53 protein-coding genes and 1 riboswitch (1 of these 54 running past the window's edge) are annotated in these 57,671 nt (G+C 53.0%); of the genes, 29 read left to right on the top strand and 24 right to left on the bottom strand.

Going from position 1 to position 57,671, the window contains the following annotated elements; translation table 11 throughout:
* Window positions 1-844, bottom strand: the 5' portion of a protein-coding gene (locus F3J38_RS23345) for a glycine C-acetyltransferase (RefSeq protein WP_167142660.1). It extends 365 nt beyond the left edge of the window; 844 of the gene's 1,209 nt are visible here — the first part of the coding sequence; the start codon lies at window positions 842-844; its stop codon lies off the left edge, out of view.
* 231 nt (window positions 845-1,075) lie between these two features.
* On the opposite strand from F3J38_RS23345, the gene rfaD reads away from it, so the two are divergent.
* The 4 genes from rfaD to F3J38_RS23325 are packed head-to-tail and all read left to right on the top strand — an operon-like array spanning window position 1,076 to window position 4,940.
* Window positions 1,076-2,008, top strand: a complete 933-nt coding sequence (rfaD, locus tag F3J38_RS23340; protein WP_167142657.1) for an ADP-glyceromanno-heptose 6-epimerase — start codon at window positions 1,076-1,078, stop codon at window positions 2,006-2,008.
* A gap of 17 nt (window positions 2,009-2,025) precedes the next feature.
* A complete protein-coding gene (gene rfaF / locus F3J38_RS23335) occupies window positions 2,026-3,069 on the top strand; it encodes an ADP-heptose--LPS heptosyltransferase RfaF (protein WP_167142654.1) in 1,044 nt (347 codons plus the stop codon).
* A 2-nt stretch (window positions 3,070-3,071) separates the two neighbouring features.
* On the top strand, window positions 3,072-4,034 hold the full coding sequence (gene rfaC, locus F3J38_RS23330) for a lipopolysaccharide heptosyltransferase RfaC (RefSeq protein WP_167142651.1): 963 nt from the start codon (window positions 3,072-3,074) through the stop codon (window positions 4,032-4,034).
* The gene (locus F3J38_RS23325; protein WP_167142648.1) at window positions 4,035-4,940 is read left to right on the top strand and encodes a WaaZ-like lipopolysaccharide core biosynthesis protein; all 906 of its coding nucleotides are present in this window, start codon (window positions 4,035-4,037) and stop codon (window positions 4,938-4,940) included.
* 38 nt (window positions 4,941-4,978) lie between these two features.
* Here F3J38_RS23325 and F3J38_RS23320 read toward each other — a convergent pair whose 3' ends face one another.
* The 3 genes from F3J38_RS23320 to envC form a co-directional block, all read right to left on the bottom strand.
* Entirely contained in the window at window positions 4,979-6,058 is a 1,080-nt protein-coding gene (locus F3J38_RS23320) for a glycosyltransferase family 9 protein (protein WP_167142645.1), read from the bottom strand.
* Window positions 6,059-6,187: 129 nt separating this feature from the next.
* A complete protein-coding gene (locus F3J38_RS23315) occupies window positions 6,188-7,093 on the bottom strand; it encodes a divergent polysaccharide deacetylase family protein (RefSeq protein ID WP_167142794.1) in 906 nt (301 codons plus the stop codon).
* Window positions 7,094-7,096: 3 nt separating this feature from the next.
* A complete protein-coding gene (gene envC, locus F3J38_RS23310) occupies window positions 7,097-8,398 on the bottom strand; it encodes a murein hydrolase activator EnvC (RefSeq protein WP_167142643.1) in 1,302 nt (433 codons plus the stop codon).
* 249 nt (window positions 8,399-8,647) lie between these two features.
* Between envC and F3J38_RS23305 the strand changes: the two genes are divergently transcribed.
* The 5 genes from F3J38_RS23305 to cysE all read left to right on the top strand — a co-directional run bounded on the left by F3J38_RS23305 (window position 8,648) and on the right by cysE (window position 11,757).
* Window positions 8,648-9,079 (top strand): rhodanese-like domain-containing protein, encoded by a 432-nt coding sequence (locus tag F3J38_RS23305; protein ID WP_167142641.1) that lies wholly within the window; start codon window positions 8,648-8,650, stop codon window positions 9,077-9,079.
* Window positions 9,080-9,096: 17 nt separating this feature from the next.
* Window positions 9,097-9,351 carry a glutaredoxin 3 gene (grxC, locus tag F3J38_RS23300; protein ID WP_167142638.1) on the top strand — a complete coding sequence of 85 codons (255 nt, stop codon included), beginning with the start codon at window positions 9,097-9,099 and terminating at the stop codon, window positions 9,349-9,351.
* 39 nt (window positions 9,352-9,390) lie between these two features.
* Complete coding sequence (gene secB / locus F3J38_RS23295; RefSeq protein WP_034823785.1) at window positions 9,391-9,855, top strand: protein-export chaperone SecB; 465 nt, start codon at window positions 9,391-9,393, stop codon at window positions 9,853-9,855.
* Window positions 9,855-10,874, top strand: a complete 1,020-nt coding sequence (gene gpsA / locus F3J38_RS23290) for an NAD(P)H-dependent glycerol-3-phosphate dehydrogenase (RefSeq protein WP_084935649.1) — start codon at window positions 9,855-9,857, stop codon at window positions 10,872-10,874. The genes secB and gpsA overlap by 1 nt, the downstream gene beginning before the upstream one ends.
* Window positions 10,875-10,941: 67 nt before the next feature.
* Window positions 10,942-11,757: a serine O-acetyltransferase gene (cysE, locus tag F3J38_RS23285; protein ID WP_084935648.1), complete on the top strand. Its 816-nt coding sequence runs from the start codon at window positions 10,942-10,944 to the stop codon at window positions 11,755-11,757.
* On the opposite strand, the gene trmL is transcribed toward cysE, so the two are convergent.
* The 3 genes from trmL to cpxR are packed head-to-tail and all read right to left on the bottom strand — an operon-like array spanning window position 11,754 to window position 14,334.
* Window positions 11,754-12,227 (bottom strand): tRNA (uridine(34)/cytosine(34)/5-carboxymethylaminomethyluridine(34)-2'-O)-methyltransferase TrmL, encoded by a 474-nt coding sequence (trmL, locus tag F3J38_RS23280; RefSeq protein WP_167142635.1) that lies wholly within the window; start codon window positions 12,225-12,227, stop codon window positions 11,754-11,756. The genes cysE and trmL overlap by 4 nt on opposite strands.
* Before the next feature lie 35 nt (window positions 12,228-12,262).
* Window positions 12,263-13,639, bottom strand: a complete 1,377-nt coding sequence (gene cpxA / locus F3J38_RS23275; protein ID WP_167142632.1) for an envelope stress sensor histidine kinase CpxA — start codon at window positions 13,637-13,639, stop codon at window positions 12,263-12,265.
* A complete protein-coding gene (gene cpxR / locus F3J38_RS23270; RefSeq protein ID WP_084935645.1) occupies window positions 13,636-14,334 on the bottom strand; it encodes an envelope stress response regulator transcription factor CpxR in 699 nt (232 codons plus the stop codon). Before cpxR ends, cpxA begins: the two co-directional genes overlap by 4 nt.
* A gap of 150 nt (window positions 14,335-14,484) precedes the next feature.
* Here cpxR and cpxP point away from each other — a divergent pair, with 150 nt between their 5' ends.
* From cpxP to F3J38_RS23245, 5 genes are all read left to right on the top strand, one after another.
* Window positions 14,485-14,997, top strand: coding sequence for a cell-envelope stress modulator CpxP (cpxP, locus tag F3J38_RS23265; protein ID WP_167142629.1), 513 nt, complete (start codon window positions 14,485-14,487; stop codon window positions 14,995-14,997).
* Between the two features lie 201 nt (window positions 14,998-15,198).
* Window positions 15,199-16,101: a CDF family cation-efflux transporter FieF gene (gene fieF / locus F3J38_RS23260; protein ID WP_167142625.1), complete on the top strand. Its 903-nt coding sequence runs from the start codon at window positions 15,199-15,201 to the stop codon at window positions 16,099-16,101.
* 206 nt (window positions 16,102-16,307) lie between these two features.
* A complete protein-coding gene (gene pfkA, locus F3J38_RS23255) occupies window positions 16,308-17,270 on the top strand; it encodes a 6-phosphofructokinase (protein WP_167142622.1) in 963 nt (320 codons plus the stop codon).
* 147 nt (window positions 17,271-17,417) lie between these two features.
* Window positions 17,418-18,407, top strand: coding sequence for a sulfate ABC transporter substrate-binding protein (locus F3J38_RS23250; protein ID WP_167142619.1), 990 nt, complete (start codon window positions 17,418-17,420; stop codon window positions 18,405-18,407).
* A 129-nt stretch (window positions 18,408-18,536) separates the two neighbouring features.
* Complete coding sequence (locus tag F3J38_RS23245; RefSeq protein WP_167142616.1) at window positions 18,537-19,295, top strand: CDP-diacylglycerol diphosphatase; 759 nt, start codon at window positions 18,537-18,539, stop codon at window positions 19,293-19,295.
* Between the two features lie 112 nt (window positions 19,296-19,407).
* On the opposite strand, the gene tpiA is transcribed toward F3J38_RS23245, so the two are convergent.
* The 3 genes from tpiA to fpr all read right to left on the bottom strand — a co-directional run bounded on the left by tpiA (window position 19,408) and on the right by fpr (window position 21,739).
* Entirely contained in the window at window positions 19,408-20,175 is a 768-nt protein-coding gene (tpiA, locus tag F3J38_RS23240) for a triose-phosphate isomerase (protein ID WP_167142613.1), read from the bottom strand.
* Window positions 20,176-20,295: 120 nt separating this feature from the next.
* Window positions 20,296-20,886 carry a YiiQ family protein gene (locus F3J38_RS23235; protein WP_167142610.1) on the bottom strand — a complete coding sequence of 197 codons (591 nt, stop codon included), beginning with the start codon at window positions 20,884-20,886 and terminating at the stop codon, window positions 20,296-20,298.
* 106 nt (window positions 20,887-20,992) lie between these two features.
* Window positions 20,993-21,739 carry a ferredoxin--NADP(+) reductase gene (fpr, locus tag F3J38_RS23230; protein ID WP_167142608.1) on the bottom strand — a complete coding sequence of 249 codons (747 nt, stop codon included), beginning with the start codon at window positions 21,737-21,739 and terminating at the stop codon, window positions 20,993-20,995.
* A 290-nt stretch (window positions 21,740-22,029) separates the two neighbouring features.
* On the opposite strand from fpr, the gene emrD reads away from it, so the two are divergent.
* On the top strand, window positions 22,030-23,226 hold the full coding sequence (gene emrD / locus F3J38_RS23225) for a multidrug efflux MFS transporter EmrD (protein WP_167142605.1): 1,197 nt from the start codon (window positions 22,030-22,032) through the stop codon (window positions 23,224-23,226).
* Here emrD and glpX read toward each other — a convergent pair.
* From glpX to F3J38_RS23210, 3 genes are all read right to left on the bottom strand, one after another.
* Window positions 23,216-24,226, bottom strand: coding sequence for a class II fructose-bisphosphatase (gene glpX, locus F3J38_RS23220; RefSeq protein ID WP_167142602.1), 1,011 nt, complete (start codon window positions 24,224-24,226; stop codon window positions 23,216-23,218). The two genes, emrD and glpX, sit on opposite strands and share 11 nt — an antisense overlap.
* 98 nt (window positions 24,227-24,324) lie before the next feature.
* Entirely contained in the window at window positions 24,325-25,836 is a 1,512-nt protein-coding gene (gene glpK, locus F3J38_RS23215) for a glycerol kinase GlpK (RefSeq protein WP_167142599.1), read from the bottom strand.
* 29 nt (window positions 25,837-25,865) lie between these two features.
* Entirely contained in the window at window positions 25,866-26,714 is an 849-nt protein-coding gene (locus F3J38_RS23210; RefSeq protein WP_167142596.1) for an MIP/aquaporin family protein, read from the bottom strand.
* 421 nt (window positions 26,715-27,135) lie between these two features.
* Between F3J38_RS23210 and zapB the strand changes: the two genes are divergently transcribed.
* Window positions 27,136-27,375: a cell division protein ZapB gene (gene zapB, locus F3J38_RS23205; protein WP_034823745.1), complete on the top strand. Its 240-nt coding sequence runs from the start codon at window positions 27,136-27,138 to the stop codon at window positions 27,373-27,375.
* Window positions 27,376-27,428: 53 nt separating this feature from the next.
* On the opposite strand, the gene rraA is transcribed toward zapB, so the two are convergent.
* The 6 genes from rraA to priA all read right to left on the bottom strand — a co-directional run bounded on the left by rraA (window position 27,429) and on the right by priA (window position 34,615).
* The gene (gene rraA, locus F3J38_RS23200) at window positions 27,429-27,914 is read right to left on the bottom strand and encodes a ribonuclease E activity regulator RraA (RefSeq protein WP_039328319.1); all 486 of its coding nucleotides are present in this window, start codon (window positions 27,912-27,914) and stop codon (window positions 27,429-27,431) included.
* A 152-nt stretch (window positions 27,915-28,066) separates the two neighbouring features.
* Window positions 28,067-29,404 carry an ATP-dependent protease ATPase subunit HslU gene (gene hslU / locus F3J38_RS23195; protein ID WP_167142593.1) on the bottom strand — a complete coding sequence of 446 codons (1,338 nt, stop codon included), beginning with the start codon at window positions 29,402-29,404 and terminating at the stop codon, window positions 28,067-28,069.
* Between the two features lie 5 nt (window positions 29,405-29,409).
* Window positions 29,410-29,946: an ATP-dependent protease subunit HslV gene (gene hslV / locus F3J38_RS23190; protein ID WP_071845580.1), complete on the bottom strand. Its 537-nt coding sequence runs from the start codon at window positions 29,944-29,946 to the stop codon at window positions 29,410-29,412.
* A 205-nt stretch (window positions 29,947-30,151) separates the two neighbouring features.
* Entirely contained in the window at window positions 30,152-31,042 is an 891-nt protein-coding gene (ftsN, locus tag F3J38_RS23185) for a cell division protein FtsN (RefSeq protein WP_167142590.1), read from the bottom strand.
* Between the two features lie 176 nt (window positions 31,043-31,218).
* Window positions 31,219-32,292, bottom strand: a complete 1,074-nt coding sequence (cytR, locus tag F3J38_RS23180) for a DNA-binding transcriptional regulator CytR (protein WP_370661737.1) — start codon at window positions 32,290-32,292, stop codon at window positions 31,219-31,221.
* Window positions 32,293-32,416: 124 nt separating this feature from the next.
* Window positions 32,417-34,615, bottom strand: a complete 2,199-nt coding sequence (priA, locus tag F3J38_RS23175; RefSeq protein WP_167142587.1) for a primosomal protein N' — start codon at window positions 34,613-34,615, stop codon at window positions 32,417-32,419.
* A gap of 222 nt (window positions 34,616-34,837) precedes the next feature.
* Between priA and rpmE the strand changes: the two genes are divergently transcribed.
* Complete coding sequence (gene rpmE / locus F3J38_RS23170) at window positions 34,838-35,053, top strand: 50S ribosomal protein L31 (protein WP_167142584.1); 216 nt, start codon at window positions 34,838-34,840, stop codon at window positions 35,051-35,053.
* Between the two features lie 76 nt (window positions 35,054-35,129).
* Here the strand turns inward: rpmE and metJ are convergent, their stop codons facing one another.
* Entirely contained in the window at window positions 35,130-35,447 is a 318-nt protein-coding gene (gene metJ, locus F3J38_RS23165) for a met regulon transcriptional regulator MetJ (RefSeq protein ID WP_034823729.1), read from the bottom strand.
* Between the two features lie 277 nt (window positions 35,448-35,724).
* On the opposite strand from metJ, the gene metB reads away from it, so the two are divergent.
* From metB to metF, 3 genes are all read left to right on the top strand, one after another.
* Window positions 35,725-36,885 (top strand): cystathionine gamma-synthase, encoded by a 1,161-nt coding sequence (metB, locus tag F3J38_RS23160; protein WP_167142582.1) that lies wholly within the window; start codon window positions 35,725-35,727, stop codon window positions 36,883-36,885.
* A gap of 2 nt (window positions 36,886-36,887) precedes the next feature.
* Entirely contained in the window at window positions 36,888-39,320 is a 2,433-nt protein-coding gene (locus F3J38_RS23155) for a bifunctional aspartate kinase/homoserine dehydrogenase II (protein ID WP_167142579.1), read from the top strand.
* Between the two features lie 214 nt (window positions 39,321-39,534).
* Entirely contained in the window at window positions 39,535-40,431 is an 897-nt protein-coding gene (gene metF / locus F3J38_RS23150) for a methylenetetrahydrofolate reductase (RefSeq protein WP_167142577.1), read from the top strand.
* A 236-nt stretch (window positions 40,432-40,667) separates the two neighbouring features.
* On the opposite strand, the gene ppc is transcribed toward metF, so the two are convergent.
* Both ppc and argE read right to left on the bottom strand, forming a co-directional pair.
* Complete coding sequence (gene ppc / locus F3J38_RS23145; RefSeq protein ID WP_167142575.1) at window positions 40,668-43,319, bottom strand: phosphoenolpyruvate carboxylase; 2,652 nt, start codon at window positions 43,317-43,319, stop codon at window positions 40,668-40,670.
* A 246-nt stretch (window positions 43,320-43,565) separates the two neighbouring features.
* On the bottom strand, window positions 43,566-44,714 hold the full coding sequence (gene argE / locus F3J38_RS23140; RefSeq protein WP_167142573.1) for an acetylornithine deacetylase: 1,149 nt from the start codon (window positions 44,712-44,714) through the stop codon (window positions 43,566-43,568).
* Window positions 44,715-44,883: 169 nt separating this feature from the next.
* Here argE and argC point away from each other — a divergent pair, with 169 nt between their 5' ends.
* The 5 genes from argC (at window position 44,884) to oxyR (ending at window position 50,541) form a co-directional block, all read left to right on the top strand.
* On the top strand, window positions 44,884-45,888 hold the full coding sequence (argC, locus tag F3J38_RS23135; RefSeq protein WP_167142571.1) for an N-acetyl-gamma-glutamyl-phosphate reductase: 1,005 nt from the start codon (window positions 44,884-44,886) through the stop codon (window positions 45,886-45,888).
* Window positions 45,889-45,903: 15 nt separating this feature from the next.
* Window positions 45,904-46,677 carry an acetylglutamate kinase gene (gene argB / locus F3J38_RS23130; RefSeq protein ID WP_167142569.1) on the top strand — a complete coding sequence of 258 codons (774 nt, stop codon included), beginning with the start codon at window positions 45,904-45,906 and terminating at the stop codon, window positions 46,675-46,677.
* Window positions 46,678-46,692: 15 nt separating this feature from the next.
* A complete protein-coding gene (locus F3J38_RS23125; RefSeq protein WP_038644110.1) occupies window positions 46,693-47,910 on the top strand; it encodes an argininosuccinate synthase in 1,218 nt (405 codons plus the stop codon).
* 76 nt (window positions 47,911-47,986) lie between these two features.
* The gene (gene argH / locus F3J38_RS23120) at window positions 47,987-49,360 is read left to right on the top strand and encodes an argininosuccinate lyase (protein WP_167142567.1); all 1,374 of its coding nucleotides are present in this window, start codon (window positions 47,987-47,989) and stop codon (window positions 49,358-49,360) included.
* Window positions 49,361-49,623: 263 nt separating this feature from the next.
* A complete protein-coding gene (gene oxyR, locus F3J38_RS23115; protein WP_167142565.1) occupies window positions 49,624-50,541 on the top strand; it encodes a DNA-binding transcriptional regulator OxyR in 918 nt (305 codons plus the stop codon).
* On the opposite strand, the gene sthA is transcribed toward oxyR, so the two are convergent.
* Window positions 50,524-51,924 carry a Si-specific NAD(P)(+) transhydrogenase gene (gene sthA, locus F3J38_RS23110; protein ID WP_084935617.1) on the bottom strand — a complete coding sequence of 467 codons (1,401 nt, stop codon included), beginning with the start codon at window positions 51,922-51,924 and terminating at the stop codon, window positions 50,524-50,526. The genes oxyR and sthA overlap by 18 nt on opposite strands.
* A gap of 192 nt (window positions 51,925-52,116) precedes the next feature.
* Here sthA and fabR point away from each other — a divergent pair, with 192 nt between their 5' ends.
* Entirely contained in the window at window positions 52,117-52,761 is a 645-nt protein-coding gene (fabR, locus tag F3J38_RS23105; RefSeq protein WP_034823706.1) for an HTH-type transcriptional repressor FabR, read from the top strand.
* An 18-nt stretch (window positions 52,762-52,779) separates the two neighbouring features.
* A complete protein-coding gene (locus F3J38_RS23100) occupies window positions 52,780-53,136 on the top strand; it encodes a YijD family membrane protein (RefSeq protein WP_084935616.1) in 357 nt (118 codons plus the stop codon).
* 35 nt (window positions 53,137-53,171) lie between these two features.
* Here the strand turns inward: F3J38_RS23100 and trmA are convergent, their stop codons facing one another.
* Entirely contained in the window at window positions 53,172-54,275 is a 1,104-nt protein-coding gene (gene trmA, locus F3J38_RS23095; protein ID WP_167142563.1) for a tRNA (uridine(54)-C5)-methyltransferase TrmA, read from the bottom strand.
* A 112-nt stretch (window positions 54,276-54,387) separates the two neighbouring features.
* A riboswitch (cobalamin riboswitch) is annotated at window positions 54,388-54,568 on the top strand.
* A gap of 70 nt (window positions 54,569-54,638) precedes the next feature.
* Here trmA and btuB point away from each other — a divergent pair.
* Complete coding sequence (gene btuB, locus F3J38_RS23090; RefSeq protein ID WP_167142561.1) at window positions 54,639-56,516, top strand: TonB-dependent vitamin B12 receptor BtuB; 1,878 nt, start codon at window positions 54,639-54,641, stop codon at window positions 56,514-56,516.
* Complete coding sequence (murI, locus tag F3J38_RS23085; protein WP_167142559.1) at window positions 56,461-57,312, top strand: glutamate racemase; 852 nt, start codon at window positions 56,461-56,463, stop codon at window positions 57,310-57,312. The genes btuB and murI overlap by 56 nt, the downstream gene beginning before the upstream one ends.
* Window positions 57,313-57,671 lie beyond the last annotated feature (359 nt).

Here is a 57,671-nt window from a genome sequence, read left to right as displayed (position 1 = left end):
CAATGGCGGGTGCCAATGAGTTGGAAAACAGGTAAGGACGTGACCGCTGACGTAGCCACTCGACAACCTCTTTTTTCGCTGCCACGTAACCGCCAGAAGCACCGCCTAATGCTTTGCCTAAAGTCCCGGTAAGGATATCGACGCGATCCATGACGCCACAATATTCGTGTGTCCCACGTCCAGCGGCCCCCACAAAGCCAACGGCATGGGAATCATCCACCATCACCAGCGCGCCAAATTCATCGGCTAAATCGCAAATGCCCTGAAGGTTAGCGATGACCCCATCCATTGAGAACACACCGTCAGTGGCGATCAGGATATGGCGAGCCCCTTTATCACGGGCTTCCTGTAGGCGGGCACGCAGCTCATGCATATCGTTATTGGCATAGCGATAACGCTGGGCTTTGCACAGGCGCACGCCGTCAATAATCGAAGCATGATTCAGGGCATCAGAAATGATGGCGTCTTCCGCACTCAGTAGCGTCTCAAACAAGCCACCGTTGGCGTCAAAGCAGGAGGAGAACAGAATGGCATCTTCCATTCCCAGAAATTCAGCCAACTTGTGTTCTAACTGCTGATGAATATCCTGGGTGCCGCAGATAAAGCGGACCGAGGCCATGCCAAAGCCGTGCGAATCCATGCCCTCTTTGGCTGCCTGAATGAGCGCAGGATGATTGGCTAAGCCAAGGTAGTTATTGGCACAGAAGTTAATCACGGGGGGACTATGCGCGACGTTGATTTCCGCCTGCTGAGCCGACGTAATAGTGCGTTCTTGTTTGAACAATCCGTCCTGACGCGTTGTCTCAAGCTGTTGACGGATTTGCGAATAAAACTGACTGGACATGATTCTGCTCCTCAGATAGCAAAATTTTGGCACATATTACTGATCAAAAAGCATCGTGCCGACATTTCCGCCAGACAAATCTCAGTTTTGCAGCATAGTTCACGCGATGATTGCAATTTGTGCAGCGGTTGCGGAGTCATCTGGCTGCCTGTCTCGGGCTGAAATGTTATGATGTAAGGCATTAGCGCGTGAAACCTCCTGTTTCACCCCAACTGTTTAAAGGCAAAGCATATGATTATCGTAACCGGTGGCGCTGGCATGATTGGCAGCAACATTGTTAAAGCGCTGAACGATCGCGGTCATACCGATATCCTGGTCGTGGATAATCTGAAAGATGGCACTAAATTCGTGAATCTCGCCGATCTGGATATCGCCGATTACATGGATAAAGAGGAATTCCTCTCTTACATCATGTCCGGTGAAGATCTGGGTCCGATTGAAGCGGTATTCCATGAAGGTGCCTGCTCAGCGACCACCGAGTGGGATGGCAAGTACATGATGGATAACAACTATCAGTACTCTAAAGATTTGCTGCATTTCTGTCTGGAACGCGAAATTCCCTTCCTTTATGCCTCTTCAGCAGCCACCTACGGCGGCCGCAACGAGAACTTTATTGAAGAACGCCAGTACGAAGAGCCGCTGAACGTCTACGGTTACTCCAAAATGCTGTTTGACCACTACGTGCGCCAGATCCTGCCAGAAGCAGATTCACCGGTGTGTGGTTTCCGTTACTTCAACGTTTATGGACCGCGTGAGGGCCACAAAGGCAGCATGGCGAGCGTAGCCTTCCACCTTAATACGCAAATCAGCGCGGGTGAAAATCCAAAACTGTTCGAAGGTAGCGACGATTTCCGACGTGACTTCATCCACGTTGATGATGTGGTTGCCGTCAATCTGTGGTGCTGGGAGAACGGGGTTTCCGGTATTTACAACTGCGGTACGGGTCGTGCCGAATCCTTCCAGGAAGTGGCGGATGCGGTGCTGAAGTTCCACCAGAAAGGCCAGATTGAGTACATTCCCTTCCCAGATAAGCTGAAAGGTCGCTATCAGGCCTTTACCCAGGCTGACCTGACGAATCTGCGTGCGGCTGGCTACGACAAGCCTTTCAAAACCGTCGCACAGGGTGTGGGTGAATACATGGCTTGGCTGAATCGTAACGCATAAGGAAACCGGCACCAGCGATGAAAATTCTGGTAATTGGCCCTTCTTGGGTCGGCGATATGATGATGTCGCAAAGTCTCTATCGCACGCTCAAGGCAGAGCACCCGGATGCTGTGATTGATGTGATGGCGCCGGCTTGGTGCCGGCCTTTATTGTCACGCATGCCCGAAGTGAACCAGGCATTGTCGATGCCGCTGGGACATGGTGCGCTGGCCTTAGGCGAGCGGCGTCGTTTGGGGAAATCCCTCAAATCCAGTGGTTACGACCGGGCTTACGTCCTGCCAAACTCCTTTAAATCGGCGCTGGTGCCTTTTTTTGCTGGGATAAAACGCCGCGTCGGTTGGCGTGGTGAGATGCGCTACGGCTTGCTGAATGATATCCGTGTGTTGGATAAGCCCGCATTTCCACTGATGGTGGAGCGTTATGTGGCACTCGGATACGATAAGCCCGTTTCTGCTGCACAACAGTTGCCTCAGCCGCTGTTATGGCCGCAGCTGCGCGTAGAAGAGGATGAGAAACGCATGACAGCCGCGCAATTTTCGCTGTCTGCCGACCGTCCTGTGATCGGCTTCTGCCCTGGCGCAGAATTTGGTCCGGCAAAGCGCTGGCCACACTACCATTATGCAGCCCTTGCTGAACAACTGATTGGCGAAGGTTATCAGGTGGTGTTGTTCGGTTCAGCGAAAGATCGCGAGACTGGCGACACCATTGTGCAAACCCTCTCTGATTCGGCGCGTGCTCACTGCAAGAATCTGGCGGGTGATACGCAATTAGAACAGGCGGTAATTTTGATTGCCCACTGTGCTGCGGTCGTCAGCAATGATTCAGGGTTAATGCATATTGCTGCCGCGTTGAATCGTCCATTAGTGGCTTTATATGGCCCAAGCAGCCCTGATTTTACGCCGCCATTATCCCACCATGCGCGTGTTATCCGCTTAATCACTGGCTATCACAAAGTGCGTAAAGGTGATGCTGAAGAAGGGTATCACCAAAGTTTAATTGATATTCAGCCTGCTCGAGTTCATCAAGAACTGAGCGCGCTGCTGCATCCGGTGCAGGAGTAGTCATGCACGTTTTAATCGTTAAAACTTCCTCTATGGGAGACGTGCTGCATACGTTACCGGCGCTCACTGATGCCATGCAGGCGATCCCTGACATCCGTTTTGACTGGGTGGTGGAAGAGAATTTTGCTCAGATCCCCAGCTGGCATCCCGCGGTAGACAAAGTGCTGCCAGTAGCGATTCGTCGCTGGCGCAAACATTGGTTTGGCAGCCAGCAGCGTGAAGAGCGTGTGTTGTTCAAGCGCGGCCTGCAATCGCGTGACTATGATGTGGTGGTCGATGCACAAGGGCTCATCAAAAGCGCAGCGCTGGTCACGCGATTAGCAAAGGGCGTAAAGCATGGGCAAGACAGCCGCAGTGCGCGCGAGCCGTTTGCCAGCTGGTGGTATGACAAACGCCATGAAATCAATAAACAGCAGCACGCCGTTGAACGCACGCGTGAACTGTTTGCGAAAAGCCTTGGCTATGAGAAACCCGCTACGCAAGGCGATTACGCGATTGCCAGCCATTTCCTTGCCACACTGCCAGAGGATGCCCACCAGTATTTGGTGTTCCTACACGCAACAACGCGCGATAACAAGCATTGGCCAGAGGCACACTGGCGCGAACTGATTGAATTAGTCCAACCCACGGGTTTGCGAATTAAATTACCGTGGGGTGCAGAGCATGAGCATCAAAGAGCACTAAGAATGGCTGAAGGATTTGACCATGTTGAAGTATTGCCAAAGCTGACATTAGAACAAGTTGCACAGCAACTCGCTGGTGCACGAGCCGTGGTCTCTGTGGACACGGGATTAAGTCATTTGACTGCCGCACTCGATCGTCCAAATATCACGTTATTTGGTCCAACCGATCCGGGATTGATTGGGGGTTATGGCAAGAATCAGCATGAGCTTCGGGGTGAAAATGGCACTATGCAGGCAATTTCTGCCGATAAGGTGATGGGAAAATTGCAGGAATTACTCTGAATGGTTTCTATCTTTAAGCAGCTTTATCGTTATTCCCACCCCCGAGTGATGCGGCACAATGAAAACTTTTGGCCGTACATAGCGATTCGCCGCGCCAGTGAAGACCAAATACAGAAATTAACTTACTGCGGAAAGAATGTTCCCCTCGTAAATCTCAATCAGCTACGTGCCAAGGCCAGTGGTGATATGACCATTCTGGCCACGGGGCCGTCTGTTAATACACTTGATTTACAGAAGCTATCGGGAACGACCTTTATCGGTGTCAATGGCGCCTATCATTTACGTAAAAATGTCAGATTTTCGTACTATGTTATCGTGGATCGTGGATTCGTTAAGCAGCGTGCTGACCTCGTAAAGGAAGTTCTGAGGGATGAAGCGTTGGTATTGTTTACAACCGTGCATTGCCTTAATGATATTCTCAAATACACAGCGTTAAAAGAGATAACGTGTCGGTTAGCGATTATTGAAGATCTGAGTTTTAAGGTCTTTCGTGGGAAGGTCATGCCACACGAATATGAACGAAACTACCGTGACAAAAAAGGCATTGTTTTATTTCCGACCGAACCGCGTGCGGGATTTTCTTGGGATATTCGGCAGGGTATTTTCGATGCAGGAACGGTGGCATACTGGGCGCTACAGATTGCAGCTTGGCTAGGGGCTAATCGTATTTTACTCGCCGGCGTCGATATGAATAATTTTGCTGCTCCAAGATTTTATGAAACTGAGGGGGATCAACTCCCCAGTTTTCTCTCATCAAATTTTGAACAGGTTATCAAACCGGCTTTTCTCCACGCGAGTAAAGAGTTAGAGCGCGCCAAGATTAAAACTTATAATCTTTGTCTAAACAGTGGTCTGGGCGAAGATGTGTTTGAAAAAATCACACCTGAGTTACTTTTTCCCCATTGACCCTTTGCCAGGCAGTGATGGCTGCCTGGCAGAAGTGATTATTTTCTTATCACACTGTTTAGTGCTTCATAAACGCTATGAACACTTATCTTACGCAACGGATAAACGGCATCGTCACCTGCTTCTGGCTCAATACGTATCGTTTTATGAATCAATAAGTCTTGGTAGGGTCCTGTATGGCGCGGGTTCGCACTGACATACAGACTCACGGTTGGGGTCTGAGCGGTAATGGCAATATGCAGTGGCCCTGTGTCACCCGTGATTAAAACATCAATAGAATGGATAAGCTCAATCAATGCGGGAAGACGGGTTTTGCCAATGTATGAGGTCACGCGAGAATGGTATTTTTCAGGTAGCAATTGGAAGAATGCGCGCTCAATTGGCTGATCTTGCCCCGCCCCTGTTAATATAATTTTAGCATCAACGTTTTCAGAAAGGATGCGCTCAGCTAATTGTGAAAAATGTTCAACTGGCCAGCAGCGATTTTTCCCTGAGGCACCCATTTGGAATCCAATCGTTGGGCCACTGGTCTTGTCTGATGCTTTATTGATAGCTATCGGAAACTGCATCGTTATATCAGAGACATCACAGCCCAAAGTGCTGATTAAATCCATTTTACGTTGAATGATATGGCCATCCACACCCATGGAATACTTATCCAACCAATGGTTGAAAGCCGGGTTATCATGACGGAAATTATCGCGCAAAATATACGTTGAACCGCCCAGTCGTGCACAAAGAATATCGTACCCAAGGCTGGAATGTAAAAGCAAAGTCACATCAGGCTTGAATCGTCGAATTTTTCTGATCAAGTTGGGGGCGCGAACGATTTTGTTATCCCATATGGCCACTTCATCAAACCAGTCGCTGTTTTCGACCAGATCACGATTTTTATCACTGGAAACTAACATCAGTTTAGCGGTTGGATACCGGTGCTTGATCGCCTTGATAGCTGGGGTGTTAAAAAGTAAATCCCCTAATGCAGTGGTGGAGAAAATAACAATTCGCTCAAATTCATGATTTGAGCTTAGCGGCGTTTTATTTTTATCAATTTGACTCAGTTTGGCATGAAGACTGAGTACGCTATTGATTAAATTTATTTTCCAAATCTTTTTCATTAAGACTATTTACCCTAAGAACCCGGCAGATTGGACATTAGTTGCGGGAAATAATTTCGCTATCATAGCGAAAAAAACGCTAGTCCCGAATGGGACTAACGTTAATTTTTAATGTTGTTGATGATTAGCTTAGAATAGTGAGCCTAACTGCTTGATTAGAGGGCTTTTTGACACACTTTCAACAACCAGATCTACCGCACGACGCTGAGGTACAGGTGGCAGTGGTTTGCGGGCTTTACACACACCTGGCGCGCTAAATTTCGGTGGTAGTGGTTTTGTTGGCGTCGTATGTGACAGCCCAGATCCCTGATGCAGTGGCTCATTCAGTAGCTGACTTGGTCGGACCAACGTGATATCACCAGGCAGTGAAGGTAACATCTGCTGTAATACACGAACGGTTGTTGGATGCGGATGGCCAATGGCAATCGCATAGCCATCACGTTGGGCCAGCTTAACCGCGCGAGTAAACTGCTCGCGAATCGATGCCTCATTTTGACTGTCATCCAGGAACACTCTACGTTTCAATACTTTAACGTGGGTGCCTTGTGAAGCTGGAATCGACTGGCTGTTGCCGATTGTCATGCTATCGAGAAAGTAATAATTGTACTGATTAAGCACTTGCATCACTTTCTGCATACCGGACAAGCTCGACGTCATTTTGCTGCCCATATGGTTGTTCAGGCCCACGGCGAAAGGGACTTTAACCGTTGCATCACGAATGATGCGAGCAATCTCTTCGCTGCTCATCTCCGGGGTTAAGGTATCTTTTTCTAGGGGCTGTTTACTGAGCGGTGCCATTGGCAGGTGGATCAGAACCTCATGCCCACCTTGATGGGCTTTCGTTGCCATCTCTCGGGCGTGTGGTGCATTGGGCAGTACGGCGACAGAAATCGCCGCCGGCATCTGCAGCACTTTGTTCTCTTCAACGGGCCGATAACCAAAGTCATCGATGACTATCGAGAGCTTACCTGCCTGAGCTGAAAGTGTGAAAAACAACGCACAGAGTGCGATAGAGAGCTTTCTGGGCTGAAACAACACTTATCTTCCTAACCACGGTAGTGGATTGACGGCCTGTCCTTGACGTCGGATTTCAAAGTAGAGCGATGGCGTGCCGCGGCCGCCACTGGTACCCACAAGCGCGATAGGCTGTCCTGCCTTCACCTGAGTACCGACGCTCACCAGCGCACTTTGGTTGTAGCCGTAAAGGCTCATGTCGCCTTTACCGTGTTCCAATACCACAACCAGACCGTAGCCTTGCAACCAATCGGCCATCAGTACGCGTCCATCGGCGATGGCTTTCACTTCGGTGCCTTCTGGCGCATCAATGACCAGACCTTTCCAGCGCAATTCACCCTGCATGGATTCACCGAAACGATGTTCAATTCGTCCGTTTACCGGCCAAACGGCTTGTCCACCTGGCTTGCCAAGCCCACCGGTGCGTGCCATCAGCTCGCGCTCACTCTGCGTAGGTTGATAGCTGGACCCCTTGGCTTTCGCTTGCGCCTGACGCTGGCGAACTTTTTCCGCTTCGCGCGCTTCACGCTCTGCGCGCTCACGCGCTTCACGTTCCGCCTTGGCAATTTTATCCTGCAGGCGGCTTTCGTTTTCACGCATTTCGACCAAATCGGCTTGGTCTTTTTCCAGTGAACTCTCCAGTACCGTCAGCGTTTTTTTACGCGCGGCACTGGCGGTTTCCAGTTTGGTTTGCTGCGACTGCTGCTGGGCTAACAGGGATTTTTGCTGCTCCTGTTTGTCCTGCAATGCCTTGCGCTGATCGGCCAACTGCTGTTGGGTTTGCTTGAGGTCGTCGATATTTTTCTGCCGTGCAGCATTAAGGTAGCCGAAATAAGCAAGAATGCGTTCGCTTCGCTGTGCTTCCTCTCCGCCTAGCAGCAACTGTAAACCATTGTGCTGGCCCTGACGGAAAGCGGCATCGAGTTGCTGAGCAAGCAGTTTTTCCTGCTGCGCCTGCTGTTTTTCCAGGCGAGATATTGAAGCAGTGGTTTGGGCTATTTCGCCATTAAGGGCGGTCAGGCTATTGCGGGTTTCGCGTAACTGACGGCTGGCCTGTGCAATCACTTTTTCCTGACTTTGCAGCTGATCCAGCAGCTTGCTGCGTTGCACTTTTTGCGCTTTAACGCTTTTTTCTTTCTCGGCGATATTCTGCTGAATGGATTTCAGCTGGGTTTTGCTGTCATCCGCACTTTGAGCGGCAACAGGCAACAACAGCGCGCCCGCACAGAGCAGGCTTAGGGAGATTTCGGACCAGCGAAATAACAACGGATGTGCTGGGCCGTTGTAACGGGTCCTTGTGTGTGAAACGGTCGCTTTTCCCTTCATAGTCGATAATTATTCCACGATGAACAGCCGCTTACCAGTTATCCCAAGCGGGTTTTGCTTTACGAAAGATGTCGGTACCGAGCTTACCGGCATAAACATTGTCTTAATTTTGCGATTAGAACACTTTTTTTGGAAAATGACGCACAAATCGTAACTCTGTCCCCTTCGCGACTGTACATGCGAAGTGGCGCAGGTATACTCAGAACCCTTGTTTTAGCTTATTAGCCCGGTCTGGAGTCGTTACCCCTCATGCAAGAAATTATGCAGTTTGCAAGCAATCACACCATCCTGAGTCTGGCATGGGTTGTTTTACTCGTTCTGGTGATTGTGACTACCGTTAAAGGAATGTTCTCAAAGGTAAAAACCGTCAGCCGTGGTGAAGCGACCCACCTGATCAACAAAGAGGACGCGGTGGTTGTAGACGTGCGTTCGCGCGATGATTATCGCAAAGGACACATTTCAGGGGCGCTGAACATTGCAGCAGCTGATATCAAAAAAGGAAGCTTTGCCGAGCTGGAAAAGCACAAGTCGCAACCCATAATTGTGGTATGCGCGACGGGTCAGAGCGCAGGTGAGTCTGCTGCGAAATTGAGTGCCGCAGGTTTCGAGAAAGTCTCCGTGCTGAAAGATGGCGTGAGTGGCTGGAGTGGTGAGAATCTGCCGCTGGTACGTGGTAAATAATTCCCAGAGGTAACCGTATGGCTAATGTAGAAATTTATACCAAAGTGACTTGCCCCTATTGCCACCGGGCAAAGGCGCTGCTGGATCAGAAAGGCGTGTCGTTCCAGGAGATTCCCATTGATGGGGACGCGGCGAAACGTGAAGAGATGATCCAGCGTAGTGGTCGCACAACGGTTCCGCAGATTTTTATTGATGCGCAGCACATTGGTGGCTGTGACGATCTTTACGCGCTGGATGGGCGTCAGGGACTCGATCCCTTACTCCAGGCATAATTTTTCGGTCAGACAATTTAACTCACAGGATTTAGTAACATGTCAGAACATAGCACTAACGAAATGCAGTTCCAGATTCAACGTGTTTACACCAAAGACGTTTCTTACGAAGCGCCAAACGCACCTCAGGTTTTCCAGAAAGAGTGGGAACCGGAAGTGAAGTTGGACTTGGATACTGCTTCTTCTCAGTTGGCTGATGAAGTGTATGAAGTGGTTCTGCGCGTTACCGTGACAGCAACCGTTGGCGAAGACACTGCATTCCTGTGTGAAGTTCAGCAGGCGGGTATCTTCACCATCGGCGGCATCGAAGGCACGCAGATGGCACATTGCCTCGGTGCGTATTGCCCGAACATTCTGTTCCCGTATGCACGTGAATGCATCACCAGCCTCGTGTCTCGTGGTACTTTCCCGCAGCTCAATCTGGCGCCAGTTAACTTTGATGCCCTGTTCATGAACTATCTGCAGCAGCAAGGTGAAGGCGAAGCGCCACGTCAGGATGCCTGATGACTACACTTAACGCTTCGATTAGCGTCATCGGTGCCGGTTCGTACGGCACCGCTCTGGCCATCACATTGGCCCGCAATGGCCATCCGGTTTTGCTCTGGGGCCACAACCCGAAAAGCGTGGCTCAACTCCAGGCTGATCGCTGCAATACCGCATTCCTTCCCGATGTTCCTTTCCCCGACAATCTTGCTCCGGAAGCCGATCTGGCGACTGTCGTCAGTGCTAGCCGCGATCTGCTCGTTGTCGTGCCCAGCCATGTTTTTGGCGATGTGCTGACTCAGCTTAAGCCGCACCTGCGCGCTGATTCTCGTATCGTATGGGCGACGAAGGGACTGGAAAAAGAGACTGGCCGTTTATTGCAGGACGTCGCCCGTGAAATCCTGGGGGATAGCATTCCTCTGGCGGTCATTTCTGGGCCAACCTTTGCAAAAGAATTAGCCGCGGGATTACCGACTGCGATTGCGTTGGCAGCAACCGATGCTCAATTTGCTGAAGACCTGCAGCAAAAGCTTCACTGTGGCAAAAGTTTCCGCGTTTACAACAATCCAGATTTCATTGGCGTTCAGCTTGGCGGCGCGGTGAAAAACGTGATTGCGATTGGTGCGGGCATTTCCGATGGGATTGGTTTTGGCGCCAACGCGCGTACTGCACTCATTACGCGTGGATTAACTGAAATGAGCCGCTTGGGTGCCGCACTGGGTGCCGATCCGACCACCTTTATGGGAATGGCAGGACTGGGTGATTTAGTGCTGACCTGTACCGATAATCAATCACGCAACCGACGTTTTGGTATGATGCTGGGGCAGGGCGAAAGCGTTGATGAGGCGCAGCGCATTATCGGACAAGTTGTAGAAGGCTATAGAAACACCAAAGAAGTCAAAGCGTTGGCAGCGCGCATGGGTGTTGAAATGCCCATCACCGAGCAGATTTATCAGGTCTTGTATTGCGAAAAATCGGCGCGAGAGGCAGCATTGAGTTTACTTGGCCGTGCAAGGAAGGACGAAAACAGCCAAAGCTGAAGCAAGATGCTCAGCTAAACCACCTGCAGCGCCTCTCAGGCGCTTTTTTTATCGGGAGCACATAGCAATGTCGTCAGAAGAGTTAGAACTGGTCTGGAACAACATTAAAGCTGAAGCCAGAGCGCTGGCTGATTGTGAACCCATGCTGGCCAGTTTTTATCACGCGACATTGCTCAAGCATGAAAATCTCGGTAGCGCGTTGAGCTATATGTTGGCGAACAAGCTCGCGAATCCCATCATGCCAGCCATCGCTGTACGTGAAATTGTTGAAGAAGCCTACCGTGAAGATCCAGAGATGATCGTCTCTGCGGCTTATGATATTCAGGCGGTGCGTCAGCGTGACCCAGCGGTCGATAAATACTCCACGCCACTGTTATATCTGAAGGGCTTCCATGCGCTACAGGCGTACCGCATTGGCCATTGGTTGTGGAAAGAGGGACGTCGCGCACTGGCTGTCTATTTACAGAATGAGATTTCGGTCTCTTTCGCGGTCGACATTCACCCGGCTGCGCGTATTGGTCGCGGTATCATGCTCGACCACGCAACCGGCATTGTGATTGGTGAAACGGCAGTGGTCGAGAACGACGTATCGATTCTGCAATCAGTCACGCTGGGAGGCACGGGGAAAACCAGTGGCGATCGCCATCCGAAAATCCGTGAGGGTGTGATGATTGGTGCCGGTGCCAAAATTCTGGGTAATATCGAAGTCGGCCGCGGTGCAAAAATTGGCGCCGGATCGGTCGTGCTGCAACCGGTGCCACCGCACACCACTGCAGCAGGCGTGCCGGCGCGTATTGTCGGCAAACCTACCAGTGATAAACCGTCAATGGATATGGACCAGCACTTTACCGGCGCTGGCTTTGAATATGGCGACGGTATCTAATCCTTGATCAGTGCGCCAGCATAGCCAAGCTGGCGCCATGCTTCATAGACCACCACCGACACGGCATTCGACAGGTTCATACTGCGGCTTTCCGCCATCATCGGAATACGAATTTTCTGCTCAGCGGGCAGGGCGTTGAGTATCTCGGCTGGTAACCCACGGCTTTCCGGGCCAAACAGTAAATAATCACCTGCCTGGTAGTTCACTGCACTGTGTGCTGGTGTGCCTTTGGTCGTCAAAGCAAACAGGCGCTGCGGCGCTTCTGACGCCAGAAATGCGGCGTAATTGGGGTGTTTCTTTAACGAGGTATATTCGTGATAATCCAGCCCTGCGCGACGCAGGCGTTTATCATCCCAGGCAAAGCCTAGCGGCTCAATTAAATGCAATTGAAAGCCAGTATTGGCACATAAACGGATAATGTTACCCGTGTTTGGCGGGATTTCAGGTTCAAATAAAACGATATTTAGCATAAGGCCCCCGGAAACGAGGGCCGAAGCATAGCAAATTATTGGCGAGCGGAGTACAGCGGTAACCAGAGTGTCAGCCGCAGTCCTCCAAGTGGACTGTCATCGGCTTTCACCCAGCCACGGTGCTGCTGAACGGCGGTTTCAACAATAGCCAAACCCAAGCCAGTTCCGCCAGACTCGCGATCGCGTGCTTCGTCCGTGCGATAAAATGGACGGAAGATCTGCTCGCGGTCCTCGGCGCTGACGCCAGGGCCATCATCATCAACGTGAACAGTAATACCCTGAATGTCCACTGAGAAGCTGACGCTGATGTGGTTATGAGAATAACGCAGTGCATTACGCACAATGTTTTCCAAGGCACTCTCCAGCGCATGCGGGTTGCCATAAAGAGGCCACGGGCCCGGCGGGTAGGGCACATCCATCGTTTTGCCCATCTGCTCTGCCTCGAATTTGGCATCTTCCAGCACGCCGTTCCACAACTGGTTCGCTTTCATGGCTTCGCTGACCAGCGCATTCTTGTGCTGCGTGCGCGATAAGACCAACAGGTCGTTAATCATGCCATCAAGACGTTGGGCCTCGGTTTCGATGCGTTGCAGCTCCTTGCCTTCTCCATTACGTCGACGTAACAGAGCGGTAGCCAGTTGCAGGCGCGTCAACGGAGTACGCAGTTCATGGCTGATATCAGACAACAGTCGCTGCTGAGCAGTCATCATGCGTTCCAGCGCACTCACCATCTGGTTAAAGCTTGAACCCGCGGCGAGAAATTCCTGTGGGCCTGACTCCAGTTCAGGATGCTGGCGTAAATTCCCACTCGCCACTTCATCTGCCGCATACTTAAGCTTACGTGCTGGTCGGGCAAGGCTCCACGCCAGCCATAACAGCAGCGGTGAGCTGATCAGCATGGTGACAATCAGCAGCAGTAACGGGCGGTCAAAGAGCAAATTAACAAAATCGAGCTGCGAGCTGGTGGCAGGGCGAATCAAGTAGAGCTGGTAATTGTCTTCGCCATCACGCACGGCGAAGGGGCCTACCATCTCCACGCGACCATATTTCTTTTTCTGCGGATGATCGGCGTTATCAGACTGGCCGATAAAGTTACGAATCACCTGCATTTCGTTGTGCTGTGCGCCGATCACGCGGCCTTCGCTGGTCACCAACAACAAGCGTTGGCCTGGTGGTGCCCATTTATCAATCGCACGAAACAGCCGACGCCACCACATCAAATCGTTGGGGGGATCTTGTGACAGCTCTGCTTCCACGTGCTGTTCAATCATGGTGCCCTGTCGTTGTTCGCTTTCCAGCAAGGATGTCATCTGGCGCGAGTCGAGTTTGGGCACCATTAAAACCAGCATCAACACCAGCGCCAGCGTAAGCCAGAAGATGGCGAAGATGCGGGTGGTCAAACTTCCAATCATGATGCCGAAACCATCAGATAGCCGCGTCCGCGCAGGGTTTTAAACCACGGATGGCCATCACGACGTTCCGGCAATTTACGACGCAGGTTAGAGATATGCATATCAATAGCACGGTCAAATGGCGTCAGGCGCTTGCCCAGTACTTCCTGACTGAGATGTTCACGAGAGACCACTTGGCCTAAATGCTGCGCCAGCAAATAGAGCAGGGTAAATTCGGTACCGGTAAGATCCAGCGTTTCAGTATCAAAGCTGGCTTCCTGGCGACCGGGATTCAGGCGCAAGCAATCCACTTCCAGCGTGGGTGAGCTATTGTCGTGCTGCTGTTGCTGCTCGCTCCAGTTAGAACGGCGCAGAATAGCGCGGATACGTGCCACCAACTCGCGGTCGTTAAACGGCTTCGGCAGATAGTCGTCAGCACCCAGCTCAAGGCCGAGTACACGATCCAGCTCACTGCCGCGAGCGGTCAGCATGATGACCGGTGTTTGATGCTGTTGGCGTAGCTCTTTCAACGTGTCGATACCGTTCTTCTTCGGCATCATGACGTCGAGTAATAACAGGTCAACGGTGTTGTCCAACAGGTTGAGCGCCTGCTCGCCATCACTGGCGACAATCACCTCAAAACCTTCCATCTCAAGCAGTTCTTTAAGCAGCGAAGTTAATTCGCGGTCGTCATCAACCAACAGGATTTTATTCATTTTTTATTGCCCTCCGCAGGCAAAATACCGTGATCCTTGACTTGCAATCCAACGCTTTACGTAGTTTTACACCCCCTGACGGATGTTTGCAGCCATCGCCGTACACTAGCTCTCGTTGAATCGCAAAACGGAACGAACTGGGAGTAAACGATGCGCTACTTAACCGCCGTCGTCATTGCCTCAGCGATGGTTCTCAGTCACGCCAGCGCAGAAGCAGCAGACACGACGACGATTGACGAGATGCATCAGAACGGCGGATTGACGACAGGCAGTATGACGCAAAATCCGCAAAGCCACATGTTCGATGGCATTGAGCTGACTGAACAACAGCGGCAACAGATGCGAGACCTGATGCAGCAAGCGCGACACGAACGTCCGGTCCTGAGCGTTCAGGACATAGAAACTATGCATGACCTTGTCATTGCAGACAAATTTAACGAATCGGCCATCCGGCAGCAGGCAGAGAAACAAGCCCGCACGCAGGTTGAACTGCAAGTTGAGATGGCTCGGGTTCGCAACCAAATGTATCACCTGCTAACGCCTGCACAGCAAGCGACATTGCAGAAGAATTATGAGCGACGTCTCAATGATGCACGTCAGCTCTCCGGATTGCAGCCATCATCACCGCTGCATGCAGTGAGTAGTACCAGCAGTAACCAGTAACATAGTATCCCTGTTTTCCTTGCCATAGACACCATCCCTGTCTTCCCCGCCATGATGGCGGGGTTTTTTTTGCCCATCATTTCACTACTGCATCAGCAGCTTAATATTCAATTCACGCAGCCTAAGCATGGGAATGATAAACTTTAGCCATCATATGACTAAAGGTGCTGCGCATAGGCGCACACTTCAATGAGGCAAGGCATGGATCCCTCATATGCAAAGCTCGTTAATCGCGCGGCATTGGCTGCAACTACCCTGGCAACCTTACTGCTGATTGTGAAGATTTTTGCCTGGTGGCTGACGGGTTCAGTGAGTATGTTAGCGGCATTGGTTGATTCTCTGGTGGATATTGCCGCATCCCTCACCAATCTGCTGGTGGTTCGATATTCGCTACAACCCGCGGATAATGATCACACCTTCGGGCATGGCAAAGCAGAGTCCCTGGCCGCTTTGGCACAAAGCATGTTTATCTCCGGTTCTGCGCTGTTTTTATTCCTCACGGGTATTCAGCACTTGGCTTCCCCTAATACGCTGCACTCGCCATTGGTGGGTATCGTCGTGACGGTGGTCGCTTTGTTCTCTACGCTGTTACTGGTGACGTTTCAACGCTGGGTTGTGCGGCTGACACGCAGCCAGGCTATTCGGGCAGACATGCTGCACTACCAATCCGATGTGGTGATGAATGGCGCGATTCTGGTTGCACTGGTATTAAGCAGCTATGGTTTTGTCAGGGCTGATGCACTCTTCGCGCTCGGTATTGGCGTCTATATTCTCTATAACGCACTGCGTATGGGCTACGAGGCCGTGCAATCGTTATTGGATCGCGCCCTGCCGGAAGAGGAAAAGCAGGCGATCATTAATCTGGTGAGTGACTGGCCAGGCGTGCGCGGTGCTCACGCATTACGCACGCGTCAATCCGGGCCGACGCGCTTTATTCAGCTTCATCTGGAAATGGACGATCACCTGCCGTTGGTGCAGGCACATCAGGTGGCGGACCAGATAGAGCAAGCACTGCGACAGAAATTTCCCGGTTCAGATGTGATTATCCATCAGGATCCCTGTTCAGTGGTGCCAGAAAATCAGCAAGGTTTTTTCCAGTTTTAGCGTTTAATTATCAGGGCGTTGCGTGTTAGAAATGACGTAACGCTAACAACTCTGTAAAAAATTAGCGAAAACTTGTCTGACCTGAATCAATTCAGCATCAAGCCTTTGATATACTATCTGCAACTATTAAGCCGCGCGATCGTGAGCGGGTTACACTGATCGGCTGGCAGACATAATCCTTAGTTTTGAACAATCCAGAGGTTGTCATGATCAAAAAAATCGGAGTATTGACCAGCGGCGGTGACGCCCCGGGCATGAACGCAGCCATCCGCGGAGTTGTCCGTTCCGCGCTGAGTGAAGGCCTTGAAGTTTTTGGTATCTACGACGGCTATCTGGGATTGTATGAAGATCGTATGATCAATCTCGACCGCTACAGCGTGTCAGACATGATTAACCGTGGTGGTACTTTCCTCGGTTCCGCGCGTTTTCCTGATTTCCGCAATGAAGAAGTACGTCAGGTCGCCATTGAGAACATGAAGAAACGTGGTATCGATGCACTTGTGGTCATCGGCGGTGACGGTTCCTACATGGGCGCCAAGCGTCTGACCGAAATGGGCTTCCCGTGCATTGGCTTGCCAGGCACCATTGATAATGACGTTGCCGGTACTGACTACACCATTGGCTACTTCACTGCACTGGAAACCGTAGTGGAAGCGATTGACCGCCTGCGCGACACCTCATCTTCACACCAGCGTATCTCAATTGTTGAAGTTATGGGCCGTTACTGCGGCGATTTAACCCTGGCTGCTGCGATTGCCGGCGGGTGCGAGTTCATCGTGCTGCCTGAAATCCCTTACACCCGTGAAGAGCTGGTGGAAGAGATCAAAGCGGGTATCGCTAAAGGCAAAAAACACGCGATTGTGGCCATCACAGAGCACATCTGTGATATCGACGATTTGGCGCATTTCATTGAAGCTGAAACCAAACGCGAAACGCGTGCAACCGTGTTGGGCCACATTCAACGTGGCGGTGCACCATGTGCTTACGACCGCATTCTCGCTTCACGTATGGGCGCCTACTCCATTGAGCTCCTGTTGCAGGGCTACGGTGGTCGCTGTGTCGGGATTCAGAATGAGAAGATGGTGCATCATGACATCATCGACGCGATCGAAAACATGAAGCGTCCATTCAAGCGCGATTGGCTGGATACGGCGAAAAAACTTTATTAATCAATCTGAATAAGGGCGCGGTCTTCACCGTGCCCTTTTTTACCCCTGTTTATATTCCCTTAAGTTATAACCACTTATTTTTAATTCTTTAATCATTGGATTGGTTTATGTCAGTCTTGTTCTATAACGACCTCGGGAGAGCAAGCAATGAACAAGTGGAGTATTGGTGTCACCCTGTTACTGGCTTCCACCAGTGTTTTGGCAAAGGATATCCAGCTGTTAAACGTTTCTTACGATCCAACGCGTGAGTTGTATGAGCAATACAACAAAGCGTTTAGCGCGCACTACAAACAGGAAACGGGCGACAATGTGGTCATCCGTCAGTCGCACGGTGGCTCCGGCAAGCAAGCCACTTCAGTCATCAATGGCATTCGTGCCGATGTGGTGACGCTGGCGCTGCAGTCTGATGTAGATGCGATTGCCGACCGTGGTCGTATTGATAAAAACTGGATCAAACGCCTGCCGGACAACTCCGCACCGTACACTTCCACCATCGTGTTCCTGGTTCGTAAAGGCAACCCGAAGGGCATTCATGACTGGAATGATTTGATTAAACCTGGCGTATCGGTGATCACGCCGAACCCGAAAACTTCAGGTGGCGCACGCTGGAACTATCTGGCCGCATGGGGCTGGGCACTGGATCAGAACAACGGCGATCAGGCCAAAGCGCTGGCGTATGTGAAGGCGCTGTTCAAGAACGTAGAAGTGCAGGATTCGGGTGCACGTGGTGCCACCAACACCTTCGTAGAGCGTGGCATTGGTGATGTGCTGATTGCCTGGGAAAACGAAGCGTATCTGGCGGTGAACAAACTGGGTAAAGACAAGTTTGAAATCGTGACCCCGAGCGAGTCGATTCTGGCTGAACCTACCGTATCCGTGGTCGATAAAGTCGTGGATGAGCAGGGCACACGTAAAGTCGCCGAAGAGTACCTGAAATATCTCTACTCGCCAGAAGGCCAGACGATTGCAGCGGAAAACTTCTATCGTCCGCGCGATCCTGAAGTCGCGAAGAAGTTCGCCAGCACCTTTGCGCCGGTGAAACTGTTCACTATCGACAGCAAGTTCGGTGGTTGGACGCAAGCGCAGAAAGCCCACTTCGCCGATGGTGGCAGTTACGATCAGGTCATGAAACCTTAATCGTCATCGCATCAAACAGAAACGGTCAGCCTGGCGCTGGCCGTTTTGCATTATACAGCAGTAAAAGTCCGTGACATTGCCCAAACGGCAGGCGAGGATGCTCGCAGGTGATGAACTGAGGAACTGGCCATGCAGGGAAGTCGTCGCACCCTGAAGTTGCTAACCGTTTTACTGCTGGTACTGATTGTCGGATTGATCGTCAGCGCCTTCCACTTCCAGAAGAATTCCAACGCACTGTGGCAGATCATCAGTGAAAAGTGCGTGCCGAACATGGCAAAGAGTGGCAATCCCGCCCCTTGCCAGCAAGTGAATACGGCACAGGGCTATGTCACGTTGAAAGATCTCAACGGGCCTTTGCAGTATTTGCTGATGCCGATTGAGAAAATCACCGGGATGGAAAGTCCCATCATTCTTGAACCCACTACGCCAAACCTGTTTGCTGCGGCCTGGCAGCAGCGCGGTTTACTGGCAAAAAAACGAGGTGGGCCGATTGCGGATAGCGCACTGTCGCTGGCGATTAACGCGCAGTATGGCCGATCGCAGAATCAACTGCATATCCATATTTCCTGCCTGCGTCCCGATGTCCGTCAGCAGTTAGATAACCTCACGACACGACTCAACGATCAGTGGCAATCCGCCACGTTGCAAAAACATCACTATCTGATTCGCACGCTGTCCACTGCGGAGTTGGCACAGCAAAGTGCCTTTATCCGCTTAGCGGAAGAAGTGCCGAATGCACGCATGGAAATGGGCAAATATGGATTAGCGTTGGCAGCGCTGCCGGATGGGCGTTTGGCCCTGTTAGCGTTAGAGCGGAATTGGCTTAAGTTGAACAGTGGTTCTGCGGAGGAGTTGCAGGATCATAATTGCAAGATTTTAGATCATTAGACACAGGCTTCATCGTAGACACGCAACGCGCAGGAAAAGTACACGAATTGTCGCCGTTTATGATGACCAAAAAAAGGCGGCTGATGAGCCGCCTTATTACCAAGCGGAATACTTACGCGTTTTTCGCTGCAGCAGCTGCTTTAACAATCACGGCGAAGGCATCTGCCTTCAGTGAAGCGCCGCCCACCAGTGCGCCATCGATATCTGGCTGAGTGAACAGTTCTGCGGCGTTTTTGTCGTTAACCGAACCGCCGTACTGAATGATGACTTGCTGAGCAATCGCGGCATCTTTCTTCGCGATGTGGTCACGAATGAATTTGTGCACAGCCTGCGCCTGAGCAGGGGTAGCTGACTTGCCAGTGCCGATCGCCCAGACAGGTTCATAAGCAATCACCACGCCTTCGAAGGCTGCTGCGCCTTGGGTTTCCAGCACGGCATCGATCTGACGAGCACACACTTCTTCAGTTTTGCCCGCTTCGTTTTCTGCTTCGGTTTCACCGATGCACAGCACAGGGATCAGACCGGCTGCTTTCAGCACAGCGAATTTCTTCGCGATGAACTCGTCGCTTTCTTTGTGGTAGGTACGGCGCTCAGAGTGGCCGATAATGATGTATTTCGCGCCGACGTCTTTCAGCATCTCTGCGGAGGTTTCACCGGTGAATGCACCAGACAGGTTAACGTCTACGTTCTGAGCACCCAGTGCAATGTGGCTACCGGAAATGGCGTGTTTAGCCAGGTCAAGATAGATAGCCGGTGGGGCAATCGCTACACCACAACCTTCCACACCAGACAGCTCTTTACGCAGACCTTCGATCAGCTCGCCCGCCATGTGCTTACTGCCGTTCAGTTTCCAGTTACCCATAACCAGTGGATGTCGCATTCTTTCCTCCGCATAACGCGATTCATGAAATAGCGCTGCCATCGGGCAGCGATGTCTGCCAGACAGTATAGAGATCAAATGTGCCGCTGGCTTTGCTTTTCGTCATTTTTGCCGGAGTGATCAAGGGGTCGCAAGCGCCAGTTTTATCGGCTCTACGGCGAAGGTCAGGCCCTTATCGCCGTTATCAGCGACCACGAAGCGCAGTGCGCCCTCGGTACGCGCAAAATAGCGCGCACCTTTACCGGCGCTAAGCAGGGAATCGAGCTTTTTACGGCCATCTTCAGGCGATAACCCAGGCACGAAAAAGCGCAGCAAGGCGGTCATGTAATCCATCGCACGTGCTTGTGCCGCTTTCATGTCGGGTCCTGGCACGGGGAGCCAGGTGATTTGCAGGGTTTTGATTTTACCGGTGCCTTGTTCCAGCGCGGTAGAAGCGTAGAGCGTTTCGCTAATTTTACTGGCCGCGCGCGTGAGATTGCTCTTGTCATCACGGCTGTCAATCGCACGATATTCCAGCAAGGGCAGGTCCGGATTGGCGGTATTGTACTTTTCGCGGAACTGCGCGATGGTCATATCGAAGGTCGGAGCACCCGCTAACAGATAGGGGGCGGCGGGCAGGTGATCGCTCCGATCCTGCGGTGTCGCATCCTCTGCCCAGACGGGAAATGTCAGCGCAACGCTGACTAACAGCGCGACTGGCAGGTTCTTCATTGCTTCGGCCCTAAATCATTCACTTAGCCCACGATTAGAACGGTTTTTACCGGGCAAAGTCAAAACCCGCACTGCGAAAAATCTCAGATTAATCACACATCGCGGATTACCAATAATGTTCACTGGTCATATGGCCCGGTTTGCGTTTGAAATGTTTACGCATTTCACGAGACTCTTTCAGTAATTGCTGGGTATCACGTACCATCTGCGGATTACCGCACAGCATCACGTGGCTGGTATCGGCGCTCATCGGCAAGCCAACGGCACGTTCCAGTTCGCCACTCTCAATAAGTTGCGGCACACGTCCATGCAGGGAACCGGCAATCACCTCGCGGCTCACCACCGTCTGAATATGCAGTTTGCCGGCATAACGCTGCTGTAACTGCTGCATCAGCGGTAAAAAGCTCAGGTCATCTGCGAAGCGCGCTGCATGCACCAGGACAATGTTGTCGAAACGTTCCAGACCTTCGCCCTGTTGCAAGATAGATAAATAAGGGCCGATTGCCGTGCCGGTGGCCAGCATCCACAGGGTATTACAGTCGGGAATTTCATCGAGTACAAAGAAACCCGCCGCTTCTTTGGTGACCATCACCTGATCGCCGGGCTTTAAGGCCTGCAAGCGTGGGCTGAGTTTGCCCTCAGGGACGGTCACCAGGTAGAACTCCAGCAGCGGGTCCTGAGGCGCATTCACGTAAGAGTAGGCGCGCTGCACGCGCTCGCCGTCAATTTCCAACGCGAGTTTGGCAAACTGCCCAGCGGTAAAGGCGTCGATGGGTGCCCTGACGCGCAGACTGAACAGGGCATCGGTCCAGTTTTTGACCTCTTCAACTTCAGCGTTAATCCACTCTGCCATGTTCGCTCCTTATTGTTGATTATTCAGGCATGTGATTATCATCGCCAGCCATCCAATAGATTTCCACCCCCATGTTGGGCAAAGGGCTCTCAACGACAAATGGTGCGCACTCCCTATCAACTGTAGCGGCCGAGTTACGACCCGGTACGTATTCTTGACACCTTAAGTGACATCGCTTTGTACTCCCCTCTCGATTTGTCACTGAATCCTGATATTTTTGCCGCCATTAATCGCCAGCAGCCTTTTTTAGTGCTGCTTTTATTTTGTTTCTCAGGCAGACATTTTGTTCCATGTTGAAGAATAAATCACAAAACCGCTTCCTGTTATTCATGCTGATCGTGCTGGTGGCGGTCGGACAGATGGCGCAAACCATCTACGTACCCGCCATGGCGAACATGGCCGAGGCACTCAATGTGCGTAGCGGCACCATGCAACAGGTGATGGCCGCTTATCTGATGACATATGGCGGATCGCAGCTGATCTATGGCCCACTGTCAGACAGCTTTGGCCGCCGTCCGGTGATCCTGGTGGGCATGACGATCTTTGCCGTGGGGGCGTTGATCGCTATGTTCGCACCGTCCTTGCCGATACTGGTATTGGGTAGCGCGGTGCAGGGGTTAGGTACAGGTGTGGCGGGCGTCATGGCACGCACCATGCCGCGTGATCTCTATTCCGGTATTGCACTGCGTCAGGCTAACAGCTTGCTCAACATGGGCATTTTGGTGAGCCCGCTATTGGCGCCGGTGATAGGTGCACTGCTGACGCATCTGTTTGGATGGCATGCGTGTTTTGCCTTCCTGTTGTTGCTTTGCGTGGCAGTCACGGTCTCCATGGCGCGTTGGTTGCCGGAGACGCGCCCGGTCGATACGCCTGCAACGCCGTTCCTGCGTCGTTACGCCACACTACTCAGTGACGGTAACTTCATGCGTTATCTGCTCTTGCTGATTGGGGCACTCGCGGGGATTGCGGTGTTTGAGGCCAGCTGTGGCGTGCTGATGGGCGGTGTGCTGGGGCTTGACGGGCTGACCGTCAGCATTCTGTTTATCCTGCCGATTCCAGCGGCATTCTTTGGCGCATGGTTTGCCGGGCGCGAGCAGAAATCGTGGCACACGCTCATGTGGTATGGCGTAAATAGCTGCTTGCTGGCGGGCTTGCTGATGTGGATTCCGGCTTGGTTCGGCGTGATGAATATCTGGACGCTGCTGGTGCCTGCTGCGCTGTTCTTCTTCGGTGCCGGAATGTTGTTCCCGCTGGCCACCTCCGGCGCGATGGAGCCATACGCATGGTTAGCCGGCAGCGCGGGGGCGCTGATTGGCGGGTTGCAGAACTTAGGTTCTGGCGTGATAGCCTGGCTGTCAGCGCTGCTGCCACAGCACGATCAGTCGAGCCTGGGCATGTTGATGTTCGTCACATCACTGGTGATGCTGCTGTGCTGGTGGCCGCTCTCACGCCATCCGGAGAGCGGCAAGCAGGCGATTACAGGATAAACTGATGCAGCGCCGCGTCTTTGCGATCGAGATAGTGGATCGACTGGATGCGGCGGATGGTGCGTGATTTGCCGCGCACCAGCAGGGTTTCACTGGTGGCGATGTTGCCGTTACGCGTGATGCCTTTCAACAAGTCACCGGTGGTGATGCCGGTGGCCGCAAAAATCACGTTATCGTTGCGTGCCATCTCTTCCAGCTTCAACACTTCCCCGGCTTTGATGCCCATCTCCGCGCAGCGTTGCAGCTCGTTTTCGCCAAGACGACGATTTTCTGCGTTATCGCCTTTGACTTCATGACGTGCCAGCAAACGTGCCTGCATGTCGCCATCCATCGCGCGGATCACCGCTGCCGACACCACGCCTTCCGGCGCGCCGCCGATGCCGTACATCACATCCACTTCGCTATCCGGCATGCAGGTCAAAATCGACGCGGCGACATCGCCATCCGGGAAGGAGAATACGCGCACGCCAAGCTGTTGCAGCTGGGCAATGACTGCATCATGACGCGGCTTGGCCAAAATCGACACCGTTAGCTGGCTGAGCGGTTTACCCAGCGCCACGGCGATGTTTTGCAGATTGGTTTCCAATGGTTGATTCAGGTCGATGGCGCCACGCGCGCCGGGACCCACAATCAGCTTTTCCATGTACATATCAGGTGCGTGCAGGAAACTGCCCTTATCGCCGACCGCCAAAACCGCCAGCGCGTTGGCCTGGCCCATCGCCGTCATGCGTGTGCCTTCGATCGGATCGACAGCGATATCCACCGCATCACCACGGCCGGTACCGACTTTTTCACCGATATACAGCATCGGCGCTTCGTCGATTTCGCCCTCACCAATCACAATCTGGCCGTCGATATCGATCGTGTTCAGCATAATGCGCATGGCGTGAACGGCAGCGCCGTCGGCCGCATTTTTATCGCCGCGTCCTAACCAGTGATAGCCCGCTAATGCAGCGGCTTCGGTCACACGGGAAAATTCAATCGCGAGTTCTCGTTTCATGGTTGCACCTGATAAAAAACAGGTAGGCAGTGTAGCACGGGGGAGGAAGCAGGGCGGGGAGAAAAACCCGCAGCAGAGTGCTGCGGGTCTGAAGCATGTTACTCAGCGTCTTCCCAGGCTTGCGCACGTGCCACGGCTTTTTTCCAGCCTGCATAGCGCACGTTACGCTCGGTGGTTTCGATGCTTGGGCGGAACTCACGCTCAACTACCGCTTTCGCACGCACTTCCTCCAGATCGCTCCAGAAGCCGACAGCCAAGCCTGCGAGGTAAGCCGCACCCAGCGCGGTGACTTCACGCACTTCTGGACGCTCAACACGCGTGCCGAGAATGTCTGACTGGAACTGCATCAGGAAGTTGTTGGCGACGGCACCGCCATCGACACGCAGTGATTGCAGACGCGTTCCTGCATCATTCTGCATGGCTTCCAGTACGTCACGCGTCTGGTAAGCAATGGACTCCAGCGTTGCGCGGATAATGTGGTTAGCATTCGCTCCGCGTGTCAGGCCGAAGATGGCACCACGTGCATACGGATCCCAGTAAGGCGCACCCAGACCGGTAAACGCAGGCACCATGTAAACGCCGTTGGTGTCTTTCACTTTCAAAGCGAAGTATTCAGAGTCAGTGGAATCACTGATCAGCTTCATCTCATCGCGCAACCACTGAATAGAGGCACCACCGATAAATACGGCACCTTCCAGTGCGTAGTTCACTTCACCACGTGGACCACAGGCGATGGTCGTCAGTAAGCCGTGTGTTGAGGTTACGGCTTCGGTGCCGGTGTTCATCAACATGAAGCAGCCAGTACCGTAGGTGTTTTTCGCCATACCCGGTTGAACGCACAGCTGGCCATACAGTGCAGCCTGCTGGTCGCCCGCAATACCCGCGATTGGAATACGCGTACCGCCTTTACCACCAATGTTGGTCTGGCCGTAAATTTCAGAAGAGCCTTTCACTTCCGGCAGCATTTCGCGCGGAATATCCAGAATCTCCAACATGCGCTCATCCCACTTCAGTTCGTGGATGTTGTACATCATGGTACGCGAGGCGTTGGTGTGGTCAGTGATGTGAACACGACCTTGAGTCATTTTCCACACCAGCCAGGTATCTACCGTTCCGAACAGCAGTTCGCCACGTTTTGCACGCTCACGCGCACCTTCAACGTTATCGAGGATCCACTTCACTTTGGTGCCTGAGAAGTACGGGTTAATCACCAAACCCGTGGTGTGCTGGATATACTCTTCCAGACCCTCTTTTTTCAGCTTGTTACAGTAGTCCGCAGTACGTGGATCCTGCCAGACAATGGCGTTGTAAATCGGCTTACCGGTCTCTTTATCCCATACAATGGCGGTTTCACGCTGGTTGGTAATACCAATCGCCGCGATCTCATCAGAACGGATGTCAGCATGTGCCAGTACTTCAACCAACGTCGAGCTTTGTGATGCCCAAATGTCCATTGGGTCATGCTCAACCCAGCCCGCTTTTGGGTAAATCTGGGTGAATTCACGCTGTGAGACGGCGACAATGTTCGCGTCATGATCCAGAACAACGGCACGAGAGCTGGTAGTGCCCTGATCGAGCGCGAGAATGTATTTTTTATCAGTCGTAGTCATTTTATTTTCCTGATGATTAACGATGAAACTTACGCTTTACGCTGCTCAGCGCGGGCGACCGGTTTTTCTGCAGTGCTGGTTTCCACCACACTGACAGGCAGATGGCGGCCAATCAGTGAACGGTAACCGAAGGCGCCGAGGCAGGCACCGACTAATGGGCCAAAGATCGGCACCAGGAAGTAAGGAATATCCTTACCACCGGTAAAGGCGACTTGGCCCCAACCTGCGATGAAAGCAAACAGTTTCGGACCGAAGTCACGCGCTGGGTTAAGTGCGAAGCCGGTCAGTGGGCCCATTGAACCACCGATAACGGCAACCAGCAGACCAATGAGCAGCGGAGCCAGTGGACCGCGTGGCACGCCGTTGCCGTCATCGGTCAGCGCCATGATAACGGCCATTAATACTGCAGTAATAACCATCTCAACCAAGAATGCCTGACCTACACTGATATGTGGGTTCGGATAGGTGGAGAAGATGCCGGCCAGGTCGAGACTCTGCACGCTGCCACGCACCATTTGATGGCTGGCTTCGTAGTCAAAGAACAAATTGTAGTAGAGGCCGTAAACCAGCGCTGCCGCACAGAAGGCACCGGCAACCTGCGCCAGGATGTAAGGCAGAACTTTACGGCCTTCGAAGTTGGCGAACAGGCACAGCGCGACCGTAACGGCCGGATTCAAATGCGCGCCTGACACACCTGCGCTGAGATAAACTGCCATGGAGACAGCCAGACCCCAGATGATACAAATTTCCCACTGACCGAATGCGGCACCCGCCAGTTTCAGTGCAGCAACACAGCCTGCACCGAAAAAGATAATCAAACCGGTGCCGAGAAACTCGGCTATGCACTGACCTTTAAGTGTGTTCGTTGTCTGACTCATAATGGCATTCCTGAAGCGAGGTTAAATTTTATCAGTTTTTGTTCTCAATCCATGAGTCACCCAGCTCTTATGTAGGGCTGTTGTGAATTTATCGTTAACGAGCATAAACGAGAAATAGCGAAATCAAAATATGTGTACTGCGTCATAAAAATGCGCGTTTTCGCGTCTTTTACCTTTCTTTAAGGGCCATTAACCCTGCTTTACCTAAGTCCAATATCGTGACCGCGCGCAAAAATGCGCGAACCTGAGCGTTTTTTTAAGCATTAACTGAAAAGTGTTACAGACTGCCCTTGCAGGCCTTGCGCCGCTGGACTTGCGGGGTTTGGCTACATACAATCGGGACATCGTGGCTGGACGCACCATAACAAGGCAGTCCCAGCACCATCAACGCCTTGCAAAAGATTTAGGAGAGGTCAGAAAGATGTCATTTGAAGTGTTCGAGAAACTGGAAGCGAAAGTACAGCAGGCGATTGATACCATCACTCTGCTGCAGATGGAAATCGAAGAGCTGAAAGATCAGAATAATACGCTGCGTAACGAAGCCAGCCAGGCTTCCGGCAACCAAGATGCCCTGGTGCGTGAAAACCAGCATCTGAAAGAAGAACAGCACGTGTGGCAGGAGCGTCTGCGTGCACTGTTGGGAAAAATGGAAGAGGTTTAAGCGCCTATGCTTAAACCCATAACGGGTGCTGCGGCACCCGTTTTTGTTGTGGCTTACTCGATATCGAGTGCGTCTTCCGACAGAATGATGCCGGTATTATCGGCATAAAGATGGTCGCCAGAGAAGAAGGTCACACCGCCAAAGTTAACGCGTACGTCACTTTCACCAATGCCCTCTCCCGCTGCACCCACTGGGATCGCGGCAATCGCCTGAATGCCGATTTCCAGCTCTTCCAGATCGTCAACTTGACGCACTGAGCCGTAAACCACCAATCCTTCCCACTCATTTTGTGCCGCGAGACGTGCCAGTTGTGCATCCACTAATGCACGACGTACTGAGCCACCGCCGTCGATCACCAGCACACGACCCCGACCATTCTCTTCGAGCAAATCGTAGAGCAGGCCGTTGTCTTCGAAACATTTCACTGTGGTAATTTGCCCACCGAATGAGGTGCGTCCGCCAAAATTCGAAAAAAGCGGTTCAACCACGTTCACTTCTTCATGGTAGATGTCACAGAGTTCGGAAGTATCGTATTTCATGAGGGTATCGTCTGTTTGCCACAGGAGCGGTAAGTATATCGCTATCTGGCGATTGTTGGCAAAATCATCAGCCACCAAAAAAAGCGCTGCATCAATATCCTGCGTAAAAAAATGCCCGGCACAGTGGCCGGGCATCATGGGCAGTTGGACGATTACAGAATAAAGCGGCTGAGATCTTCGTCGGCCACCAACACATCCAGATGCTTACCGACATATTCTGCATCGATGGTGATGGAGTCACCGCTACGATCGCTGGCGTCGTATGAGATGTCTTCCATCAGACGCTCCAGCACCGTGTGCAGGCGGCGAGCACCGATATTCTCGGTGGTCTCGTTCACCTGCCATGCGGCTTCGGCAATGCGGCGAATACCATCCTCGGTGAAATCAACGTTCACACCTTCCGTACCCATCAGCGCTTTGTACTGTACGGTCACTGAGGCGTTTGGCTCGGTCAGAATGCGTTCGAAATCATTCACGGTCAGCGCTTGTAGCTCTACGCGAATCGGCAAACGACCCTGCAGTTCTGGAATCAGATCTGATGGGCTAGCCACCTGGAATGCACCAGAAGCAATAAACAGAATGTGGTCGGTTTTCACCATGCCGTGTTTGGTAGAGACGGTACAGCCCTCTACCAGCGGCAGAAGATCGCGCTGCACGCCTTCACGTGAAACATCAGGGCCGCCCGAATTTTGACCGCCACGCTTACAGATTTTATCGATTTCGTCGATGAAAACGATACCGTGCTGTTCAACCGCTTCGATGGCGTCCTGCTTCAGCTCTTCTGGGTTCACCAGTTTTGCCGCTTCTTCTTCAATCAGCAGCTTCATCGCTTCTTTGATCTTCAGCTTGCGCGCTTTCTGCTTCTGGCCGCCGAGGTTTTGGAACATCGACTGCAACTGGCTGGTCATCTCTTCCATGCCAGGAGGTGCCATGATTTCAACGCCAGCGGAAGAAGCGGCCAGATCGATTTCAATCTCTTTGTCATCCAACTGGCCTTCACGCAGTTTCTTGCGGAAAGACTGGCGCGCAGCAGAAGGTTCAGCGGTGTGTTCTGCCTGGCCCCAGTTGTTCTTGGCCGGCGGGATCAGCACATCCAGAATGCGCTCTTCAGCCATCTCTTCAGCACGGTATTTGTTCTTCTCGATCGCCTGGCTGCGCACCATCTTGATGGCAGAGTCAGTCAGATCGCGAATAATCGAGTCCACTTCTTTACCGACGTAGCCCACTTCGGTGAATTTGGTGGCTTCGACTTTGATGAAAGGCGCGTTGGCAAGCTTAGCCAGGCGGCGAGCGATTTCGGTTTTACCTACACCGGTCGGGCCAATCATCAGAATGTTTTTAGGCGTCACTTCATGGCGCAGCTCTTCGTCGAGCTGCATGCGGCGCCAGCGGTTACGCAGCGCAATAGCGACTGCCTTCTTTGCGCCGTCCTGGCCGATGATAAAGCGGTTAAGCTCGCTGACAATCTCGCGGGGAGTCATCTCAGACATGATGTTTAGTCCTTAGCCTTAGACGGTAATTCTTCGAAGTTAATGTTGTGGTTGGTGTAAATGCAGATATCACCGGCAATATTCAGCGCCTTCTCAACGATATCGTGCGCACCAATGTCGGTATTCTCTAGCAGGGCGCGTGCCGCTGCTTGGGCGTAAGGCCCGCCAGAACCGATGGCAATCAGATCATTTTCAGGCTGAATGACGTCACCATTACCGCTGATGATCAGTGAGGAGTTTTCATCAGCCACCGCCAGCAGCGCTTCAAGGCGGCGCAGCATGCGATCGGTACGCCAGTCTTTTGCCAGTTCGACCGCTGCTTTCACCAGATGGCCCTGGTGCATTTCCAGCTTACGCTCGAACAGTTCAAACAGGGTGAAGGCATCTGCGGTGCCGCCAGCAAAACCGGCGATCACTTTGTCATTGTAGAGACGACGCACTTTCTTCACGTTGCCTTTCATCACGGTATTGCCGAGCGTAGCCTGGCCATCACCGCCAATCACGACTCGGCCGTTGCGTCGAACACTTACTATTGTTGTCACGGGCAGACCCCTTGTTGCAGTGGAATAGGAACATCGCGCACAGAGCGCGGAGTATCATGCAACCAGATATGGGGTAGGTTTGGAGGGTTTCAACCCCGAGATTTGTCTTACTTGAAATGGCGGGTGCGTTGGCGAGGTGCGTTCACCCCTGTGACTCACTGCCGTAAGCTCAGGGGATTCACGCACTTGCCGCTCGTCGAATGATTCAGGGTAGAGCGAGGGGGATACAGCTTCCGTGGCCGGAACTGTGCAAGCGTTTGACGGTGCTGTCAGCGCTGCTGCGGTCTTTGAACGGCCCGATAACCACACGATTCCAGCCACCGCTAGTCGTTATACGGCTTTCGAAACCTTCAAATGCCAGACCCGCGCGCACAGACTCCGCCTGATCGGTGCCTTTGAACGAACCACACTGCACCATCCAGCGCTGCGAAGTGGCTTTCTCTTCCGGTTTGGCTTTTGCGGTTTCCTGCGGTTTCGGCTGTTGCACCGGCTCGCGGGTGATTGGTGCCGGTTGTTGTTGCTGACGCGCGGCCTGCTGTTGCTGAACCTGCTGTTGGCGCTGCTGCTGTTGAAGCTGTTGCTGCTGACGCTGTGATTGCTGCTGCTGAACCTGCACTTGCTGCTGACGCTGCAACGTTTGCTGGCGCTGTGCTGGGGTCTGCTCGTTCCACGGCACTTCATTCAGCTGCGTAGGTTGTTGACGCATATCCGCCTGCATCTGCTCAAGCAGCTGGCGTTGCTCATCCGTCAGCTGTGTCTGCGATTGCACGCCGCCGCCTGCAGACGGCTCGGTGGGCGTCGGCACAGTGATTTGACGGTTTTCCAGCTCTTTGATGTACTTCCAGCGCTCTTCCGGCTTAGGCGGAAGGCCGTTGCCGTTGGCTTTATGATTCGGGATAACCTCGGTCTCTTCTTTCTTGTGATGAGAGATGAACCATAAACCACCGGCAAAGGTGACCAGCACGGCCACAGCCAGTACCATCATCAACTTAGAAGTGCCGGAGCCGCCTTTGCTTTTCTTGCTGCGGCCCGCTGCGGGTTTTTTGCGACGCGTCCCTGTTGAACGCCCGCGGCCTACATAATCTCTCTGTGCCACTTTCGTTCTGATACCCTTTTAAAAAATGCCAATGGGCGAATACCCGAAAACAATGGGTGTAAAAGTACTGTTAAATGCCCGGCAACGAATGCGTCATGTTACTCAAGGGCTGGAACTTTGACCAGCAGAGTCTGCCTTCAGAATCTGCTGAAAATGCAGGGGGCCGCTGATTATTTTTAGCGTTTTGTGGCCGGAGCCGTACTTCCACGCACACGTAATTCCGCGTCCAGCAGGCGTGAGCCGTTATTGACGCGTTTGCCCTGCAACTCGTCCAGCAGCAGCAGCATGGCTTCACGGCCAATGGCAAAGCGCGGCTGTGCAACGGTGGTTAAAGGAGGATCGTAATATTGCGCCAGCTCGATATCGTCAAAACCGACCACGGAAAGATCCTGCGGAATGCGCATGCCGAGTTTTCTTGCCTGATTCATGGCGCCTAGCGCCATTAAATCGCTGTGGCAGAAAAGGGCCTTCGGCGGTACAGGCAGACTCATCAAGTGTTTGAGCGCATTGGCACCCGCTTCAAAGGTGAAATCGCCATGGACAATCATCGTGGGATCAATGGCAATGTTGCTGCGGCGCAGCGCCTGAATATAGCCCTGTAAACGGTACTGGCTCAGCGGGATATGCTCTGGCCCGGTAATACAGGCAATTTGGCGATGGCCGAGCTGCAACAGATGGTTGACCGCCTCAAACGCGGCAGTCAGGTTATCGATGTGCACGGTCGGCAACGCCATTTCAGGTGCAAATTCGTTACCCATCACCATCGGGGGCAGATTGCGTTGTTCTTCAATACCCGCGTCAAAGGGCAGTTGCGAACCGAGTAGCACCATGCCGTCGATCTGGCGCGTCAGCATCAGGTTGAGGAATGTTTTTTCCTGTTGATCCTGATGCGCGCAGTCGCCAATCAGCACCAGATATCCCTCTTTTGCCGCCGTGACTTCAACGCCACGGATGATTTCGCTAAAGAAGGGGTCGCAAATGTCCGGCACAATTACCAGAATCGTTTGTGTTTCGCCACGTTTGGCATTGCGCGCCAGGCCATGTGGCGCATAGCCCACATCAATCACTGCCTGATCCACCTTCTGCCGGGTAGCAGCCGAGACTTTTTCTGGATTCATCAGCGCGCGAGAAACCGTCGCGGTTGAGACGCCCGCTTTCTCGGCCACATCTTTCATGGTGGCTGCGGATGAGGGTTGCTTCTGGTCCAACGTATAACTCCTGACGCGGTACAGCGCATTGATTTCAGACATTGCCGGGCTTCAGCCGGGACGGGCACTATTGATAACCCAACGGTGGCTGAGGTTGTTACTTAATTTGCATAAAAATTGTGACTTGTGCGACTTTTTTCGATCTGGCTCGCAGATGCAGAGCGGCTTAGCTCTCGGTGGGATCGATATCCAACGTCCATTTGACTTTGCGCGCAGCCGGCAAGGTGGCAATCAGAGGTAACGAACTGCTGAGCAGCTGTTGCAGGCGTTTGCGTGAAGGATGCTGCAACAGCAGTTGCCAGCGCCAGCGTCCACTTCTTTTGGGGGCCAGTGCCGGCACCGGCCCCATCAGCCACATGGCTTCATCTTTTAACGGGCTGGCTTCCAGCAAATTGCGCAATTGCGTCAGGAATTCAGCTGCCTGGGCGTTGTCCATGTCCTCAGCGCGGAACAGTGCATGGTTTGTCCAGGGCGGAAGTTGGACGGACTGCCGCTCCAGCAGCGTTTCTTCAGCAAAAGCGAAATAACCGCGATGCAGCAGTGTCTGCAATAACGGGTGCTCTGGGTGGTGGGTTTGCAGCAGCACTTCGCCCTGTTTGCCTGCACGTCCCGCACGGCCCGCCACTTGGGTGTATAGCTGAGCAAAGCGCTCGGCAGCACGGAAATCAGCGGAGAACAAGGCGCCATCCACATCCAGCAGCGATACCAGCGTGACATCAGGGAAATGATGGCCTTTGGCCAGCATCTGCGTGCCCACCAGAATGCGTGCGCCGCCGCGATGGACATCAGCCAGATGCTGCTCCAACGCGCCTTTACGGCTGGTGGTATCGCGGTCAATACGCGACACCGGGACGCCGGGGAAGAGGGTACTGAGCTGCTGTTCCAACTGTTCGGTGCCCACGCCCACCGGCATCAGATGTGTGGAGCCGCAATTCGGACACTGATTGGGCAGCGGTCGCTGGCTGTCGCAATGGTGGCAGCGCAACTGGCGATGATGCTGGTGCAGCGTGTAGTAACTGTCGCAGCGCTGGCATTCTGCTAACCAACCGCAGTCATGGCACATTAAGGCCGGTGAGAATCCACGGCGGTTCAGGAATAGCAGTACCTGATTGTCGGCCTGTAAGTGCTGACGCATTTTACCCAACAGCGCAGGCGCAAGACCGCCTTTCAGCTGCTGGCCCTTGAGATCGATGAGCTGCTGCAGTGCGGGTTTGGCGTTACCGGCACGTTTGGTGAGATTGAGCTGACGATATTTTCCGACGCGGACATTGTGCAGGGTTTCCAGCGCAGGGGTGGCGGAACCCATAACGATGGGAATGTTCTCTTCATGGGCGCGGAACACGGCTAAGTCACGTGCCTGATAACGCCATCCTTCCTGCTGCTTGTATGAGCTGTCGTGCTCTTCATCAATAATGATCACGCCCGGACGTGCCAGCGGCGTGAACAAGGCGGAACGTGTTCCGATGACAATGGCCGTTTCGCCGCTACGCGCGCGTAACCATACCGCCAGGCGTTCGCTGTCATTGAGTGCGGAGTGCAGCACATCGATGGGGGCATCAAAGCGTTCGCGGAAGCGAGCGATGGTTTGTGGTGTCAGACCGATTTCTGGAACCAACACCAGCGCTTGTTTACCTCGTGCCAGCACGTTCTCTAAGACGCTGAGATAGACCTCGGTTTTACCCGAGCCCGTAATACCGGCCAGAAGCCATGCAGCATAGCTGTCGTCTTCGCTCCGAATTGCGCCCACCGCCATCGCCTGATCGGTATTGAGACGTAGACGATCGCCCTTCACGGCGAAAGTGGTGCGCCAGTCATGCATCTGCGGCGCGTGTTCGCGCAAATCACATAAACCTTTGGCTCTCAGCGATTGCAGTGCCGCGTCGGTCAGGTCTTGTTCGCTCACCTGATGGCGATAAAGGGGCTGCTGGCGCAAGGCGGCCAGTGCTTGTTGCTGCTTTGGCGCACGCTTTAGGCTCTCCATCGCCACTTCGCGTCCGGTTTCGTTGACCACCCATTGCCAAAGCGGTGCTTCCTGGGCCGGTTTTCCCTGACGCAGCAGCACCGGTAAGGCATGGTTCAGCACTTCACCCAGCGGAGAGTGATAATAACCAGCCGCCCAGTTGAGGATGCGCCACAAAGCGGGGGAGAACAGGCTTTGATCGTCCAGCACGCTCTCAAGCTGCTTCAACTGCGCCACAGGCAGATCGCTGCTTTCCTGATGCTTCACCACAATGCCAATCATTTTACGGTTGCCAAACGGAACACTGACGCGCGCGCCGACGACGGGCTGCGGCGCATCGGCGGGCAGCAAGTAGTCGAACAAGCGAGGCAGCGGAACGGGCAGGGCAACCTGAACAACGGGCATGTCGATCTCTATCCGATTCTGTAATAAGGAGAAGTAGTGTACACGCTGATATCACTGCCGGGTATGACTGGCTACGATTTGCCAGGGCTGGTCAATTTCTGTATACTATGCCGCCTTTGATGAGAAGACTCGTCAAAGATACACTTAATTGTTCAACCGCGTGTGGTGCTGTGCAGGTTCGCCTGGCACGGAGAGCGACACGGCCTTTTATGAGGTTCTCCCATGAAACAAGGTATTCACCCGAAATACGAAGCTGTGACCATCACTTGCTCTTGCGGCAACGTGATCAACACCCGTTCAACCATGACTGGTACCCTGAACCTGGACGTGTGCGGCAAATGCCACCCGTTCTACACTGGTAAGCAGCGTGTTGTTGACTCTGGTGGTCGTGTTGATCGCTTCAACAAGCGTTTCAGCGTGCCAACCAGCAAGAAATAAGATTATTCGCCGTCGAATCTTCGGACTCGGCAGTAAGAAAAAACCCAGCCTCGGCTGGGTTTTTTTGTTTCTGGACTCAGTATTCCCAAGTGTCGGGATCGATGCCCATCTCACGCATAATCTGTTTGGCTTCTTCTGGAATTTCATCACTGCGTTCTTTGCGCAGATCGACATCATTCGGCAGAGGCTGCCCGGTGAAAGCATGCAAAAAGGCTTCACACAGCAGTTCGCTATTCGTGGCGTGACGCAGGTTATTCACCTGACGGCGGGTACGCTCATCCGTTAAAATTTTCAGCACTTTCAGCGGGATAGAAACTGTAATCTTCTTAACCTGCTCGCTCTTCTTACCGTGTTCAGCGTAAGGGCTGATATATTCGCCGTTCCATTCAGCCATGGGTTACCTTAATCAATAAAAGTTGAATATGGGGAAATCCGTTGATTATGCCCGATTTTTCGATGCCTGACCGCTCATACTGCCGGTTTTATGCTTAAACATCGCTTTTCACAGGAAAGCGCGCTGAACACCAGGCGATGACGCGTAATTTTAGCGGGTATTGGTCGTTTGCTCAATCTATACGCAAAGACATTTAGATGTCCAGATGTATTGACGTCTATGAGCTGAATGTTATTCTGTTGCCACTTCTTATTACTCTTCAGGAACAGTAAGCACCATGACGCGTAAACAGGCAACCATCGCAGTGCGCAGCGGTTTGAATGATGACGAGCAATATGGCTGCGTTGTCCCACCGATTCATCTCTCCAGCACCTATAACTTCCTCGATTTTAATGAGCCACGTGCACATGACTATTCACGCCGTGGGAATCCCACGCGTGATGTGGTACAGCGCGCGCTGGCGGAGCTGGAAGGTGGTGCAGGTGCGGTACTGACTAACACCGGGATGTCAGCGATTCATCTGGTGACCACTGTGTTCCTGAAGCCGGGCGATTTGCTGGTAGCCCCACATGACTGTTACGGCGGCAGCTATCGCTTGTTCGATAGCATGAACAAGCGCGGTGCCTATCGCGTGAAGTTTGTCGATCAGGGTGACAAGGTGGCACTGGCGGCGGCACTGGCGGAGAAACCCAAGCTGGTGTTAGTCGAAAGCCCAAGCAACCCGCTGCTGCGCGTGGTGGACATCGCCGGCATTTGCCAGGCGGTACGTGAAGCGGGAGCCATCAGTGTGGTGGATAACACCTTCCTGAGCCCGGCATTGCAAAATCCGCTGGCGCTGGGTGCCGATCTGGTGCTCCACTCCTGTACCAAATACCTTAATGGTCACTCTGATGTAGTGGCAGGAACGGTGATTTCTAAAGACCCAGCCATGGCGACGGAACTTGCCTGGTGGGCCAATAATATTGGTGTAACCGGCGCAGCGTTTGATAGCTACCTGCTGCTGCGTGGTTTGCGCACGCTGGCTCCGCGTATGGCGGCAGCACAACGCAATGCGCTGGCGATTGTTGATTACCTAAAGCAACAACCGCTGGTCAAAAAACTGTATCATCCGTCTCTGCCGGAAAATGCCGGACATGAGTATGCGGTGCGTCAACAACGTGGCTTTGGTGCGATGCTCAGCTTTGAACTCGACGCTGATGAAGCACGTCTGCGCCGCTTCCTGAAAGCGCTGCAGCTGTTCACCCTGGCAGAATCGCTGGGTGGCGTTGAGAGTCTGATTTCGCACACTGCCACGATGACGCACGCAGGCATGTCTGCGGAAGCGCGTGCGGCAGCGGGTATTTCGGAAACGCTGTTGCGTATTTCTGTCGGAATTGAAGATCACGAAGATTTAATCGCCGATCTGGATAATGCATTCCGGATCGCAGCCGAGGAGTAAGCATGACGAGTTCAGCAGGCGCGGGAACGCCTAACAAGCAGTTGCATAAATTTGGTGGCAGTAGCCTGGCCGATGCCCGTTGCTATCAACGCGTCGCCAGCATCATGGCGGATTACAGCCAGCCAGGCGATTTAATGGTGGTCTCTGCCGCAGGCAGCACCACCAATCAGCTGATTAGCTGGCTCAAGCTGAGTCAAAGCGATCGCTTATCTGCGCATCAGGTGCAACAAGCTTTACGGCGCTATCACAGCGAGCTGATCGCTGCGTTATTGCCTGCTGAATTTGCTGAGACACTGACAGCCGCATTTATTCGCGATCTGGAGCGGCTGGCAGTATTGCTTGATGGCGTCATTTCGGATGCCGTTTATGCCGAAGTGGTGGGGCACGGTGAAATCTGGTCGGCGCGACTAATGGCTGCGGTATTGAGCCAGCGTGATATTGAAGCGGCATGGTTAGATGCACGTGATTTTCTGCGTGCCGAGCGTGCTGCCCAGCCACAGGTTGATGAGGGGAAATCCTGGCCACTGCTGCAGGCGCTCTTGGCACAGCATCCGCATAAGCGTTTGGTCGTGACAGGATTTATCAGCCGTAGCGACGCGGGTGAAACCGTGCTGTTAGGCCGTAATGGTTCGGATTACTCCGCCACTCAGATCGGTGCGTTGGCGGGTGTGGGTCGTGTGACGATCTGGAGTGATGTGGCGGGTGTTTACAGCGCCGATCCCCGCAAGGTTTCTGACGCCTGTCTTTTGCCGCTGTTGCGTCTCGATGAAGCCAGTGAACTGGCGCGTCTGGCTGCACCGGTGCTGCATACCCGCACGCTACAACCCGTCTCCAACAGCGATATCGATCTGCAATTGCGTTGCAGTTACCAACCCGAGCAAGGCTCCACGCGCATTGAACGCGTGCTGGCTTCGGGCACGGGTGCGCGTATTGTGACCAGCCACGACGATGTGTGTCTGGTAGAGATTCAGGTTCCAGAAAACCACGATTTTAAAACGCAGCAGAAAGAGATCGATCTGCTGTTGAAGCGGGCGCAACTGCGTCCGCTGGCTATAGGCGTCCATCCTGACCGCCGTCTGCTGCAACTCTGTTACACCTCCGAAGTGGTGAACAGCGCATTCAGTCTGTTGCAGGACGCTGCGCTGCCGGGCCATCTGCAATTGCGCGATGGCTTAGCGTTGGTGGCTCTCGTCGGCGCAGGCGTGACGCGTAATCCATTGCACAGCCATCGCTTTTGGCAGCAAATCAAAGACCAGCCAGTGGAGTTTGTCTGGCAATCTGAAGACCACATCAGCATCGTGGCTGTACTGCGCGTTGGCCCAACACAGCATTTGATTCAGGGACTGCATCAGTCACTGTTCCGAGCGGAAAAACGTATTGGCTTAATGCTGTTCGGCAAAGGCAATATCGGTTCACGCTGGCTGGAGCTGTTTGCGCGTGAACAGGAAGGATTGTCGGCGCGTACCGGTTTTGAATATGTGTTGGCGGGCGTAGTAGACAGCAGCCGTAGCCTACTGAGCTATGAAGGGGTGGATGCTAGCCGTGCGTTGGCTTTCTTTGACGACGAAGCTGAAGCGCGCGATGAAGAGTCGCTGTTCTTGTGGATGCGCGCGCATCCGTTTGATGATTTGGTGGTGCTGGACGTGACCGCCAGCGCGCCACTGGCGCAACAGTATCTTGATTTCGCCAGCCACGGTTTCCATGTCATCAGCGCAAACAAAGTGGCGGGTGCCTCAAGCAGCCAGAGCTGGCGTCAAATTCGTGATGCGTTTGCGAAAACCGGGCGCCACTGGCTGTACAACGCCACTGTCGGTGCGGGATTACCCGTGAATCATACGGTGCGCGATTTACGTGAAAGTGGCGACAGCATTCTGGCCATCAGTGGCATTTTCTCCGGCACACTGTCATGGCTGTTCCTGCAGTTTGATGGCACGGTGCCGTTCAGTGAGCTGGTGGATCAGGCGTGGCAGCAAGGCCTCACCGAGCCAGACCCGCGCGTGGATTTATCGGGCCAGGACGTGATGCGTAAACTGGTGATTCTGGCGCGTGAAGCGGGTTATGACATTGAACCGGATCAGGTGCGTGTTGAGTCGTTGGTGCCTTCAGATTGTGAAGATGAGTCGATCGACCATTTCTTCGAGAATGCCGACGAGCTGAATACGCAGATGCTCGAACGTTACGAAGCGGCCCAAGAGATGGGCCTGGTGCTGCGTTATGTGGCACGTTTTGATGCGAATGGCAAAGCACGTGTCGGTGTAGAAGCGGTGCGTCCGGAACATCCGCTCGCATCACTTTTGCCGTGCGATAACGTCTTTGCTATCGAGAGCCGTTGGTATCGTGATAACCCGCTAGTGATTCGTGGGCCTGGCGCAGGCCGCGATGTGACCGCCGGTGCGCTGCAATCCGATATTAACCGTCTGGCACAACTGCTGTAACCGCACCCTCTTGCAGACGGCATTCGCCGTCTGCATTTTATCTGCCTTTCCTGTCATGAAACTCGTTCATGTTGATTGAATCTTTGTCACGGCTGTACATTAATTTTAAGTTGACGCTAAACCAATAATCGTTCATTTTGTGCGTCTGGACGTCTAAACGTATGGATGTTCGCAGGCCGCAAGTTAATCAATATGTGATGACGAGGTAATCTGGATGAGTTTCTTTCACGCCAATCAGCGCGAAGCGTTGAACCAAAGCCTGGCTGAGCTGAACGGGCAAATTAATGTCTCTTTTGAATTTTTCCCGCCGCGCACCAGTGAAATGGAAGAAACCCTGTGGAGTTCAATCGACCGACTGAGCATCCTGAAACCGAAATTCCTTTCCGTGACATACGGTGCGAACTCGGGCGAGCGCGACCGTACGCACAGCATCATCAAAGGTATTAAAGAGCGCACCGGTCTGGAAGCGGCTCCGCATCTGACCTGCATCGATGCAACACCTGATGAGTTACGCACCATCGCGCGTGATTACTGGGATAACGGTATCCGTCACATCGTGGCCCTGCGCGGCGATTTGCCACCGGGTAGCGGCAAGCCTGAGATGTACGGCGCTGATTTAGTTGAATTGCTTAAAGAAGTAGGCGATTTCGATATCTCCGTGGCGGCTTATCCGGAAGTGCATCCAGAAGCGAAAAGTGCGCAAGCTGACCTGATTAACCTCAAACGTAAAGTCGATGCTGGTGCTAACCGCGCCATTACGCAGTTTTTCTTCGACGTAGAAAGTTACCTGCGCTTTCGTGACCGCTGTGTGGCGGCAGGCATTGATGTAGAAATCGTGCCGGGGATTCTGCCAGTATCGAACTTCAAACAGCTGCAGCGCTTCGCCACCATGACCAATGTGCGTGTACCGGGTTGGATGAACGCGATGTTCGAAGGTCTGGATAACGATCCAGAAACGCGCAAAATGGTGGGCGCTAATATTGCGATGGACATGGTGAAAATCCTGTCACGTGAAGGGGTGAAGGATTTCCACTTCTATACGTTGAACCGTGCAGAGCTAAGTTATGCCATCTGCCACACGCTGGGTGTGCGTCCGCCTGCCTCGGCCTGATTATCTGAAATGGAATCACGAAGAAGAGGGCCAATGCGCCCTCTTTTTTATGGGCACTGGCTTACATAGTGGGAAGAGGCGGCAAATGGAGTAAAGCGTCGAGCGCCATGGATGGCGCCCGCCGAGCGATCAGGGACGAGACAGCGACTTTACGTAATTTGTCGCCTCTTCCCGCGACGCGCACCGCCCAAAGAAAAGGGGCACATTGGCCCCTTCATGATTAGCGTTTTCCGCAACTAGCCCGTATTACGCATACCCGCAGCAACACCCGCAATCGTCACCATCAGCGCTTGTTCAACACGCGCATCTGGCTCATCACCACGCGCTTCCTGCGCACGCGCACGATGCAGCAGTTCAGCCTGCAACACGTTGAGCGGATCGGTGTAAACGTTACGCAAGGCGATGGATTCGGCGATCCATGGCTGGTCAGCCATTAAGTGCGCATCGTTGGCGATGGTCAGCACCGCTTTAATATCGGCAGCCAGTTGATCGCGCAGCTGCTGGCCCAGCGGCCACAATGATTTATCCACCAGACGCTGATCGTAGTATTCCGCCAACCACAGGTCGGCTTTCGAGAACACCATCTCCAGCATGCCAAGACGCGTGGCGAAGAACGGCCACTCACTGCACATTGCTTCCAACTGATTCTGATGACCTTCATCCATCGCTTTCTGCAATGCCGCACCGGCACCCAGCCAGGCGGGCAGCATCAGGCGGTTCTGTGTCCAGGCGAAGATCCATGGAATCGCGCGCAGTGATTCAACACCGCCGGTTGGACGACGCTTCGCCGGGCGCGAACCGAGCGGCAATTTGCCCAGCTCTTGCTCTGGCGTTGCCGAACGGAAGTACGGCACGAAGTCCGGGTTTTCACGCACATAACCGCGATACATGGCGCAGGAATGGGCAGACAGACCGTTCATGATCTCTTTCCACTCGCGCTTAGGCTCTGGCGGTGGCATCAGGTTGGCTTCGAGAATTGCGCCGGTATAAAGAGACAAGCTGGCGATGGTGACTTCTGGCAAACCGTACTTGAAGCGAATCATCTCGCCCTGTTCGGTCACGCGCAGGCCGCCTTTCAGGCTGCCCGGCGGTTGTGACAGCAGTGCTGCGTGCGCAGGTGCGCCGCCACGGCCAATTGAACCCCCGCGTCCGTGGAACAGCGTCAGGGTAATGCCCGCTTTTTCACAGGTTTTGATCAGCGCATCTTGTGCTTCGTATTGCGCCCAGCTCGCCGCCATCACACCGGCATCTTTCGCTGAGTCGGAATAACCAATCATCACCATCTGTTTGCCGTTAATGAAGCCGCGATACCAGTCGATATTCAGCAACTGCGTCATCACGTCATTGGCATTGTTCAAATCGTCAAGCGTTTCGAACAGCGGTGCGACAGGCATTGCATAAGGAATGCCCGCTTCTTTCAGCAGCAGATGTACCGCCAGCACGTCTGATGGCGTTTTGGCCATCGAAATCACGTAGGAAGCGATGGAACCTTGTGGCGCTTCGGCCACCACTTTACAGGTATCCAACACTTCACGGGTATTGTCGCTTGGCTCCCATTGATGTGGCAGCAGCGGACGCTTGGAATTCAGTTCACGGATCAGGAATGCCTGCTTATCGGCTTCTGACCAGCTTTCATAATCACCGAGGCCGAGGTAACGCGTGACTTCAGCAATGGCTTCGGTATGACGTGTGCTCTCCTGACGAATATCGATGCGCACCAGCGGCACACCAAAGCACTTCACGCGGCGCAACGTATCCAGCAATTGACCGTTGGCGACAATGCCCATGCCGCACTGTTGCAGCGATTGGTAGATAGCGAACAACGGCTGCCACAGCTGATCGTTGGAGACCAGCAGATCCACTGGACGCGGCAGGCGCTCGCCTTTCAAACGACGGCCCAGATAGGCTTGCGTGGTCATCAGCTGGCTGCGGATGCGCTTGAGGATCATGCGATAAGGTTCCATGGCTTCAGGATCGCCACAGAGTTCACGGACTTCGTCGTTGCATTCTGCCATCGACAGCTCTGAGATCAGCACACTGACATCGCGCAGGAACAGATCGGCGGCTTTCCAGCGGCTCAGTTGCATCGCGTGGCGCGTGATCGGCGCAGTGACGTTCGGGTTACCGTCGCGGTCACCGCCCATCCATGAGGTGAATTGTACCGGCACAAAATCCACAGGCAGTTTGATGCCAAAGGTCTCTTCGACTTGCTCGTTCAGCTCACGCAGGAAAGCAGGCACGCCTTGCCACAGGCTGTTTTCAACCACGGCAAAGCCCCATTTGGCTTCATCAATCGGCGTTGGGCGATACTTACGGATTTCATCAGTATGCCAGGCTTGTGCCACTAGTTGACGTAAGCGGCGCATGATCTGCGTGCGCTCATAATCGGAGATATCGCTGTGATCGAGTTGCTGTAAGCAGCTGTTAACTTCGCCCAGCATGTGGATCAGCGTACGGCGCGTAATTTCGGTTGGGTGCGCGGTAAGCACCAGCTCCAGCGACAGTGATTCAATCGCTTGGCGGATGGCCGCTTCGCTCAGATCGCCTTGCTGTTTGAGGTGCTCAAAGGTTTTTTTCAGAAGCTCAGGGTTATTTGCACCCTCGCCGCTGCGGGAAATGGTTTGGTACTGTTCGGCCACGTTGGTCAGGTTGAGGAACTGGCTAAAAGCACGCGCAACAGGCAGTAACTCGTCATTAGACAGGTTTTGCAGCGTGTTCAGCAGTTCCTTACGATCGGTGTCATTGCCTGCGCGGGATGACTTAGAGAGCTTACGGATCGTCTCCACCTTGTCGAGAATGTTCTCTCCCAGTGCATCCTTAATCGTATCCCCGAGCAGTTTGCCGAGCATACTGACATTACTTCGCATTGCGGAATATTGTTCGTTCATTTGACCCTGACACCCTTATCGTCTTTAAAGTACCCTTACACCCAACGGGCATAACATCGTCTTTTATCTAGCCACGGTTCTTACTGTTCGTCAATTGACTTAAATTGACAATAATTCGCTGCTAACTCACGGAAATTCATAGAATTAACTTGGGAGGAAGCGAGATAAGTTATTCTTATTATCAATTCCCGAACAATGACGGGGCAATTTGCTGTTTTAACAGTGAATTGCCCCATCCATTATTCATCAGCGACAAAAATGCTGAACAACCTGCGTGATAAGCGCATGAGTTGGCTTAATAAATGCGGTATCAATAAACTCATCAGGTTGGTGGGCTTGATTGATCGATCCCGGTCCTAATACCAGGGTTGGACACAATTGCTGGATAAAAGGCGCTTCGGTGCAATAGTTCACCACTTCAGTCGGCACACCCAGCAGTTTCTCCACCACTTTTACCAACTCATGATCCGCAGGGCATTCATAGCCAGGAATCGGTGGATGCAGCTCTCCAACCGTTAAACGCCCCGGCCAACGCTCACTCACTGGCGCCAGCGCTTCGTTCAGCAGACCATCCAGATCGCTCAGGGTTAAACCCGGCAGCGGACGAATATCCATATGTAATTCGCAGCAGGCGCAAATACGGTTCGCCGCATCGCCACCGTGAATGTGGCCAAAGTTCATGGTCGGATAGGGGATCGCGAAACCATCGTGGTTGTAACGCTCTTTCAACGTGTTACGCAGCTGCATCAAGTGAGTAATCGACTCATGCATCAATTCAATGGCGTTCACTCCGCGCGCGGGATCGCTGGAGTGACCGGACTGGCCCTGAATACGGATGGCATGTGACAGGTGGCCTTTGTGCGCACGCACGGGTTTCAATGAGGTTGGCTCACCGATGATGGCGCAATCCGGGCGCAGCTGGGTGGTTTCTGAAAAATATTTCGCACCGGCCATGGTCGTTTCTTCGTCGGCGGTGGCGAGAATATACAGCGGCTTGCTGAGTTTGGTCACGTCAACGTCACGCAGTGCATCCAGAATAAAAGCAAAGAAGCCTTTCATATCCGCCGTACCCAAACCGTAAAGCTTGTTGTCGTGTTCAGTCAGGGTGAAGGGATCGCGCGTCCAGCGGCCATCATCATAAGGAACGGTGTCGGTATGACCGGCCAGCAGCAGGCCACCCGCACCCAATCCGCTGCGTGCCAGCATGTTGAATTTGTGGCGTGTGCCCGGTACAGGTTGCACCTCGACACTGAAGCCCAAATCGCGGAACCAGCCCGCCAGCAAATTGATTAAAGTTTCATTGCTCTGATCCATCGCGCTGTCGGTGGCGCTGATCGATGGTGTGGCAATCAGCTGGCGGTAGAGTTCGATAAAAGGTGGTAATTTTGTCTTCACTGTTGACGGTCCTTGGGTTAGGATGTATCAATATTCATGCATTAATAGTGAATAAAAATACAATAACGTCGCTTGCTTGTGAAGGATGATATCTTCTGCAAACGGCATCGTGGGCAACGGGGCAAGGCCGCGACCCGGAACGTGTGACTGTAATAAGGTATACAGCCTGATGTTGAATACGCTGATCGTTGGTGCCAGTGGTTATGCTGGCGTAGAGCTTGCCACCTACCTGAATCGCCATCCGCATATGAACATAACCGCTTTGGCGGTTTCAGCGCAAAGCCCGGATGCCGGAAAATTACTGTCGGATTTGCATCCGCAGCTCAAAGGCATTGTGGATATGCCTCTGCAGCCGCTGAGCGATGCCGCCGAATGGGCCGATAAAGTCGATGTGGTGTTCCTGTGTACCGCCCATGAAGTGAGCCACGATCTGGCGCCTGAATTCCTCAAAGCGGGCTGTGTCGTTTTCGATCTTTCCGGTGCTTTCCGCGTCAACGACGATGCCTTCTATACCCAATATTATGGTTTCAGCCATCAACATCAGGATTGGCTGGATAAAGCCGTCTATGGCTTGGCCGAATGGCAGCACGACAAAATTAAAGATGCACAGCTGGTTGCTGTGCCGGGTTGCTACCCAACGGCCGCACAATTGTCATTGAAGCCGCTGGTTGAAGCCGGTTTGCTTAACGATGCACAATGGCCGGTGATCAATGCGACCAGCGGCGTGAGCGGCGCAGGGCGTAAAGCCAATGTTGGCACCAGCTTCTGTGAAGTGAGCCTGCAGCCTTATGGCCTGTTCAATCATCGCCATCATCCTGAAATCGTGGCGCATCTCGGTACGCCCGTGATCTTCACCCCGCATCTGGGCAGCTTCCCACGCGGAATTCTGTCCACCACCACCTGCCGCCTGAAAGCAGGCGTGACGCAGCAAGATGTGGCGGATGCCTTCCATAAGGCCTACCACGACAAACCCTTGGTGCGCGTGTATGACAAGGGTGTACCTGCACTGAAAGCGGTGGTCGGCCAACCATTCTGCGATATCGGCTTTGCAATGCAGGGTGAGCATCTGATTGTGGTCGCTGCGGAAGATAACCTGCTGAAAGGCGCCTCTTCACAGGCGGTTCAGTGTTTAAACATTCGTTTCGGCTTCCCCGAAACGCTGTCACTGATTTAACGGACGGAAACTGCAATGAATCCATTGATCATTAAGCTGGGCGGCGTACTGCTGGATAGCGAAGAAGCGCTGGCCCGTCTGTTTGATGCGCTGCTGGCCTACCGCAATGAGTATCAGCGTCCGCTGATCATTGTTCACGGCGGCGGCTGCCTGGTTGACGAGTTGATGAAGAAGCTCGCACTGCCGGTGAAAAAGAAGAACGGTTTACGCGTGACGCCGGCCGATCAGATTGACATTATTACCGGTGCTTTAGCGGGCACCGCGAACAAAACGTTGCTGGCATGGGCGAAGAAATACGGCATTGGTGCAGTGGGCTTGTGCCTGGGCGATGCAGGCTTGGTGAATGTGGCGCAGTTCGACGAAGAACTCGGCCATGTGGGCAATGCCACTCCGGGCAATCCTGCGCTGGTGAACACCTTACTGAGTGCCGGATATATGCCGGTGATCAGCTCGATTGGTATTACCGACGGCGGTGAGTTGATGAACGTCAACGCTGACCAGGCTGCAACCGCACTGGCATCCACTATCGGTGCAGATTTAGTGCTGTTGTCTGATGTGAGCGGTATTCTCGATGGTAAGGGTCAGCGCATTGAAGAAATGACCGCAGAGAAAGCCGAACAGCTGATCGCCCAAGGCATCATTACCGATGGCATGATCGTGAAAGTGAATGCCGCGCTGGATGCGGCCCGTACGCTGGGTCGTCCGGTCGATATTGCTAGCTGGCGCCATGCTGAACAGCTGCCAACCCTTTTCAACGGCGTGTCGATTGGCACCCGGATTCTCGCATAATCAAGGATTTAAGACATGAGCACGCAAAACATCAAAAAAATCGTTCTGGCCTATTCAGGCGGCCTGGATACTTCAGCCATCATTCCATGGTTGAAAGAGAACTACGGCGGCTGTGAAGTGGTCGCTTTCGTGGCCAACATTGGCCAGGACCCAGCCGATCTGGAAGGCGTTGAGAAGAAAGCGCTGCAGTCTGGTGCTTCTGAGTGTCACGTTGCTGACCTGCGTGAAGAGTTCATCAGTGAATACGTTTACCCGGTCTTGCAGACTGGCGCACTGTACGAAGGCACTTACCTGCTGGGCACCTCAATGGCTCGTCCTATCATCGCGAAAGCGCAGGTTGAACTGGCGCTGAAAGTGGGTGCAGACGCGCTGTGCCACGGTGCGACTGGTAAAGGTAATGACCAGGTGCGTTTCGAAACCACCTATACCGCGCTGGCGCCACAGCTGAAAGTGGTTGCGCCATGGCGTGAGTGGGATCTGCGTTCACGTGAAGCGCTGCTGGATTACCTGAAAGTGCGTAACATCCCGACCACCGCATCACTGGAAAAAATCTACAGCCGTGATGAGAACGCGTGGCACATCTCTACTGAAGGTGGCGTGCTGGAAAGCCCAGCGAACGCACCGAACAAAGATTGCTGGGTGTGGACCGTTGATCCACTGGAAGCGCCAGATCAGCCTGAGAACGTCACCGTGACCGTTGAGAAAGGTCGTGTGGTGGCGGTAAACGGCGAGAAGCTGAGCCCGTTCCAGTGCCTGGAAAAACTGAACGTGCTGGGTGCGAAACACGGCGTGGGCCGTATCGACATCGTGGAAAACCGTCTGGTCGGTATCAAATCTCGCGGCTGCTATGAAACTCCTGGCGGCACCATCATGGTCAACGCGCTGCGTGCGGTTGAACAGCTGGTACTGGATCGTGATAGCTTCAAATGGCGTGAGCAGCTGGGCCATGAAATGTCTTACGTGGTTTACGACGGTCGCTGGTTCGCGCCGCTGCGTAAATCTATCCAGGCCGCTGCCGAATCACTGGCAGAAGAGGTGAATGGCGAAGTGGTGCTGCAGCTGTATAAAGGCCACGCTACTGCGATTCAGAAAACCTCGGCGAACAGCCTGTACTCAGAAGAGTTCGCCACCTTCGGCGAAGACGAAGTGTACGATCACAGCCATGCGGGCGGCTTCATTCGTCTGTTCTCTCTCTCTTCACGCATCCGTGCGCTGAACGAGCAGAAGAAGTAAGACCGCAGCAGGTAACATTTTTTGCAAGGGCGGCCTCGAGCCGCCCTTTGTTTAACCAGATTCAGGAGTAATGCAGATGGCACTTTGGGGCGGACGTTTTTCGCAGGCAGCAGACCAACGGTTCAAACAGTTCAACGATTCACTGCGTTTTGACTATCGTCTGGCGGAGCAGGACATCATCGGTTCAGTGGCGTGGTCGAAAGCGCTGGTGACCGTCAACGTGCTGAGCAGTGATGAGCAACAGCAACTGGAAGCGGCATTGAATGAACTGCTGGCAGAAGTACGCGCTAATCCAGAGCAGATTCTGCAAAGCGATGCGGAAGATATTCACAGCTGGGTAGAAGGAAAGCTGATCGACAAAGTGGGTGCACTGGGTAAAAAACTGCACACCGGCCGTAGCCGTAATGACCAGGTCGCTACCGATCTGAAATTGTGGTGCAAAGAGCAGGTTGCAGTATTGCTGGATGCGACGCGCGAGCTGCAATCTGCGCTGGTTGCTACCGCAGAAGCTAATCAGGATGCAGTGATGCCAGGCTACACGCACCTGCAACGTGCGCAGCCGGTGACCTTTGCACACTGGTGTCTGGCGTATGTCGAGATGCTGGCACGTGATGAGAGCCGTCTACAGGATACGCTGAAGCGCTTAGATGTGAGCCCGCTGGGCTGTGGTGCACTGGCCGGAACTGCATATGAGATTGACCGCCAGCAGCTGGCCGGCTGGTTAGGCTTCGCGTCTGCCACACGTAACAGCCTTGATACCGTGTCTGATCGTGACCACGTGCTGGAACTGCTGTCTGATGCCTCAATCGGCATGATTCACCTCTCACGTTTCGCTGAAGACCTGATCTTCTTCAACACCGGTGAGGCAGGTTTCCTCGAGCTGTCGGACAAAGTGACGTCAGGCTCATCACTGATGCCGCAGAAAAAGAACCCAGATGCACTGGAACTGATTCGCGGTAAATGTGGCCGTGTGCAGGGCGCACTGACCGGCATGATGATGACGCTGAAAGGTCTGCCGCTGGCCTACAACAAAGATATGCAGGAAGACAAAGAGGGGCTGTTCGATGCGCTTGATACCTGGGTCGACTGTTTGCACATGTCGGTACTGGTGCTGGATGGCATTCAGGTGAAACGCCCACGTTGCCAGGAAGCGGCCGAGCAGGGTTACGCCAACTCCACCGAACTGGCGGATTATCTGGTCGCCAAAGGGGTTCCTTTCCGTGAGGCGCACCACATTGTTGGTGAAACCGTGGTTGAGGCGATCAAGCAGGGCGTGGCGCTGGAAGCGTTAAGCCTGGCGCAGCTTAAGCAGTTTAGTGCTGTGATTGAAGATGATGTCTATCCGATCCTGTCGCTGCAATCTTGCCTCGACAAGCGTAATGCGCAAGGTGGCGTGTCACCACAGCAGGTGGCGTTTGCCATCGCTGAAGCGAAAAAGCGCCTGGCGTAAAAAAAAGCGGGCTTCCTGTTCGGCAGCCCGCCAACCTCTAGCTTCAGAAATACTTTTGTTATAGGCACATCATCAAGCGCTGGCACTCCCGGCCAACACACTGATTTTCTAAGCTGTTTGCAGGTGATGCTCTATGTCATCTCAGCTTCTTATTCAACATTGCTTCGTATGGCCGGTATTATTCCTGTTCACTGCTTGATAGGGCTAATCGTTCATTGCTATTCTATCTATCGCCACGGGCTATCGTGGTTTGGAGGATATCAATGAACATTCGTGATCTGGAGTATCTGGTTTCGCTTGCGGAGCATCGCCATTTCCGGCGTGCAGCTGACGCCTGTCATGTCAGCCAACCCACCTTAAGTGGACAGATTCGTAAGCTGGAAGATGAACTGGGTGTGATGCTGCTGGAACGTACCAGCCGTAAGGTGTTATTTACTCAGGCTGGACTGTTGCTGGTGGATCAGGCGCGAACCGTGCTGCGTGAAGTCAAAGTGCTGAAAGAGATGGCGAGTCAGCAGGGTGAAGCGATGTCAGGACCACTGCATATTGGTCTGATTCCTACCACCGGTCCGTATCTGCTGCCGCATATCATTCCGATGCTGCATCAAACGTTCCCCAAACTCGAAATGTACCTGCATGAAGCGCAGACACAGCAATTGCTGGCACAGCTCGACAGTGGCAAGTTGGATTGCGCCATCCTGGCGCTGGTCAAAGAGAGCGAAGCCTTTATTGAGGTGCCGCTGTTTGACGAGCCGATGAAGCTGGCGGTTTATCAGGATCACCCATGGCACGATCGTGATCGCGTCCCGATGTCTGATCTGGCCGGTGAAAAACTGCTGATGTTGGAAGATGGTCACTGCTTGCGCGATCAGGCAATGGGCTTCTGCTTCGAAGCGGGCGCTGATGAAGACACGCATTTCCGTGCGACCAGCCTGGAAACGCTGCGCAATATGGTGGCGGCGGGAAGCGGGATTACTTTACTGCCTTCACTGGCGGTGCCAAACGAGCGTGTTCGTGATGGCGTGTGTTATTTGCCGTGTTACAAGCCGGTTCCACAACGCACGATTGCCTTGGTTTATCGCCCAGGATCACCTCTGCGCAGCCGCTATGAGCAGCTGGCAGAAGCAATCAAAACCCATATGAAGGGTTATCTGGACACCACATTAAAACAGGCGGTTTAAACCGTTTAACGCGGCCACGCGGTAGGCCTCAGCCATGGTGGGATAGTTGAAGGTGGTATTCACGAAATATTCAATCGTGTTGCCGCCGTTCTTCTGCTCCATAATGGCCTGGCCGATGTGAATAATCTCTGCCGCACGCTCGCCAAAGCAGTGGATGCCCAAAATCTCTTTGGTTTCGCGGTGGAAAAGAATCTTCAGGCTTCCCACGTGCATCCCCACAATCTGGGCACGCGCCAGATGTTTAAACTGCGCACGACCCACTTCATAAGGTACTTTCATCGCGGTCAGCTGCTGCTCAGTTTTGCCCACCGAGCTGATCTCTGGAATGGTATAAATCCCGGTAGGAATATCTTCGATCAGATGGGCGGAGGCTTCACCTTTGATGATCGCTTGTGCAGCAATGCGGCCCTGATCGTAAGCGGCTGAAGCCAGGCTCGGATAACCAATCACGTCACCCACGGCATAAATGTGCGGCTGGGCAGTCTGGTACATGCTGTTCACTTTCAACAGACCACGACCATCCGCTTCCAGTCCCACATTCTCCAGCGCCAGAGAATCCGTGTTACCGGTACGACCGTTGGCATACAGCAGGCAATCTGCTTTCACTTTTTTGCCTGACTTCAGGTGCATGATCACGCCATCGCTGACACCTTCGATTTTCTCGAACTCTTCGTTGTGACGAATCACCACGCCGCTGTTCCAGAAGTGATAGGAGAGCGAATCTGACATTTCCTGGTCGAGGAAGGCTAACAGACGGTCGCGGGTGTTGATCAGGTCTACTTTGACGTTGAGCCCGCGGAAGATAGACGCGTATTCGCAACCAATCACACCGGCACCATAAATAATCACATGGCCGGGTTCATGATGCAGGTTGAGAATGGAGTCGGAGTCGTAAATACGTGGATGCGTAAAGTCGACGTCTGCAGGGTGGTACGGACGTGAACCGCATGCAATCACGAATTTTTCTGCGGTTAAACGCTCGCGGGTGCCGTCGGGTTGTTCCACTTCAATGGTGTTGGCATCAACAAAATGCGCATCGCCTTGATAAAGCTCGCAACGGTTGCGCTCATAAAAACCCTGACGCATCGCAGTTTGCTGGCTAATAACGTTTTCAGTGTGATTCAGAATGTCAGCAAATGAAGAGCGCAGGAGTCGGGTGTGGTCGCTATAAAGGGGGTTTTGATTGAACTCGATAATACGGCTAACAGCGTGACGCAAGGCTTTTGAAGGGATGGTTCCCCAGTGAGTACAACCGCCGCCGATGTTATGGTAGCGTTCGATCACTGCAATGCGCGCTCCCTGCTTCACCAGGCCCATTGCCGCACCTTCGCCGCCCGGACCGGAGCCAATCACAATGGCATCGTAATCGTAAGACTTTTGCATACCAGTACGTCCTATGTTTCTATACATTTTTACAACGAGATTCTAACATCTCGCCGCGCACTTCTGAATTCTAACAGCGAAAAATGCTCAGTTTTGACAAAGCGTGAGGTTCACAGACGTTCACAAGTTTGCCCCACTGTACGCTGAAAATTTTGTTATAGTGCCCTTCAGATCAATCAAAAGGCCGGAACAATGGGCGTTAGGGCGCAACAGAAAGAACGTACAAGACGTACGCTGATTGAAGCAGCTTTCAGTCAGTTAAGTGCAGAAAGGAGTTTTGCCAGCCTGAGTTTGCGTGAAGTTGCGCGTGAAGCCGGAATTGCACCTACCTCATTTTATCGTCACTTTAAAGATGTGGATGAACTGGGGCTGACCATGGTTGATGAAAGTGGTCTGATGTTACGCCAGTTGATGCGCCAGGCACGCCAGCGCATCGCCAAGGGCGGCAGCATCATCAAGACATCGGTTTCCACTTTTATGGAATTTATCGGGAACAATCCCAACGCTTTTCGTCTCTTACTACGCGAGCGCTCCGGAACATCGGCGGCGTTTCGTGCCGCCGTTGCACGTGAAATTCAACATTTCATCGCCGAGTTAGCCGATTATCTTGAGCTGGAAAATCGCATGCCGCGCAGCTTCACTGAAGCGCAAGCCGAAGCGATGGTCACGATTGTGTTCAGTGCGGGTGCAGAAGCGTTGGATGTGGATATCGAACAACGTCGCAAGCTGGAAGACCGCCTGGTGCTGCAATTACGCATGATCGCCAAAGGCGCTTATTACTGGTATCGCCGGGAGCAGGAACGTCTGGCGGTTACCCTGGAAAAACCCGAAGAGTAATGTGATAAGGATAATGAAATGATTGAGCAAAACCCACGCGATAAAGGAACCCTGTTACTGGCTTTTATCACTGGTTTAGCGATCAACGGCTCCTTTTCGGTGCTGTTCAGTACGTTTGTGCCTTTTTCGATATTTCCGCTGATTGCGCTAGGCTTGGCGGCTTGGTGCCTGCATCAGCGCTATCTTAATCGAAATATGCCGGATGGCATGCCTTCGCTGGCTGCGGCGTTTTTCCTGTTGGGTATTTTGGTGTACAGCGCCCTGGTCCGTGCTGAGTATCCGGATATCGGCTCTAACTTCATTCCTACCATTTTAATGGTGGCACTGGTGTTCTGGATTGCTACCCGCTTCCGCCGGGCAAAGAGTAAAAACTGATACAAAAACGGGAACCGCGAGGTTCCCGTTTTGTTTTAGGCTTTGCGCGTGAGCCAGACACCGCATTCCATATGATGGGTATATGGGAACTGGTCGAACAGCGCGAGCCGCGACACTTCATGCGTTTCACCCAGCGTGGCGAGGTTATCGCACAGGGTTTGTGGATTGCAGGAGATATAAAGAATGCGCGGATACGCCTGCACCATCTTCACCGTTTCCTCATCTAATCCACTGCGTGGCGGATCGACAAAGATGGTCTCGCACTGATAGCTCTTCAGGTCGATACCTTCTAAGCGGTTGAAGCTACGTACGCCATTCATTGCCTGGGTAAACTCTTCTGCGGCCATACGGATGATCTGCACATTATCGATATGGTTAGCGGCAATGTTGTACTGCGCTGAGGCCACCGAAGGCTTGGCGATCTCGGTTGCCAGTACACGATGGAAGTTACGCGCCAGCGCCAACGAGAAGTTGCCGTTGCCGCAGTACAGCTCCAGCAGATCGCCACGTGAACCTTTGGTCACATCCAGCGCCCATTCCAGCATCTGAATGTTCATCGCTGCATTAGGCTGGGTGAAGCTGTTTTCTACCTGACGGTAAATCATCTCTTTGCCCGCTACAGGCAGGCATTCATCGACGTAATCGCGATCGAGGCAGATTTTGGTTTTGGTCGCACGACCAATCAGCTGCACATCAATACCTTCGGCACGCAGCTTGTCACGCAATATCGTGGCGGCTTCTGTCCACTCCGCTTCCAGCTTGCGGTGGTAAAGCAGCGAGATCACAATCTGATTGCTCATGGTCGACAGGTAGTCGATCTGGAACAGCTTGAAACGCAGCACCTGGTTATCACGGATCGCGTCGATCAGTTTTGGCATCAACTGATTGATCAATTCGCTCGCCGCAGGGAATTGATCCACTCGGATGCGCTGCTTGGTCTCTTGATCAAAGATGATGTGGTACAGATCGTCGCCATCATGCCAAATGCGGAATTCGGCGCGCATGCGATAGTGGCTGACCGGTGAGCGGAACACCTCCACGTCAGGCGCCGCAAACGGAGACATCATCGCCTGTAAACGGCTGACTTTTTCGGCCAGTTGCGCGTCGTATTGTTCAATTGGGAGTTGTTCGGGTGTCATCGTTCATCCTGGTAATAAGCCTGCTTGCCGGGCGATTGTAGGCATTCACCTGCTGATGTCCAGTTCTGTGAAAAGATGATGGCGAGCAGTCTGGATTCGCGGCCTGCTTAACCGTAGACTGCGACAGCCGGCCTCCTTGAGTTAAAAGGGAATCCAGTGCGAATCTGGAGCTGACGCGCAGCGGTAAAAGAATGTCATGGTGATCGTTTCGACAAACACTGTCCTGCGGGATGGGAAGTTTTTCACCATTTATGATTCTCAGCCCGAAGACCTGCCGGTGTGTCGTCGCAATCACTACAACCATCGCGTGCTATCGGTTGTAGGCCTGCGGCATCCTGCTTCGTCTTTTGGATGCTTACAACAATGAATAAAAGCAAAACTACGCTGTGTGCCTTCAGTGCAACGGCGCTTTCACTCTGGGCTGCGTATGGCTACGCTCAGGATGATGATACGCAAATCGTTACCGCTAATCGTTTCGCTCAGCCGGTTTCATCGGTACTGGCTTCAACCTCAGTGGTCACACGTGAAGAGATAGATCAGTGGCAGTCGAAGAACTTGCTTGAAGTTCTTCGTCGTTTACCGGGTGTAGATGTTGCTCAGAATGGTGGTATTGGCCAGAGCGCTTCTATGTATGTAAGAGGCTCTGAAGCAAGACATACCTTGATTTTGGTCGATGGTGTGCCTTTTGCTAAGCCAGGCATCACGGGGGTGGCAGATTTTAACCAAATCCCAGTCTCTATCATTCAGCGTGTGGAGTTCATACGTGGACCGCGCTCAGCCGTTTATGGTGCAGATGCCATTGGTGGGGTTGTTAACGTTATTACGCAAAACCCAAATAATCAGAACACGCTTACCGCAGGTTTCGGTTCCAAGGGATATCAGGAATACAGCGGTAGCGTAAATCAAAACGTTACCGATCAGACGCGCCTTACTATTGCAGGTTCATATCAAGCCACTAACGGCTACAACGTTCAGCCGGATTCCACCTCACCCGTTGACCGCGATCGCGATGGTTGGCGCAACAAAGCTTTTTGGGCAGGAGTCGATCACCAGTTTAATGAAGAGTTCTCTGGCTTCTTTCGTGGCTACGGCTATGCCGCTAATTCGGATTATGATGCGGGATATGCTGGCGGTCAGGATGAACAGCAGATTTATAACCATTCTTTTGATACAGGCCTCCGCTTCAACAAAGATGATTATTCATCGCAGCTAATCGCGAGTTATCAAAAGTACAAAATCTATAACTATGTCAGTACGGACGGACGATATGCGGATTCCAATAGTCTTGACGACATGGAACAGCGTAATCTGCAATGGGGTAACACACTTGCGATAGCTCATGGCATGGTCAGTGCGGGCTTGGACTGGCAGCAGCAGAAGCTCACTTCTGTGGGCCAATACCTGACTCCGCGAGATCAAGATAGCTATAAGCAAGACAATACCGGCGCATATTTGACAGCACAGCAGCAATTCGGCACCGTCACCCTCGAAGGTTCAGCCCGTGGTGATGACAATGAAGATTTTGGCCGTCACGGTACATGGCAAACTGCCGCTGGCTGGGAGTTTATACCGGGATATAAAGCTTCTCTGTCATATGGCACAGGTTTTCAGGCTCCGACATTGGGCCAGTTATATGGATTAAAACGTTACGGCATCAGTTCTAATCCTGATTTGGCACCTGAAAAATCCAAACAGTGGGAAGCGGCATTAGAGGGGTTAACGGGCCCCGTAAATTGGCGTGTTGCTGCTTATCACAATAAAGTGAGTAATCTGATCACTTATGCTTCTGACCCTGTCACATTTGAGGGCGGCTATTACAATGAAAAAGCCGTTACGCTGAAAGGTATTGAAGCCACAGCTGATTTTGATACCAGTTTTATCCATCATCAGATCACACTTGGCTATCTAGACGCGCGTCGCGATTCAGATGGTGAAACATTAGCGCGTCGTGCGCGTGAACAAGCCAAATATCAGCTGGGTTTGACGGTATATGATTTCGACATTGATGTTATCTACCAGTATTACGGAAAGCGTTACGATAACAACACCAATGAATATTCAAGTGTCCAGCGTCGCTTGCCAAGCTATAGCACTGTAGATCTCGCAGTCTCGTATCCGGTCACATCACAACTCACCGTTCGTGGTAGAATTGCCAACCTGTTCGATAAAGATTATGAGACAGCGTATGGCTATCCAACTCCAGGAACGGAGTACTACCTCAGCGCCAGCTACAGCTTCTGATCTGCGTCCCACCGTGCTGGTGTTTGACTCTGGCGTCGGTGGGCTCTCCGTCTATGATGAAGTCCGGCAATTACTGCCGGATCTTCACTATCTGTATGCCTTCGATAATGAAGGTTTTCCCTACGGCGAAAAAACCGAAGACTTTATTGTCGAGCGTGTCGTTGCCGTGGTTGAGGCGATTACCCAACGGTACCCACTTGCCCTCGTCGTGATTGCCTGTAACTCCGCCAGTACCGTCTCATTACCTGCGCTGCGTGAGCGATTCGAATTTCCTGTTGTCGGCGTGGTTCCCGCGATTAAACCTGCTGCGCGTCTCACGCGTAATGGTGTAGTGGGGTTGCTGGCGACGCGCGGCACGGTAAAGCGCCCCTATACACATGAGCTGGTGGCGCAGTTTGCGCGCGAGTGCAAAATTGAAATGCTGGGTTCTGCTGAACTGGTAGAGCTGGCGGAAGCGAAACTGCATGGTGAAGAGGTCGCACTCTCTGATGTGCGTCGTGCTGTACAACCTTGGCTTCGCATGAAAGAGCCACCTGACACTGTGGTTCTGGGATGTACACACTTCCCTCTATTACGTGACGAGCTACAAATGGTGCTTCCTGAGGGGACGCGGTTAGTGGATTCCGGTGCAGCCATTGCGCGCCGCACAGTATGGTTATTAGAACATGAAGCGCCGCATGCCGTTTCATCTGGGCAGAATATGGCGTTCTGCACTCTTATGGATGAGGAGGCGGTGCAATTATCACCCGTTTTGCAGCGCTATGGCTTTCCGCTGCTGGAAAAACTGGCGATTTAGTGGGGTTTCGACGAAAAAAACAGCACTCAGAATTTAATTTGCATTTAGCGCTTGTCAGCCAAAAAGAAATCCCTATACTGCGCCTCCACTGACACGGAACAACGGCTTACGAAGCGAAGTGTTCAGGAGGTGGTCTTCAAGGCAACCTTCAGAAAAGCAAAAATAAATGCTTGACTGAGAATGCGGAAAGCGTAATATACGCATCCCGCGCCGCTTGAGAAATCGCGGCACTGCTCTTTAACAATTTATCAGACAATCTGTGTGGGCACTCGCAGGATTGATATCAGCGTCTCCGGACGTAAAAAATATCAAGTCTCACGAGTGAACACATAATGAAATTCATTATGACGTTTTACAGA

The organism is Candidatus Pantoea formicae (assembly GCF_011752625.1).
Taxonomy (GTDB): Bacteria; Pseudomonadota; Gammaproteobacteria; order Enterobacterales; family Enterobacteriaceae; genus Pantoea; species Pantoea formicae.
This window is presented reverse-complemented; position numbering and strand designations above follow the sequence as displayed.

Excerpts from the sequence above, each read along its gene's own strand:
- tpiA (WP_167142613.1), bottom strand. The coding sequence starts at position 20,175 with ATGCGACATCCACTGGTTATGGGTAACTGGAAACTGAACGGCAGTAAG.
- F3J38_RS23125 (WP_038644110.1), top strand. The coding sequence starts at position 46,693 with ATGAGCACGCAAAACATCAAAAAAATCGTTCTGGCCTATTCAGGCGGC.
- glpK (WP_167142599.1), bottom strand. The coding sequence starts at position 25,836 with ATGACTACGACTGATAAAAAATACATTCTCGCGCTCGATCAGGGCACT.
- metB (WP_167142582.1), top strand. The coding sequence starts at position 35,725 with ATGACGCGTAAACAGGCAACCATCGCAGTGCGCAGCGGTTTGAATGAT.
- rraA (WP_039328319.1), bottom strand. The coding sequence starts at position 27,914 with ATGAAATACGATACTTCCGAACTCTGTGACATCTACCATGAAGAAGTG.
- btuB (WP_167142561.1), top strand. The coding sequence starts at position 54,639 with ATGAATAAAAGCAAAACTACGCTGTGTGCCTTCAGTGCAACGGCGCTT.
- oxyR (WP_167142565.1), top strand. The coding sequence starts at position 49,624 with ATGAACATTCGTGATCTGGAGTATCTGGTTTCGCTTGCGGAGCATCGC.
- fabR (WP_034823706.1), top strand. The coding sequence starts at position 52,117 with ATGGGCGTTAGGGCGCAACAGAAAGAACGTACAAGACGTACGCTGATT.
- F3J38_RS23100 (WP_084935616.1), top strand. The coding sequence starts at position 52,780 with ATGATTGAGCAAAACCCACGCGATAAAGGAACCCTGTTACTGGCTTTT.
- sthA (WP_084935617.1), bottom strand. The coding sequence starts at position 51,924 with ATGCAAAAGTCTTACGATTACGATGCCATTGTGATTGGCTCCGGTCCG.
- rfaC (WP_167142651.1), top strand. The coding sequence starts at position 3,072 with ATGCACGTTTTAATCGTTAAAACTTCCTCTATGGGAGACGTGCTGCAT.
- emrD (WP_167142605.1), top strand. The coding sequence starts at position 22,030 with ATGTTGAAGAATAAATCACAAAACCGCTTCCTGTTATTCATGCTGATC.
- argH (WP_167142567.1), top strand. The coding sequence starts at position 47,987 with ATGGCACTTTGGGGCGGACGTTTTTCGCAGGCAGCAGACCAACGGTTC.
- grxC (WP_167142638.1), top strand. The coding sequence starts at position 9,097 with ATGGCTAATGTAGAAATTTATACCAAAGTGACTTGCCCCTATTGCCAC.
- rfaF (WP_167142654.1), top strand. The coding sequence starts at position 2,026 with ATGAAAATTCTGGTAATTGGCCCTTCTTGGGTCGGCGATATGATGATG.
- trmL (WP_167142635.1), bottom strand. The coding sequence starts at position 12,227 with ATGCTAAATATCGTTTTATTTGAACCTGAAATCCCGCCAAACACGGGT.
- F3J38_RS23250 (WP_167142619.1), top strand. The coding sequence starts at position 17,418 with ATGAACAAGTGGAGTATTGGTGTCACCCTGTTACTGGCTTCCACCAGT.
- rfaD (WP_167142657.1), top strand. The coding sequence starts at position 1,076 with ATGATTATCGTAACCGGTGGCGCTGGCATGATTGGCAGCAACATTGTT.
- rpmE (WP_167142584.1), top strand. The coding sequence starts at position 34,838 with ATGAAACAAGGTATTCACCCGAAATACGAAGCTGTGACCATCACTTGC.
- gpsA (WP_084935649.1), top strand. The coding sequence starts at position 9,855 with ATGACTACACTTAACGCTTCGATTAGCGTCATCGGTGCCGGTTCGTAC.
- fieF (WP_167142625.1), top strand. The coding sequence starts at position 15,199 with ATGGATCCCTCATATGCAAAGCTCGTTAATCGCGCGGCATTGGCTGCA.
- metJ (WP_034823729.1), bottom strand. The coding sequence starts at position 35,447 with ATGGCTGAATGGAACGGCGAATATATCAGCCCTTACGCTGAACACGGT.
- secB (WP_034823785.1), top strand. The coding sequence starts at position 9,391 with ATGTCAGAACATAGCACTAACGAAATGCAGTTCCAGATTCAACGTGTT.
- cpxP (WP_167142629.1), top strand. The coding sequence starts at position 14,485 with ATGCGCTACTTAACCGCCGTCGTCATTGCCTCAGCGATGGTTCTCAGT.
- hslU (WP_167142593.1), bottom strand. The coding sequence starts at position 29,404 with ATGTCTGAGATGACTCCCCGCGAGATTGTCAGCGAGCTTAACCGCTTT.
- F3J38_RS23320 (WP_167142645.1), bottom strand. The coding sequence starts at position 6,058 with ATGAAAAAGATTTGGAAAATAAATTTAATCAATAGCGTACTCAGTCTT.
- metF (WP_167142577.1), top strand. The coding sequence starts at position 39,535 with ATGAGTTTCTTTCACGCCAATCAGCGCGAAGCGTTGAACCAAAGCCTG.
- F3J38_RS23325 (WP_167142648.1), top strand. The coding sequence starts at position 4,035 with ATGGTTTCTATCTTTAAGCAGCTTTATCGTTATTCCCACCCCCGAGTG.
- envC (WP_167142643.1), bottom strand. The coding sequence starts at position 8,398 with ATGAAGGGAAAAGCGACCGTTTCACACACAAGGACCCGTTACAACGGC.
- pfkA (WP_167142622.1), top strand. The coding sequence starts at position 16,308 with ATGATCAAAAAAATCGGAGTATTGACCAGCGGCGGTGACGCCCCGGGC.
- F3J38_RS23155 (WP_167142579.1), top strand. The coding sequence starts at position 36,888 with ATGACGAGTTCAGCAGGCGCGGGAACGCCTAACAAGCAGTTGCATAAA.
- priA (WP_167142587.1), bottom strand. The coding sequence starts at position 34,615 with ATGCCCGTTGTTCAGGTTGCCCTGCCCGTTCCGCTGCCTCGCTTGTTC.
- murI (WP_167142559.1), top strand. The coding sequence starts at position 56,461 with ATGGCTATCCAACTCCAGGAACGGAGTACTACCTCAGCGCCAGCTACA.
- trmA (WP_167142563.1), bottom strand. The coding sequence starts at position 54,275 with ATGACACCCGAACAACTCCCAATTGAACAATACGACGCGCAACTGGCC.
- argB (WP_167142569.1), top strand. The coding sequence starts at position 45,904 with ATGAATCCATTGATCATTAAGCTGGGCGGCGTACTGCTGGATAGCGAA.
- fpr (WP_167142608.1), bottom strand. The coding sequence starts at position 21,739 with ATGGCAGAGTGGATTAACGCTGAAGTTGAAGAGGTCAAAAACTGGACC.
- F3J38_RS23305 (WP_167142641.1), top strand. The coding sequence starts at position 8,648 with ATGCAAGAAATTATGCAGTTTGCAAGCAATCACACCATCCTGAGTCTG.
- glpX (WP_167142602.1), bottom strand. The coding sequence starts at position 24,226 with ATGAAACGAGAACTCGCGATTGAATTTTCCCGTGTGACCGAAGCCGCT.
- cytR (WP_370661737.1), bottom strand. The coding sequence starts at position 32,292 with ATGTCTGAAATCAATGCGCTGTACCGCGTCAGGAGTTATACGTTGGAC.
- F3J38_RS23235 (WP_167142610.1), bottom strand. The coding sequence starts at position 20,886 with ATGAAGAACCTGCCAGTCGCGCTGTTAGTCAGCGTTGCGCTGACATTT.
- ppc (WP_167142575.1), bottom strand. The coding sequence starts at position 43,319 with ATGAACGAACAATATTCCGCAATGCGAAGTAATGTCAGTATGCTCGGC.
- F3J38_RS23210 (WP_167142596.1), bottom strand. The coding sequence starts at position 26,714 with ATGAGTCAGACAACGAACACACTTAAAGGTCAGTGCATAGCCGAGTTT.
- zapB (WP_034823745.1), top strand. The coding sequence starts at position 27,136 with ATGTCATTTGAAGTGTTCGAGAAACTGGAAGCGAAAGTACAGCAGGCG.
- cpxA (WP_167142632.1), bottom strand. The coding sequence starts at position 13,639 with ATGATTGGAAGTTTGACCACCCGCATCTTCGCCATCTTCTGGCTTACG.
- cpxR (WP_084935645.1), bottom strand. The coding sequence starts at position 14,334 with ATGAATAAAATCCTGTTGGTTGATGACGACCGCGAATTAACTTCGCTG.
- F3J38_RS23245 (WP_167142616.1), top strand. The coding sequence starts at position 18,537 with ATGCAGGGAAGTCGTCGCACCCTGAAGTTGCTAACCGTTTTACTGCTG.
- argC (WP_167142571.1), top strand. The coding sequence starts at position 44,884 with ATGTTGAATACGCTGATCGTTGGTGCCAGTGGTTATGCTGGCGTAGAG.
- cysE (WP_084935648.1), top strand. The coding sequence starts at position 10,942 with ATGTCGTCAGAAGAGTTAGAACTGGTCTGGAACAACATTAAAGCTGAA.